Origin of the sequence: Salinicoccus halitifaciens, assembly GCF_021026095.1 — a bacterium.
Classification (GTDB): domain Bacteria; phylum Bacillota; class Bacilli; order Staphylococcales; family Salinicoccaceae; genus Lacicoccus; species Lacicoccus halitifaciens.
On the sequence record NZ_JAJNCU010000002.1, the window covers coordinates 1 to 57,671 of the forward strand.

The 57,671-nt window shown below is 47.2% G+C and carries 56 protein-coding genes and 2 riboswitches; of the genes, 48 read left to right on the top strand and 8 right to left on the bottom strand.

Translation table 11 applies throughout. The annotated features are described in order from the left end of the window. Nucleotides 1–168: 168 nt before the first annotated feature. Nucleotides 169–1,347 (bottom strand): CDP-glycerol glycerophosphotransferase family protein, encoded by a 1,179-nt coding sequence (locus tag LPW40_RS04695; RefSeq protein ID WP_230821078.1) that lies wholly within the window; start codon nucleotides 1,345–1,347, stop codon nucleotides 169–171. 264 nt (nucleotides 1,348–1,611) lie between these two features. Here LPW40_RS04695 and LPW40_RS04700 point away from each other — a divergent pair, with 264 nt between their 5' ends. The 7 genes from LPW40_RS04700 (at nucleotide 1,612) to LPW40_RS04730 (ending at nucleotide 7,888) form a co-directional block, all read left to right on the top strand. Continuing rightward, entirely contained in the window at nucleotides 1,612–2,814 is a 1,203-nt protein-coding gene (locus tag LPW40_RS04700) for a glycosyltransferase (protein WP_230821079.1), read from the top strand. After that, entirely contained in the window at nucleotides 2,777–3,502 is a 726-nt protein-coding gene (locus tag LPW40_RS04705) for an HAD-IIB family hydrolase (protein WP_230821080.1), read from the top strand. The genes LPW40_RS04700 and LPW40_RS04705 overlap by 38 nt, the downstream gene beginning before the upstream one ends. Before the next feature lie 156 nt (nucleotides 3,503–3,658). Continuing rightward, complete coding sequence (gene tsaE, locus LPW40_RS04710) at nucleotides 3,659–4,084, top strand: tRNA (adenosine(37)-N6)-threonylcarbamoyltransferase complex ATPase subunit type 1 TsaE (RefSeq protein ID WP_230821422.1); 426 nt, start codon at nucleotides 3,659–3,661, stop codon at nucleotides 4,082–4,084. Continuing rightward, nucleotides 4,065–4,703, top strand: coding sequence for a tRNA (adenosine(37)-N6)-threonylcarbamoyltransferase complex dimerization subunit type 1 TsaB (tsaB, locus tag LPW40_RS04715; protein WP_230821081.1), 639 nt, complete (start codon nucleotides 4,065–4,067; stop codon nucleotides 4,701–4,703). Before tsaE ends, tsaB begins: the two co-directional genes overlap by 20 nt. Beyond that, nucleotides 4,682–5,140, top strand: a complete 459-nt coding sequence (rimI, locus tag LPW40_RS04720) for a ribosomal protein S18-alanine N-acetyltransferase (RefSeq protein ID WP_230821082.1) — start codon at nucleotides 4,682–4,684, stop codon at nucleotides 5,138–5,140. The genes tsaB and rimI overlap by 22 nt, the downstream gene beginning before the upstream one ends. Beyond that, complete coding sequence (gene tsaD / locus LPW40_RS04725; RefSeq protein ID WP_230821083.1) at nucleotides 5,133–6,152, top strand: tRNA (adenosine(37)-N6)-threonylcarbamoyltransferase complex transferase subunit TsaD; 1,020 nt, start codon at nucleotides 5,133–5,135, stop codon at nucleotides 6,150–6,152. Before rimI ends, tsaD begins: the two co-directional genes overlap by 8 nt. 139 nt (nucleotides 6,153–6,291) lie before the next feature. Further along, a riboswitch (SAM riboswitch) is annotated at nucleotides 6,292–6,403 on the top strand. Between the two features lie 102 nt (nucleotides 6,404–6,505). Next, nucleotides 6,506–7,888, top strand: coding sequence for an LLM class flavin-dependent oxidoreductase (locus LPW40_RS04730; RefSeq protein ID WP_230821084.1), 1,383 nt, complete (start codon nucleotides 6,506–6,508; stop codon nucleotides 7,886–7,888). A 24-nt stretch (nucleotides 7,889–7,912) separates the two neighbouring features. Here LPW40_RS04730 and LPW40_RS04735 read toward each other — a convergent pair whose 3' ends face one another. The 3 genes from LPW40_RS04735 to LPW40_RS04745 form a co-directional block, all read right to left on the bottom strand. Further along, nucleotides 7,913–8,476 (bottom strand): GNAT family N-acetyltransferase, encoded by a 564-nt coding sequence (locus LPW40_RS04735; RefSeq protein ID WP_230821085.1) that lies wholly within the window; start codon nucleotides 8,474–8,476, stop codon nucleotides 7,913–7,915. Between the two features lie 85 nt (nucleotides 8,477–8,561). After that, entirely contained in the window at nucleotides 8,562–8,801 is a 240-nt protein-coding gene (locus LPW40_RS04740; protein ID WP_230821086.1) for a hypothetical protein, read from the bottom strand. Between the two features lie 429 nt (nucleotides 8,802–9,230). Further along, on the bottom strand, nucleotides 9,231–11,150 hold the full coding sequence (locus LPW40_RS04745) for an ABC-F family ATP-binding cassette domain-containing protein (protein WP_230821087.1): 1,920 nt from the start codon (nucleotides 11,148–11,150) through the stop codon (nucleotides 9,231–9,233). Between the two features lie 133 nt (nucleotides 11,151–11,283). Here LPW40_RS04745 and LPW40_RS04750 point away from each other — a divergent pair, with 133 nt between their 5' ends. From LPW40_RS04750 to LPW40_RS04775, 6 genes are all read left to right on the top strand, one after another. Then, nucleotides 11,284–11,919 (top strand): redox-sensing transcriptional repressor Rex, encoded by a 636-nt coding sequence (locus LPW40_RS04750; RefSeq protein ID WP_230821423.1) that lies wholly within the window; start codon nucleotides 11,284–11,286, stop codon nucleotides 11,917–11,919. Nucleotides 11,920–11,963: 44 nt separating this feature from the next. Continuing rightward, entirely contained in the window at nucleotides 11,964–12,170 is a 207-nt protein-coding gene (locus LPW40_RS04755) for a twin-arginine translocase TatA/TatE family subunit (RefSeq protein WP_097040391.1), read from the top strand. Nucleotides 12,171–12,214: 44 nt separating this feature from the next. Next, nucleotides 12,215–12,976 (top strand): twin-arginine translocase subunit TatC, encoded by a 762-nt coding sequence (gene tatC / locus LPW40_RS04760; RefSeq protein WP_230821088.1) that lies wholly within the window; start codon nucleotides 12,215–12,217, stop codon nucleotides 12,974–12,976. Nucleotides 12,977–12,987: 11 nt separating this feature from the next. After that, the gene (locus tag LPW40_RS04765; protein ID WP_230821089.1) at nucleotides 12,988–14,487 is read left to right on the top strand and encodes a GH32 C-terminal domain-containing protein; all 1,500 of its coding nucleotides are present in this window, start codon (nucleotides 12,988–12,990) and stop codon (nucleotides 14,485–14,487) included. A gap of 122 nt (nucleotides 14,488–14,609) precedes the next feature. After that, entirely contained in the window at nucleotides 14,610–15,446 is an 837-nt protein-coding gene (locus LPW40_RS04770; RefSeq protein ID WP_230821090.1) for a MurR/RpiR family transcriptional regulator, read from the top strand. A 210-nt stretch (nucleotides 15,447–15,656) separates the two neighbouring features. Then, nucleotides 15,657–16,799, top strand: a complete 1,143-nt coding sequence (locus LPW40_RS04775) for an LPXTG cell wall anchor domain-containing protein (protein ID WP_230821091.1) — start codon at nucleotides 15,657–15,659, stop codon at nucleotides 16,797–16,799. Nucleotides 16,800–16,872: 73 nt separating this feature from the next. On the opposite strand, the gene LPW40_RS04780 is transcribed toward LPW40_RS04775, so the two are convergent. Further along, the gene (locus LPW40_RS04780) at nucleotides 16,873–18,570 is read right to left on the bottom strand and encodes a M3 family oligoendopeptidase (protein WP_230821092.1); all 1,698 of its coding nucleotides are present in this window, start codon (nucleotides 18,568–18,570) and stop codon (nucleotides 16,873–16,875) included. Nucleotides 18,571–18,716: 146 nt separating this feature from the next. Between LPW40_RS04780 and LPW40_RS04785 the strand changes: the two genes are divergently transcribed. From LPW40_RS04785 to LPW40_RS13585, 3 genes are read left to right on the top strand one after another with little or no spacing between them, the layout of a single operon-like run. Next, complete coding sequence (locus tag LPW40_RS04785; RefSeq protein WP_230821093.1) at nucleotides 18,717–20,144, top strand: phosphate--AMP phosphotransferase; 1,428 nt, start codon at nucleotides 18,717–18,719, stop codon at nucleotides 20,142–20,144. A 58-nt stretch (nucleotides 20,145–20,202) separates the two neighbouring features. Further along, a complete protein-coding gene (locus LPW40_RS04790; RefSeq protein ID WP_230821094.1) occupies nucleotides 20,203–20,796 on the top strand; it encodes a LemA family protein in 594 nt (197 codons plus the stop codon). Next, complete coding sequence (locus LPW40_RS13585) at nucleotides 20,796–21,671, top strand: TPM domain-containing protein (RefSeq protein ID WP_269063241.1); 876 nt, start codon at nucleotides 20,796–20,798, stop codon at nucleotides 21,669–21,671. Before LPW40_RS04790 ends, LPW40_RS13585 begins: the two co-directional genes overlap by 1 nt. A gap of 75 nt (nucleotides 21,672–21,746) precedes the next feature. Here LPW40_RS13585 and LPW40_RS04800 read toward each other — a convergent pair whose 3' ends face one another. After that, nucleotides 21,747–22,535, bottom strand: coding sequence for an IclR family transcriptional regulator (locus LPW40_RS04800; protein WP_230821095.1), 789 nt, complete (start codon nucleotides 22,533–22,535; stop codon nucleotides 21,747–21,749). Nucleotides 22,536–22,821: 286 nt separating this feature from the next. On the opposite strand from LPW40_RS04800, the gene LPW40_RS04805 reads away from it, so the two are divergent. The 4 genes from LPW40_RS04805 to LPW40_RS04820 are packed head-to-tail and all read left to right on the top strand — an operon-like array spanning nucleotide 22,822 to nucleotide 26,114. Beyond that, on the top strand, nucleotides 22,822–24,279 hold the full coding sequence (locus tag LPW40_RS04805; RefSeq protein ID WP_230821096.1) for an aldehyde dehydrogenase: 1,458 nt from the start codon (nucleotides 22,822–22,824) through the stop codon (nucleotides 24,277–24,279). An 11-nt stretch (nucleotides 24,280–24,290) separates the two neighbouring features. Next, nucleotides 24,291–25,097 (top strand): 2-keto-4-pentenoate hydratase, encoded by an 807-nt coding sequence (locus LPW40_RS04810; RefSeq protein ID WP_230821097.1) that lies wholly within the window; start codon nucleotides 24,291–24,293, stop codon nucleotides 25,095–25,097. Between the two features lie 2 nt (nucleotides 25,098–25,099). Next, a complete protein-coding gene (locus LPW40_RS04815) occupies nucleotides 25,100–25,888 on the top strand; it encodes a 2-keto-4-pentenoate hydratase (RefSeq protein WP_230821098.1) in 789 nt (262 codons plus the stop codon). A 13-nt stretch (nucleotides 25,889–25,901) separates the two neighbouring features. After that, nucleotides 25,902–26,114 (top strand): 4-oxalocrotonate tautomerase, encoded by a 213-nt coding sequence (locus LPW40_RS04820; RefSeq protein ID WP_330166177.1) that lies wholly within the window; start codon nucleotides 25,902–25,904, stop codon nucleotides 26,112–26,114. Between the two features lie 42 nt (nucleotides 26,115–26,156). Here LPW40_RS04820 and LPW40_RS04825 read toward each other — a convergent pair whose 3' ends face one another. Further along, complete coding sequence (locus LPW40_RS04825) at nucleotides 26,157–27,047, bottom strand: LysR family transcriptional regulator (protein ID WP_230821100.1); 891 nt, start codon at nucleotides 27,045–27,047, stop codon at nucleotides 26,157–26,159. A gap of 463 nt (nucleotides 27,048–27,510) precedes the next feature. On the opposite strand from LPW40_RS04825, the gene LPW40_RS04830 reads away from it, so the two are divergent. From LPW40_RS04830 to LPW40_RS04860, 7 genes are all read left to right on the top strand, one after another. After that, nucleotides 27,511–28,287, top strand: a complete 777-nt coding sequence (locus tag LPW40_RS04830; RefSeq protein WP_230821101.1) for an SDR family NAD(P)-dependent oxidoreductase — start codon at nucleotides 27,511–27,513, stop codon at nucleotides 28,285–28,287. Between the two features lie 28 nt (nucleotides 28,288–28,315). Then, a complete protein-coding gene (locus LPW40_RS04835) occupies nucleotides 28,316–29,593 on the top strand; it encodes an aromatic ring-hydroxylating oxygenase subunit alpha (RefSeq protein ID WP_230821102.1) in 1,278 nt (425 codons plus the stop codon). After that, nucleotides 29,590–30,078, top strand: coding sequence for an aromatic-ring-hydroxylating dioxygenase subunit beta (locus LPW40_RS04840; protein WP_230821103.1), 489 nt, complete (start codon nucleotides 29,590–29,592; stop codon nucleotides 30,076–30,078). Before LPW40_RS04835 ends, LPW40_RS04840 begins: the two co-directional genes overlap by 4 nt. Nucleotides 30,079–30,113: 35 nt before the next feature. After that, nucleotides 30,114–31,142 (top strand): NAD(P)/FAD-dependent oxidoreductase, encoded by a 1,029-nt coding sequence (locus LPW40_RS04845; RefSeq protein WP_230821104.1) that lies wholly within the window; start codon nucleotides 30,114–30,116, stop codon nucleotides 31,140–31,142. A 53-nt stretch (nucleotides 31,143–31,195) separates the two neighbouring features. Continuing rightward, nucleotides 31,196–32,206 carry a VOC family protein gene (locus tag LPW40_RS04850; protein ID WP_230821105.1) on the top strand — a complete coding sequence of 337 codons (1,011 nt, stop codon included), beginning with the start codon at nucleotides 31,196–31,198 and terminating at the stop codon, nucleotides 32,204–32,206. A gap of 65 nt (nucleotides 32,207–32,271) precedes the next feature. Next, complete coding sequence (locus LPW40_RS04855) at nucleotides 32,272–33,348, top strand: amidohydrolase family protein (protein WP_230821106.1); 1,077 nt, start codon at nucleotides 32,272–32,274, stop codon at nucleotides 33,346–33,348. 2 nt (nucleotides 33,349–33,350) lie between these two features. Continuing rightward, nucleotides 33,351–33,584, top strand: a complete 234-nt coding sequence (locus tag LPW40_RS04860) for a DUF362 domain-containing protein (protein ID WP_230821107.1) — start codon at nucleotides 33,351–33,353, stop codon at nucleotides 33,582–33,584. 90 nt (nucleotides 33,585–33,674) lie between these two features. Here the strand turns inward: LPW40_RS04860 and LPW40_RS04865 are convergent, their stop codons facing one another. Next, the gene (locus LPW40_RS04865) at nucleotides 33,675–34,469 is read right to left on the bottom strand and encodes a CPBP family intramembrane glutamic endopeptidase (RefSeq protein ID WP_230821108.1); all 795 of its coding nucleotides are present in this window, start codon (nucleotides 34,467–34,469) and stop codon (nucleotides 33,675–33,677) included. Nucleotides 34,470–34,641: 172 nt separating this feature from the next. Between LPW40_RS04865 and groES the strand changes: the two genes are divergently transcribed. From groES to LPW40_RS04970, 21 genes are all read left to right on the top strand, one after another. After that, entirely contained in the window at nucleotides 34,642–34,926 is a 285-nt protein-coding gene (gene groES, locus LPW40_RS04870; protein ID WP_230821109.1) for a co-chaperone GroES, read from the top strand. A gap of 41 nt (nucleotides 34,927–34,967) precedes the next feature. Continuing rightward, nucleotides 34,968–36,596 carry a chaperonin GroEL gene (groL, locus tag LPW40_RS04875; protein WP_230821110.1) on the top strand — a complete coding sequence of 543 codons (1,629 nt, stop codon included), beginning with the start codon at nucleotides 34,968–34,970 and terminating at the stop codon, nucleotides 36,594–36,596. A 205-nt stretch (nucleotides 36,597–36,801) separates the two neighbouring features. Then, nucleotides 36,802–36,909, top strand: a riboswitch (SAM riboswitch). A gap of 97 nt (nucleotides 36,910–37,006) precedes the next feature. Then, nucleotides 37,007–38,173, top strand: a complete 1,167-nt coding sequence (locus tag LPW40_RS04880; RefSeq protein ID WP_230821111.1) for a thiolase family protein — start codon at nucleotides 37,007–37,009, stop codon at nucleotides 38,171–38,173. 165 nt (nucleotides 38,174–38,338) lie between these two features. Then, nucleotides 38,339–39,844, top strand: a complete 1,506-nt coding sequence (locus LPW40_RS04885) for a sodium:solute symporter family protein (protein WP_230821112.1) — start codon at nucleotides 38,339–38,341, stop codon at nucleotides 39,842–39,844. 52 nt (nucleotides 39,845–39,896) lie between these two features. Further along, the gene (locus tag LPW40_RS04890) at nucleotides 39,897–41,864 is read left to right on the top strand and encodes an acetoacetate--CoA ligase (RefSeq protein WP_230821113.1); all 1,968 of its coding nucleotides are present in this window, start codon (nucleotides 39,897–39,899) and stop codon (nucleotides 41,862–41,864) included. A 254-nt stretch (nucleotides 41,865–42,118) separates the two neighbouring features. Further along, nucleotides 42,119–43,507 carry a purine-cytosine permease family protein gene (locus LPW40_RS04895; protein WP_413775992.1) on the top strand — a complete coding sequence of 463 codons (1,389 nt, stop codon included), beginning with the start codon at nucleotides 42,119–42,121 and terminating at the stop codon, nucleotides 43,505–43,507. Nucleotides 43,508–43,959: 452 nt separating this feature from the next. Next, nucleotides 43,960–44,412 (top strand): CoxG family protein, encoded by a 453-nt coding sequence (locus LPW40_RS04900; protein ID WP_230821114.1) that lies wholly within the window; start codon nucleotides 43,960–43,962, stop codon nucleotides 44,410–44,412. Between the two features lie 40 nt (nucleotides 44,413–44,452). Then, nucleotides 44,453–44,956, top strand: coding sequence for a (2Fe-2S)-binding protein (locus tag LPW40_RS04905; protein WP_230821115.1), 504 nt, complete (start codon nucleotides 44,453–44,455; stop codon nucleotides 44,954–44,956). Nucleotides 44,957–44,959: 3 nt separating this feature from the next. Next, nucleotides 44,960–47,308: a xanthine dehydrogenase family protein molybdopterin-binding subunit gene (locus LPW40_RS04910; RefSeq protein ID WP_230821116.1), complete on the top strand. Its 2,349-nt coding sequence runs from the start codon at nucleotides 44,960–44,962 to the stop codon at nucleotides 47,306–47,308. Continuing rightward, complete coding sequence (locus LPW40_RS04915) at nucleotides 47,305–48,162, top strand: FAD binding domain-containing protein (protein ID WP_230821117.1); 858 nt, start codon at nucleotides 47,305–47,307, stop codon at nucleotides 48,160–48,162. Before LPW40_RS04910 ends, LPW40_RS04915 begins: the two co-directional genes overlap by 4 nt. Nucleotides 48,163–48,251: 89 nt before the next feature. Then, entirely contained in the window at nucleotides 48,252–48,572 is a 321-nt protein-coding gene (locus LPW40_RS04920; protein ID WP_230821118.1) for an XdhC family protein, read from the top strand. A gap of 25 nt (nucleotides 48,573–48,597) precedes the next feature. After that, a complete protein-coding gene (locus LPW40_RS04925) occupies nucleotides 48,598–49,434 on the top strand; it encodes an XdhC family protein (protein WP_230821119.1) in 837 nt (278 codons plus the stop codon). Further along, on the top strand, nucleotides 49,427–50,068 hold the full coding sequence (locus LPW40_RS04930; RefSeq protein WP_230821120.1) for a nucleotidyltransferase family protein: 642 nt from the start codon (nucleotides 49,427–49,429) through the stop codon (nucleotides 50,066–50,068). The genes LPW40_RS04925 and LPW40_RS04930 overlap by 8 nt, the downstream gene beginning before the upstream one ends. A gap of 123 nt (nucleotides 50,069–50,191) precedes the next feature. Beyond that, the gene (locus LPW40_RS04935) at nucleotides 50,192–51,061 is read left to right on the top strand and encodes a 5-oxoprolinase subunit B family protein (RefSeq protein ID WP_230821121.1); all 870 of its coding nucleotides are present in this window, start codon (nucleotides 50,192–50,194) and stop codon (nucleotides 51,059–51,061) included. After that, nucleotides 51,058–52,029 (top strand): 5-oxoprolinase subunit C family protein, encoded by a 972-nt coding sequence (locus LPW40_RS04940; protein ID WP_230821122.1) that lies wholly within the window; start codon nucleotides 51,058–51,060, stop codon nucleotides 52,027–52,029. Before LPW40_RS04935 ends, LPW40_RS04940 begins: the two co-directional genes overlap by 4 nt. Before the next feature lie 20 nt (nucleotides 52,030–52,049). Continuing rightward, on the top strand, nucleotides 52,050–52,298 hold the full coding sequence (locus LPW40_RS04945) for an acetyl-CoA carboxylase (protein WP_230821123.1): 249 nt from the start codon (nucleotides 52,050–52,052) through the stop codon (nucleotides 52,296–52,298). 27 nt (nucleotides 52,299–52,325) lie between these two features. Further along, nucleotides 52,326–53,666, top strand: coding sequence for an acetyl-CoA carboxylase biotin carboxylase subunit (locus tag LPW40_RS04950; protein ID WP_230821124.1), 1,341 nt, complete (start codon nucleotides 52,326–52,328; stop codon nucleotides 53,664–53,666). Nucleotides 53,667–53,687: 21 nt separating this feature from the next. Then, entirely contained in the window at nucleotides 53,688–54,449 is a 762-nt protein-coding gene (locus LPW40_RS04955) for a LamB/YcsF family protein (RefSeq protein WP_230821125.1), read from the top strand. A 168-nt stretch (nucleotides 54,450–54,617) separates the two neighbouring features. Then, nucleotides 54,618–55,544, top strand: coding sequence for a prenyltransferase (locus tag LPW40_RS04960; RefSeq protein WP_230821126.1), 927 nt, complete (start codon nucleotides 54,618–54,620; stop codon nucleotides 55,542–55,544). A gap of 51 nt (nucleotides 55,545–55,595) precedes the next feature. Continuing rightward, the gene (locus tag LPW40_RS04965; protein ID WP_230821127.1) at nucleotides 55,596–56,108 is read left to right on the top strand and encodes an RDD family protein; all 513 of its coding nucleotides are present in this window, start codon (nucleotides 55,596–55,598) and stop codon (nucleotides 56,106–56,108) included. Then, the gene (locus LPW40_RS04970; RefSeq protein WP_230821128.1) at nucleotides 56,105–57,556 is read left to right on the top strand and encodes a phospholipase D family protein; all 1,452 of its coding nucleotides are present in this window, start codon (nucleotides 56,105–56,107) and stop codon (nucleotides 57,554–57,556) included. The genes LPW40_RS04965 and LPW40_RS04970 overlap by 4 nt, the downstream gene beginning before the upstream one ends. Nucleotides 57,557–57,671 lie beyond the last annotated feature (115 nt).

The following is a 57,671-nucleotide window of genomic DNA, read 5'->3' on the forward strand; positions in this document are numbered from 1 at the left end:
TGGTAGTTGGACATACGTCCTGCCAGAGTAGGACGCTGCCAGGCAAATCGCAAGATCCAATCCCAGTGATTGGATCTTTTTTTGTTTTATTTATTAGTTTTGTTTATTATAGGAAAATTAAAGCAGCCGCAGGATGTATCCTACGGCTGCTTATTGATCAGCTTACTCTCATACTGCAGGAGGGCCGATGACTCTATCTGCCAGACGGCGGCAGTTTTCCTGATCAAAATAATCGAAGTAATACTCCGCTTTCTCATACCAGGGATTTTTATTTTCACCTGTGACGATATGTTCCAATGTATTGATGACTTCTTTTATATCTCCTGCTTTGTATCCATACAGATCCTTATCCAGGTCGAGATAACTGCCACGTTTTTCCTCCAGCATTTTCTGGTCAAACATATAAAAAATGATTGGTTTATTCTGATACAAGAAATCCCATGAGACACTCGTATAATCAGTCAACAGCATATCAGCATCAATCACTTCATCTTTAATGGAAGCCTCATCAAAAGTGATTAATGAGATTCTATTTCCATTCTCTAAAGGCTTGAAATGATCTTCATAAGTTTTCATAAAAGGATGCAGTACAACTTTTATATTAAGCTGATAAGATGTAATAAGCTCTTTCAATCCAGGATCGTTCAATAAATCCACCATACATCGGAAGTAATCACTTTTCAAAAATTCCTCCTCAGTAAGATCAAGCAGCCATTCTCTCCATGTCATCATCAAAAGTATGTTGCGGACTTCCTCTGACGGACTGTCGGGCTGTAAACGGTCGAAACGTGCCATGCCTGTCGTGATCAATTTCTCATCCGGAAATTTCCAGCCATTTAATTTTATATCGCGCTCGTATTCGGAAGCGCAATTAAAAAAGTCAGTTCTATTAAGAAGAGGTCTATCTTCGGGTTGTATTAAGATTTTTTTGAAACCCTCAATTCCATGGCTGACGTGTGTCATTACGGTTTTTTTATTGAGGTGGATATACTCATCCATATTTGGTGCAATATCATAAAGGATGGAGTGGCCATGGAATGTATAGTCAGCTCTGAAAAATAATAGATAATTTTTAAAGCTGCCGAGCGGGACCGCAGACGGGATATTCTCTGATTGAATGTAGTCGAAATTCTTGTCGTACATCCAATATGTCTTTAGATCCTGACGGTTTTCAACAAGATATGTATGGAAAACCGATGCGTTATCTTCATATTTCTCTCCTAAATTCCCTCCGACAAGTACTATCGGTTTCTTATTTTCAGGCATCCTTTTGGCAATGAATCGTGCGGCAGTTATTTTAAGATTGATGAACAGAGATTCGTACCATTTAAAAGTTTTCAGTCTCATAAATCATCTCCTCCTTGGAATTAATTAAGGGGTATTCACTTTCTATATTTATACCCAAATTCATATCTATTCACTCTGTTTTTGTTTAAGTAGTTGCATTCCGGGTATAAAATGGGTACTCAATGTAAAGAGTGTGTTAAAATAAGTATACGATATATCAGAATATTGGTAAAATTAGCGCTCAATGTAAATATCATGTTAAGTATAACGTGATATATCTAAATATTAAGGAAAGGGTGGAGTCATTTGAATGTACGAAAAATATTGTTCATTTCAGATCATGGTGACCCACTTGCGGCATTAGGTGGGGAGCAGGCGGGTGGCCAGAATAACTACGTCAAACAACTGGCAACTTACCTCTCTGCCAGTGGAATGATGGTAGATGTGGTCACTCATTGGAGCGATGAAGCTGCGCCACGAATCGAAAGGTTTGGCAAGTCATGCCGGGTCATCCGTATCGCAGCGGGGAGGAAAGGTTTTGTTCCAAAGGCAGAAATAGCAGATCTCCTTGATGACTTTTACAGGGAAATGAAATCATTACTTAACTTAAAAGAGTATGATATTATCCATAGCCATTACTGGATGTCCGGACTTCTTGGACTTGCTGTGAAAGAAGAATTCGGCATACCACTCGTGCATACATCACATTCACTTGGTGTCGCAAAAGCGGCAGCCACAGGCGTACGGGAAGGAAGACGTTTGAGAGCTGAAAAAAGGGTGCTTAGAAACGCGGATTGCGTAATAGCGACGACCCCGACTGAAAAGAAAATCATTAAAAGATTTGCTGGCCCGAAAGCGGCTGTCTCTGTCATCCCTATTGGAGTAGCGGAAATCTTTGAAGAAACGCTGCTTCACAAACCGCCTGTACAACCGCTCTTTGTCTACGCCGGTCGTTTTGAAGAAACTAAAGGCTTGTTCACTCTATTAGAAGCTTTTCAAAACCTTGTGAAAGAGGGTCAGGAAGGCGAACTGATTCTTGCAGGGGGAGACGAAGATGATATTGACAGAGCGACAGGTGAACCCGTCACCGCGGGCCTTTGTGAAGCCATCAATGGTATTGAAGACAGGGTGACTTTTCTCGGACCGAAATCACAGGAAGAGCTCGCAGCGTTGTTCTCCAAGGCGACAGCCGTTGTCGTGCCTTCCTACTATGAATCGTTCGGCATGGTGGCTGCAGAAGCACAAGGATGCGGCACACCGGTCATCGCTTCTGAAACGGGCGGCTTGAAAGATGTGGTAAAAGACGGACAAACCGGAATACTGGTGCCCCCTAAAGATTCAGAAGCACTCGCACGAGCAATGCATAAGATAGCAGAAGCGCCGGACTATGCTGAGACTCTGGGGCGGGGAGCAATGAAGCGTGCGAGGCTGCTGTTCACCTGGTCGTCCATCGCGAATTTGACGCAGGACTTATATGAGGTGATATACAATGAAGAAAATTCGCCATTTGTTAGCGACGGATCTTGATGGTACTTTTGTAGGGGACAGAACAGGGTTAAAGAACCTTTTATCTCATTATGAAACGCTTAAAGAACTTACATCGCTTGCATATATTACAGGACGGCACCGGGATTCTGCAGCTAAACTCATCTATGAAGAATCACTGCCGATTCCGGATCTGCTCATTACTGACGTCGGGACGGCCATCTACGCGGGTTCTGATTTTTCAGAAGATGAAGAGTGGAAAAGGAAAATGACCGCTGAATGGTACCCGGATGAAATTCTTAAAGCCGCAAGTAATATTCCCGGGCTCACGTGTCAGAATCTGCCTGACAAGAAACGTGTCTCTTTTTATTCAGACGGGCCCCGCCCGGCTAAAGCGTTGGAAGTGAAACTTCTAAAAAGACAGATACCACATACTTTCATATTCAGTTCAAACAGAGATGTGGATATTTTGCCAAGGGGCGGCGGAAAAGGCGAAGCACTCAAGTTTTCAATCAACAAATATGTAGAGAAAGATGCGAGTATTCTTGTGGCAGGCGATTCGGGTAACGATTTGGATATGCTGACAGCAGGTTATCCGGCTGTAATCGTTTCGAATGCACGCAAAGAGCTGGCAGAGGTGAAGGAGAATGATAAACTCTTCCGGGCAAGTTACCCCCATGCACATGGCATACTCGAAGCATGGCAGCATTTCTATGGAACAGGCAAATAGTTTTGTATTTATTGGAAATCAAATGTAGTATGTAAAGAGATCAATCTGATCTCTTTTTTTATATGTAATTTTAGTTTTTTGGTATAATAGTTGAGGAACTTGTGGATAGGAGTCGTAATGATGAAAAAAGAAATTATTATATCTTCCTTGAACGATATGGAACGATTGGCTGGGCTGTTCGGCGAAAAAGCATATCCGAATTTAGTGCTCCTTTTATCCGGTGACCTGGGTGCAGGAAAAACGACATTTGCTCAATTCCTGGGAAAAAAACTTGGAGTAAAACGGAATATCACTTCCCCTACATTCAATATCATCAAGTCTTATAAAGGGGAGTTGCCCATTCATCATATGGATTGTTACAGATTGGAAGACAGTGAGGAAGATTTAGGGTTTGATGAGTATTTCAATGACGGTGCTTTAGTCATCATAGAGTGGTATACATATATAGAAGAGTTCCTGCCGGAGTCATATATAACTCTGGATATCAAAATAATGAATGATCAGAGGATCGTAACGCTTGAAGGTACAGGGAGTAAAAATGAAAGAGTGGTAAAAGAAATTTATGAAGAGTTTACTGATTGATACATCCGATCAAGTATTATCAATTGCAGTCACTGATGAGATAATATTGGGTGAAATCAACATCAATATAAAAAGGACACATTCGGAAACACTGATGCCATATATTGCTGAGCTGCTGGATATGGTCAATGTGAAGAAAAATGAGTTGGAAAAAATCATCGTTTCAAATGGACCCGGCTCCTATACCGGAATAAGAATCGGGGTGACGGTGGCAAAAACCCTTGCTGTGGCATTGAACATCCCCTTATATACTGTCTCCAGTCTTTTTGTGATGGCGGCAAGTTACCGCGGGGTGATCGCCCCTGTGATTGATGCACGCAGAGGAAACGTATATGGCGCAGTTTATGAGCTGGACGGTAATTCTTTTGATGTAATAAAGGAACCGGAACATATGGATTTTGCAGCATTTAATGAGGAAGTAAAAAAATATGGCGCACAGATAATCATGAACACTGCATTGAAAAGGAATTTCGAAGCGGAAGTCACACACGTGATGAGCCGCATCGGCAATGTTGTAAATTATAGAGGCGCTTTGGTACCAGTGGACGCACATGAAGTGGTGCCGGAGTATTTAAGGATATCGGAGGCCGAGAAAAATTGGATGGAAAAGAATCAGTAACGATAAGGCCGATGGGGATTGAAGATATTGATGCCGTCCATATGATAGAAACAGCGTCCTTCACCAAGTCATCATGGACGAAAGAAGCTTTCCTGAGGGAAGTCGCAGCCAATAAGTTCGCACATTATTTCGTCATGGAGAAGGATTCTGAAATCATCGGATACTGCGGCCTCTGGCTGATACTCGACCAGAGCCAGATCACGACAATCGCCATCAGGGAAGACCAGCGGGGTCACGGGTTTGGTCATCAATTACTGCAGTTCATTAAAGAATACTCCGCAGAATCCACGACGACACTGTCCCTGGAAGTGAATGTCGATAATGATTCCGCGAAAAGCCTTTACGAAAAAGAAGGGTTCTCCTACGGGGGGATCCGGAAAGACTATTACGGACCCGGAGAGGATGCACATGTCATGTGGGTGAAACTGGATGAATGAAAATATAACAATATTAAGCATTGAGACAAGCTGTGATGAAACGGCGTGCAGCATCGTGAGGAACGGCAGTGAATTGCTGTCGAATGTCGTCGTCAGCCAGATAGAGAGCCATAAGCGGTTCGGCGGCGTAGTGCCCGAGGTCGCTTCCAGACACCATGTGGAATCAATCACGCTTGTGATCGAGCAGGCATTGGAGGAAGCTTCCATGACACCGGATATGCTCGATGCTGTAGCGGTGACGGAAGGACCGGGACTCATCGGGGCGCTTCTGGTGGGCATCAATGCAGCAAAGGCATTCAGCTTTGCGCACGACTTGCCCCTCATCCCCGTCCATCATATCGCAGGCCATATTTATGCAAACCAGCTGGAGGAGGAATTGACCTTCCCATTGATGGCTTTGATCGTCTCAGGCGGACACACTGAGCTGATTTACATGAAGGACCACCTGAATTTTGAAGTCATCGGTGAAACGCGCGATGATGCAGTGGGGGAAGCATATGACAAAGTGGCCCGGGTCATCGGGCTCCCTTACCCGGGCGGCCCTCATATCGACCGGCTGAGCAAAGAGGGGAAAGACACATTCGATTTCCCGAGAGCCTACCTTGAAGGCAGTTATGACTTCAGTTTCAGCGGTTTGAAATCCGCCGTGATCAACTCACTCCACAATCACAGGCAGAAAGGCCTTGAAGTGGATCCAAAAGATGTCGCATCTTCATTCCAGCACAGTGTGGTGGACGTGCTCACCAGCAAAACGATGCAGGCGGTTGAGGAATATAAAGTCAAACACCTCATCATCGCAGGCGGCGTGGCTGCAAACAGCGGTCTGCGTGCAAGATTCGAACAGCTCGCAAGAATGCACAATATCAACCTGCATATACCGGCCCTCAAATTCTGCACTGACAATGCAGCGATGATCGGGGCTGCTGCATATCAGCTGTATTTGAAAGATCATTTTTCAGACCTCAATCTGAACGGCCGCAATTTCATAGACATTGAAGAATACACACATTAACACATTCAGCGCCCTGGTCTATTCCACAGATCAGGGCTTTTGTGTAATTATCTCTTCATAAAAACATTTTCTAAAAATTACTATTTGACAGAATATTCATACCCTGTTAGTATGGTACTTAACTTAAAAATGAATAGATTCCTTATCGAGAGCCAGGGGAGGAAATTGGTCCTGAGATCCTGCGGCAACCTCACTTTTAAAAAAGTTGAAAGGTGCCCATTCCAACAAGCGTCATGCTTGAAAGATGAGGAAGAGCAGCTTTCATCAGTGCCTCTTCCTCAGGAAGAGGTCTTTTTTTATTCCTGGTTATCCACTAAGAATTAAGTTGATCAATGATATGAGGAGAGGTTATTATGAAAAAACAAATCCGTCTGAACGGTTTCACTTTAAACTCTGTTGCACCGCACTCACCGGGCCTGTGGCGTCATCCGAAAGATCAGGGACACCGTCATGGTGATTTGGATTATTGGACTGACCTTGCGAAACTTCTTGAAAAAGGCAAGTTCGATGCAATGTTTTTAGCGGATGTGATGGGTATTTACGACGTGTTTGGCGACAGCTCTGATGCTGCGATTAAAAATGCTGTTCAGGTGCCGCTGCACAACCCATTGCTTCCAATTTCGGCAATGGCTGCTGTCACGAAGCATATCGGCTTTGCAGCAACTTATTCGGCGACTTATACGGAACCTTACAAACTGGCTCGTAATTTCTCAACATTGGATCATCTGACCAAAGGTCGTGTAGCCTGGAACATCGTCACATCCTACTTGAACAGCGAGGCAGTCAATCTCGGGATGGAGGGTCAGATCAAACACGATACGAGATATGATCGTGCGGATGAATATATGGATGTCGTATATAAATTGTGGGAGCACAGCTGGGAAGAGGACGCAGTGGTGGCGGATAAAGAGACGGGAGTCTATACCAATCCTGAAAAGGTGCATCCGATCAACCATAAAGGTGAATTTTTCAATGTGCCGGGCGAGCACCTGGTGGAACCCTCAGCCCAGCGCACACCGGTCTTATTCCAGGCGGGGGCATCATCAAAAGGGAAAGAGTTTGCCGCAAAACATGCTGAAGCCCTGTTTACGACACTCGCAAGCGATCTTGACGAGCTGAAGGCATTCACCTCTGAAATGAGGGAACGTGCAGTGGAGAATGGCAGAAATGCAGATGATATCAAGATATTCCCGGGAATCGTGCCGATTGTCGGCCGCACGGAAGAGGAAGCACAGGAAAAATACGAAGAGCTTTTGAAATATGTCAGCTATGAAGGGACGGCGGCAATGCTCTCAGGCCATACCGGCGTCGATTTTTCAAAGTATGACCCGAATGAGTATGTGGAGGATGTTACGACTGAAGCCTCCCACGGTTTCCTGAAGAAATATTCCGCAAGCACCACAAGGAAATGGACGGTGAGGGAAGCGATACTGCATCACGGCCTCGGCATCGGCGCCACTAAGGTCATCGGAACGCCTGAACAGGTTGCAGATGAACTGGAAGCCATGGCGAACGAAGGTGATGCGGACGGCTTCAACATCATACAGGCATCAAGCCCTTCAACTTTCGAGGATTTCATCGAGCTCGTCATTCCAGTGCTTCAGGAGCGCGGCAGTTACAGGACGGAATATGAAGCATCGACCTTAAGAGAGAATCTTTTCGGGAAAGGGAAAGTGAGGATTCCTGAGAGCCATCACGCAAGAAACGTGAAACTGACCAATGAAGTGCATATCTGAGTGAAGTGGAAAGCAGCCCTGATTTCAGGACTGCCTTTCTTCATATTCATCCTTCAGTATCGAATAATACACATCATTGAAGTATTCGCCTTGTTTCCATTTATGTACATGCCTCAATACGCCTTCCTTCCGCATGCCGAGACGTTCAAGGACTTTCCCGGAAGCAGTGTTCCGCTCGTCGAACATCGCGGCGATGCAATCAAGACCGAGGACTTCAAAGCCTAATTTCAATATTGCTTCAGCGGCTTCGGTCATATACCCTTTGCCATGGTGGGCTTTATTCAGTGTATAGCCGATGATTCCCCTCGAATCTTCGGTTTTTCTTCTCAGTTCAATCGTTCCGATCATTTTGCCGGAATCCTTCAGTTCAATGCCGTACTTCCCAAGCGGGCGCTCCAGAAAATATTCCACAATCGCCTTCTCCGTGTCAGCATGAGATTTGTGCCGTTCAAATACATAGTAAGTTGTCTCTTCATCCGAAGCATATTCGTGCATATCCTGGGCATCCTCCAAAGTGACCGGTCTGAGGATCAAACGCTGAGTTTCCAGGCGCTGATGTTTTGCAAGCAATACTTTGTAATTGTCCATTGAAATCCCTCCACATCTCTTTTATTTATTCTAATGATAACAAAAAGAAGGCCGGGGGCCTTCTTTAAATTTGGTATTTTAAATTTTATCTGTACTGGTTGAACTGGTTGTTGCCTTTTTCCTGCTGGATTTCATCTTCCTGGGCGTTCCTGCTGCCCTGTGTTTCATCCTGCTTCGCCCAGGCTTTTGTATCATCATCTTTAAAGTCGCCTTGCCCAGGCTGCGCCTTCTCCTTCATCTGTGCTTTTTGTTCCTGGCCCTCTTCAGCCTGTTTCCTGGCTTCTTCCCTCATCTTTTCAGCCTGATGCTTATGTTCTTCAGTCATTATCACACGCTCCTTTGAACATTATATAATTTGTTTACCATCATTCCGTCATTTTTAAACACCGTTCACGGCAGCGGATGAAAAGCAGGGGGATGCTTGCAAGTGCGGTCATTACGAACATATATTCTGTTTCCAGACGGTTTATTCTCCGTTTGAGTTTGTCAACAGGGAACATTTGTTTTATCCACAATCTGTGGATAACCTGTGCACAACATTAAAAGTCCTGTTGAATAAGTTACCCACAGCTGTGGGTTAAAATGTGGATAAACTTCTATTTTTATGTGTATATTGTGGATAACTCCTTCAAACAGCGCTCTAATCACCTTGCTTTTGTGTATAAATCTGTGATGATCTACAATTCTGACTAGTCACCTTATACACCGAACAGCCATGAAAAAAGAAGCGGTTGGGACTGACCAAACGCTTCTTCTATGATTCCGTGAGCAATTCTTCACTTTCCGCCCATTCATTCATGACCTGCTCAAGCCTTTCATTCTTTTCGATGAGCTGTGTGTTCAACTCTGCGGACTTGGTGTAATCATTATATATTTCAGGATCCAGAAGCTGGGCCTCCAGATCTTCGATTTCGGTTTCCAGCATGGCGATTTCCTCTTCGTACTGTTTGACCTGCTTTTTCAATCTGCTGATCTCATTACGGAGTTTTTTCTGCGCCTCGTAATCCAGGTTCTCTTTAGGTGCATCTTTCTCCTTCGATGGTGCTGGAGCCACTTCAGTCTGCCGCTTCTCCTCTTTTTTATGAAGGAAATAGTCGTAGTCGCCGTTCACGAGGAAGACATCCTCTTTTTGGATTTCCAGGATGCGGTCGGCGATGCGGTTGATGAAGTATCTGTCATGCGAGACGAAGATGATCGTGCCTTCAAAATCATCCAGTGCATCCTCCAGCACTTCCTTGCTGTCTATATCCAGGTGGTTCGTCGGCTCATCCAGTATCAGGACGTTATTCTTTTCAAGCATCAGCTTTGCCAGCTGTATCCTCGCCTTTTCTCCGCCGCTTAAATCATTCACGCTTTTCAGCACTTCATCCTGTGTGAATAAAAACCGTCCCAGGATTTTTCTGATGTCGCTTTCCTTCATTTCCGGATACTCGCTCCACAGTTCTTCAAGCACATTCTTATCGGAAGTGAACTCGGCCTGTTTCTGATCGTAGTAGCCGATGGAGACATTGGTCCCGTAAACGATTTCCCCGCTGATTTTGGAAATTTTCTTCGCGATGGTTTTTACAAGCGTCGATTTGCCGATGCCGTTCGGACCAAGTATGGCGAGCCTGTCGCCTTTTTCAACGCTGAAGCTGATGCCGCTGTTCAGCACTTCATCATAGCCGATGGCGAGATCTTTGACCCGGAAGACATCATTGCCGCTTTCCCGCCGGATCGAAAATGAGAAATCGGCGTTTTTATGGTCCTGCCTCGGTGCATTGACTCTTTCCATCATCTCAAGCTTTTTCCGCCTGTCTTTCGCCATGCCGCTTGTCGAAGCCCGTGCAATATTCTTTTCAACAAAGGTTTCAAGTTTCGATATCTCTTTCTGCTGACGTTCGTACTGCTTCATTTCCAGCCGGTGGCGCTTTTCCTTTTCGATGACATACTTTGAATAATTCGAGTGATAGAGGGTGCCTTTTCCAAGCTCCACTTCAAAGATCTTATCGACGGTCTTGTCCAAAAAGTACCTGTCGTGGCTGATGATGACGACCGCACCCTGGAAATTCTTCAAATAGTGCTCAAGCCACTCGACGGTTTCCACATCCAGATGGTTGGTCGGTTCATCGAGGAGCAGCACGTCAGGCTTGCGGAGGAGCATCTGTGCCAGTGACAGCCTCGTCTTCTGGCCGCCCGAGAACTCATCTACGGGACGGTCCAGATCGGCGATGTCGAAATTCAGGCCGGTCAGCACCATTTTGATGCTGGAGTCGATATTATAGCCGTCTGCATTCTCAAAGGCATTCTGAAGCCTGGCGAGCTTATCCACATATTCCTCATAGCGGGGATGTGAATATTCATTATCTTCAAGCCAGCGGGTGACCGTATCCATTTCCTCCTGCAGTGCCAGAAGGTCTTCGAATGGGCGCATCATCTCCTCCCGGACCGTGAGTTTCGATTCGAGCGTCATCTGCTGGGTCAGGTAGCCGATCGACGTCCCTTTCGGCATGCTGATGCTGCCGCCGTCGTAACTCATTTCACCGGCCATGATCTTCATCAAGGTCGTTTTGCCGGCACCGTTCTTACCGACGATGCCTATATTTTCACCTGATTTGACCTCGAGGGTGACTTTATCGAAGACCAGATCGGTGACAAAAGATTTTCTTAAATTGGACAATTGCATTACAATCATAAAATTCCCTCACTTTCCTTCAGTTTACAATACTATGTGAAAAAAGACGATGGAAAATCATTGACATTATTATGTAAGATCGCAGGGTGTGTGCTATAATGGATTACATTAGCACAACAGGCAGGTGTAATTGATTGTGAATACAAAGAAGAGAATTCCTAACGCCACCATGAAGCGGCTACCTCTGTATTACAGATATTTTAAGCAGGCGGAGGAGGCAGCTGTTGACAGGGTCTCATCAAGAGAAATAAGTGAAGCTTTGGATATCGACTCAGCCACGATTCGCAGGGATTTCTCATATTTCGGTGAGCTTGGACGCAAAGGATACGGTTATAACGTCAAGAGTCTTTTGAACTTTTTCATGGAACATATTCAGGGTACGGACAAGAAAAACATCATACTTGTTGGTGTGGGCAACCTTGGCAGCGCATTATTGAATTATAAGTTCAGTAATTTAAGCGATAAGATGAATGTCGTTGCAGGTCTCGACAGCAATGAGGAACTGATCGGCACCAAAATCAATGATGTCAAGATACATCATGAAAGTGAACTTGAGGACATCGTCGAAAAAGGAAATGTGGAAGTTGCGATTCTGACTTTACCGGTATCGGCAAGTCAGGAAATGGCAGAGAGGCTTGTCGATGCAGGTGTCAAAGGCATTTTGAACTTCACGCCGACCAGGCTGGATCTGGATAAGGACATCTATGTACATAACATTGATTTGGGAGTGGAACTACAGGCATTATTCTTTTATATGAAGAATCTATAGGAGGCGAATACAGCATGCTTACATTTTTATTACCATCAACATTGATGATGGCCGTCGGACCGGTGAGTCTGATCGTCATCGCAGTAGTGGCCCTGATCATATTCGGGCCGAAGAAATTACCGCAGTTCGGACGCGCAGTCGGGTCCACATTAAAAGAGTTCAAGGATGCGACCAGAGGGCTTGCGGATGATGATGACGAAGAAGAAGAAAAGAAGAAAGAACCGAAGAAAATTGAATCTGATACGAAATAACAGTGGTGGCGGAAGCCACCTTTTTTTAAGAGGTGACCTTGATTATGCACAATGATGAAAAGAAAGACGTCATGGAGCATTTGGATGAGCTGAGGAAGCGGCTGCTCATCGTAATGTATTTTTTTGTTGCTGCATTGATTGTCGGCTTTTTTTTATCCCAACCTTTAATTTATCAAATGCAGAACGCACCCTGGACGGCCAATATACAGATGCATGCCTTCCAGGTTGCCGATCCGATTAAAATATACTTGATGGTCATCGTGATCATCGCTTTTGTGGTCATCCTCCCTGTGATACTTTACCAGCTCTGGGCATTCATCTCGCCGGGGCTTTACAGCAATGAACAGAAGCTCACCTTGAGCTATATCCCGATAGTGATGATCCTGATGCTTGTCGGCATGGCATTCAGCTACTTCATCGTCGTGCCCTACATCGTCCATTTCACATTCGACCTCTCGGAACAGATGGGCATTGCCACCACAATCGGGATCAACCAGTACTTCGGCTTCCTGTTCCGTACAGTGCTGCCTTTCGGTCTCATATTCCAGATGCCGATCCTCGTATTGTTCCTGACACAGCTCGGCATCATCACACCTATGGTGCTGAAGAAGAACAGGAAATATGCTTACTTCATACTCTTCATCATTGCTGCAATCATTGCGCCGCCGGACTTCATGACACATATACTCTTGACCATACCGATGATTTTACTGTATGAGCTCAGTATCGTCATTTCTAAATACGGCTATAAAAGATATTTGAAGGCTGAAGAGAAGGCATTGGAAGAATCATTGAACGAAGACTAGGGGGGAACCGGGTGGACAGACATGAAGATATTCAGTTGAAGGCGTTGGAAACTTTGAGCCATGAAGATCTAAATTCGTATATTGAACATGTCAAAAACAGCCCGTGGCGCCAAAAATACCATATAGAGAGTGTTTTTGGCGCTTTAAATGCACCTGCTGCAATATTTTATGATGCAGCCGGTGGTTTTTATCATCTGTTTTATACATGGCTTCCGCTGCTTGATGAGGACGAACAGTACTGGTACCATGTGACCTCGAAAAACCTTGCGGTATTTGATAATGCAGGAGTGAAACTCAAACCGGACACACTGTTCGACAGCGGGGGGCTGTCAGCGGGCTCCGCTGTACATATCAATGAAGAAAACCACCTCTTCTACGTGGGCCGCGCCGATACCCGGGGGAAGTCCACATATAAAGTGCTTGCGGCTGTCATGGATCCGGATTACAAGCTGAAGAAGCATACCGTGCCATTGGTTGAAGGCTTTGAACCATATTACAGGCAGATGAAGGATCCGGCCATGGTGGTGTCAGAGGGCAGGTATTACATGCTCATCGGTACAGAGACAAGAGATGGCAGGGGACGCATCGCGGTCTTTGGTGCCGACGAATCATCCACCTTCAATCATATGGGCGACCTTGATACAGGATTCGATGAGTTCGGGTGGCTCTGGGAGTATCCGGGACATTTCACGGCGGATGGCCGGGATGTGCTCGTATTCTGTCCCCAGGGCGTCGACCGGTACGGTGACTTCTTCAGGAACAATTACCAGGCGGGTTATATGATCGGCTCGATCAATTTTGAGGATGCGGTGATGACCCACGGTGAGTTCCGTGAATTCGACGCAGGTTTTGATTTTTATGCACCCCGGATATTCACTGACAAGGCCGGCCGCCGGGTGATGATCGGGACACTCGGAATGCCGACCACCACGTATCCGGATGAACACTTCCATGTCAGACACACATTGAGCGTCCCGCGTATACTGGAGGCCGAAGGTGATGTACTTCGGCAGATGCCGCACCCGGACCTCCGGGAGCTGAGGGCGGATGAAGTGACTGCCCTCGGCTATTTCAAACATTATAATAAGCGGATGAGGGATTTTTACGGAGATGCCTACGAGCTTATAGTCGATTTCAACGAATATGATGCCTCTGAAATATACCTCCATCTCCGGGTGGGGAAAAGGGATGAGACACGCCTGATTTATGAGGTGAAAGAGCAGAAATTCACACTGGACACTTCTTTCAGCGGTGAGCAGCCGGAAGGGGTGGAGGAGTTCGACCGTTCCGTCCGGTTGAAGGAGCCGCTGTATAAGCTGCAGATCTTCATGGATATTTCCAGTATCGAAATCTTCATCAATGACGGCGCGGCAGTGATGTCTGCGAGAATCTTCCCCGAAAAAGATGCCATCGGTGTTGAACTGGCCACCCAGAGCGGGCAGTGCTACGTTAATTTGACGCGCTATGATTTGAAACCTTTGCCGCATGAAGAAATAATATATCAAAATTAAAAGCTGAAATATGTAAAATTCAGTAATAATTTGTTAAATTATAATAAAGCGGTCCAAACCATGTTATAATTGCTTAAATATTTTCTGAGTGTGACGGATTGAATAAGTTTGGAGGAAAAAATATGTTTTCGGTACTGAGCCAGATCAACAAAAGACAGGAATATATGACGCCGGTGGAACAGAGAATCGCAAATTTCATCCTGGAGAATCCAAGGAAGATCATCAATATGCCAGTGAAGGACATTGCTTTCAACAGCAACACAAGTGATGCGGCAATCGTCCGTTTTGCTAAGAGGGTCGGGCTTGCAGGGATCAAAGAATTGAAAGTCGAATTGGCGAAGGAATTACATACACTGGAAAAAGAGAAGATCTCCAGGGTTATCGACCTTGAAGCGGATAATCACAGGGATATATTCGACAAGGTGTTCAAAAACACGATCCAGGCACTGTATAACACCGAGAAGATCGTCAGCCGTGATGTGATGGAGGAAGCGGCACATCTGATCCTGAAGGCGGATAACACTTTCATCTTCGGCGTCGGTGACTCGGCAAATGTCGGCCATGATATAGAGCAGAAACTCCACAGGGTGAATGTCAATGCATTTTTCACCGCGGATAAGTACCTGTGCCTGACTCGCTTGTCCAATGCCAGGGAAAACGATGTTTTATTCGTCATCACCTTATCCGGCAAGACGGCGGAAGTCATAGAGGTCGTCAAGAAGGCAAAAGCGCTGGGCATAAAGATCGTGATCCTCACACAGAATCATGCTTCTATCGCAAAAAGGCATTCCGATCTTGCGATTGAAATCACGGAAGAAGAAACGAATATCCAGTATATGAATATGACGAGCAGAATCGCACAGCTGGTGATATGCGACGTTTTATTCTTCTATGTATGCCGGGAACTCGGGAGCTCGGCCTACGATACCATTATGAAAACATATGATGCTACACATTAATGAAGGAGAGGGTGGATGACACCCCCTCTTTTTTATTTGCGCCAAATATTACAAAATATATCTATTGAAATGAAATTGAAACATAAGACGGGTTGTATTAAGGGTGTGTTACATCTTTCAAATTATGTAGATACGTATATGCATATTCTATATACTGAGTTTAAGCATTTTGAACAGTATATACATGTTTGAAAGTATGGAGGGAAAGCTATGAACAAAAAGCACTTGAAAATCACGTTGATATCCATACTCATCACATCAACACTTTTCAACTCGGCAAATGACCACATTGCTGATGCAAATGAAGATATAGATGAAAGCTATCAGGAAGAAAATGATATAGATGACGGTGGAGATGCACCGTCGGATGAGAATGAATCAGTGGCAGGGGGCCAGAACGAAGCAGGAACCGCACCGGAGGAAGCGGTGGATGATGCACCTGCAGAAACACCACGTGCATCTGAAGATGAAGCGATACTGCAACCAGCCGATGGTGTCGAGCAGGAAATAGAGACGTTTGAAGCGACCGGGGAAGAGCCGCTTCCGGTTGAGGTTGAAGGACCTGAAGAGCCGATAGTGGAAGACCCGGCAGAAGACCCTGCAGTTCAGGATCCTGTAATTGAGGAACCTCAGGCCAAGGAACCTGTCGCTGAAGAACCCGGGGACTCCGGTGAAGGGGCTGAAAACGAAACAGAGGACCTCACCGGTGGGGGAGAAGAGAATCTTATCGGGGAACCCGATGATGGTGGCGATGTGGGGAACGGCATCAATGAAGACCCTGTGTTTGAAGAATCGGAAGATCATGTTGAGACCGGCCAGCCGGAACAGTATCAGCCGGCACAGGAAGACGATTTCACATACGACCAGCCTGTCGAAGAAGAACAGAGTGAAGCTTTGGAGAGCTACGACTATCATTATGAAGAACCGTCCGCAGAGCAGCCTGAGGAGGCCGGCAGCTGGAATACCGGGGGATACGGTGATTCAGGGACTGAAGAAGTATTGTACGAAGACCGTGCCGGCACGGCAGGGAAAAAGCTCCACCGTTATGATTACGGGGATATTTTAAGCGGAATCAGTTTCAGCCCGGGAGAATCGGATGAGTCCCTGGCACTCCTCGATAAAAGGGTCAACCGCATCATGACTTCGAAAATCCTTGAAGAGGATGAAGTATCCGAAGAGGATGTATTGGAACTTGAAGAAGAAATAAAGAATGAATCCGGCATCACTTCATCGGACCGTGATGTATTACCGAACACTGGTGAAGCGAGCAATTATAATTACTTATACAGCATTATGCTGATTGCAGCGGGCACCATCCTGTTCTTCATGACCAAAAGGCCGCGGCAGGAATAACTTGATCAACAAAAGAACGGGCGCTTCCCGGCAGGGGAGCACCCGTTCTTTTTTCATTCAGAGACGGTATTAATTAAAGTTTCGTATCATCTATCGCGTCCAGATAACGGCCGGCCTCCTCGATGACCTCTTTCAGGCTGCCTTCCTCGAATGGCGACCTGAGTCCTGCCATACTGACTAGCGCGTTGAACGGGAGTGACCCGCCGAGCTTGCACAGCGCCACATAATCTTTCCATGCTGCTTCAAAGTCTTCATTTGCACGTTTCCAGAACTGGAGGGCACAGACTTGTGCCAGCGTGTAGTCGATATAATAGAACGGATCGCCGAAGACATGGATTTGACGATGCCAGAATGAGCCGTCCACAAGGGGTTCGATGCCATCGTAGTCCCTGTGCGGCAAATATTTTTCCTCGAGCTTCTTCCACTCATTGCGGCGTTCTGCCGGTGTCATTTCCGGATTCTCATAGACGATGTGCTGGAATTCATCAATCGCCACACCGTAAGGGAGGAACGATATATTGTCCGCCATATGGGAAAACTTGAATTTATCCGTATCTTCTTCAAAGAACAGATCCATCCACGGATAAGTGAAATATTCCATGCTCATCGAATGGATTTCCGCAGATTCAAGTGTCGGGAACTGATATTCAGGCACATCAAAGCGTGACATATACGTCTGGAATGCATGTCCCGCTTCATGTGTCAGAACGGTCACATCATCCAGTGTGCCGTTGAAGTTCGAGAATATGAAAGGCGAATTATATTCGGGGATGAACGTGCAGTAGCCGCCGCCTTCCTTGCCTTTCTTCGCTTCCACATCGAATAATTCACGCTCGGTCATGAAGGTGTAGAATTCATCCGTTTCCGAAGACAGTTCCTTATACATCTTTGCCCCATTATCCATTATATCCTCAGTGTCGCCTTTCGGCGTGGCATTGCCGGTGAGGAAATCGAACGATTCGTCGTATGATTTCAATTCCGTGAGGCCGATGCGGCGGCGCTGGCGTTCCTTCAGCTTCGTGACGAGGGGTACCACGTACTCCGCAACCTGGTTTCTGAACTTCTCGACCATGTCACGGTCGTAGTCGATCCTGTTCATCCTGACATATCCGAGTTCGACGAAATCCTCGTAACCAAGCGTTTTGGCGATTTTATCCCGCGTCTTGACGAGCCTGTCATAAATATCATCAATCTCATCCAGGTTATCCCCCATGAATCCCTGGATGGCGAGTGTGGCCTCTTTTCGGGTGCTGCGGTCGGGATCCTGCATATATGGACCAAATTCGGATAAGTTCAATACTTTACCGTCGAATTCTATCTCTGCCGAAGCCAGAAGCTTCGAGTATCTGGTGGAAAGACGGTTCTCTTCCTGCACCAGCTCCTTGATCGATGAATCGTAACTCTTCAGCTCATTTTCAGCAAGTGCGAAAAGCTGTCTGCCGTACAGATCTTCCAGCTCGAACCGGAAATCACTGTTCAATATCGCATCATAGTACTTGTTGTTTATTTCAGTTATGACCGGACCGTATTCATCAAAGAAGTTCCTTTCCGTATCATAGAACTCATCTTTGGTGTCTATGCTTGCACGTATATTTGCGAGTGTCTCCATCGTATCCAGGTGGTTGAAGATCTTATTGAGTTCATCCACGACCCTGCTCTGGGCTTTTGCGCTGTCCGCCGCGTTGAACTTTTCGATCAGTTCCGATACTTCTTTTGAGATTTGCTGTAAATCGGGTCTTTCATATTTATATTCATGGAACTTCGTGACCATTCTGTTTCCCCCTTATTGTTAGTCATGAATAATTCTATCACACCCATACATGACAATCTAAAATTTGAAGGCGGGGTGCTCATTAAACCCATCATTTTCGGGTAGAGTAAAGAGATGAATACAGAAAGACAGGGGGAAAGGTGAATATGGAAATAGATGAAGAATTGGAATATCAATTAGGTGAAGTGACAAGAAAGACCCATGATATGGAAATTCCGGTCATGATCATAATAGAAGGACCGCCGGCATCAGGCAAATCCAGATTGTCGAACGCACTGTATATGGCACTTGATGCGAAATATACGGATTTCATAGCGACGAGGCCGGCAAGGGGGATCGACCTGCGTTATCCCTTCATGCAGCGCTTCTGGAACCACCTGCCGAAGGCCGGGGACATCAACATCCATTTCAGAAGCTGGTATGCCCAGTATATAGAGTATAAGGAAGCGGGTATCACCGAGAACGTTGCGGTGGATTACAGTGAAATCGCAGAAGATATGCAGAATTTCGAAAAGATGCTCCACAACAATGGTTATGAAGTCCTGAAATTTTATGTCAATACTTCTGAGGAAGTCAGGCAGAGGCATCTGGAAAAGCTGAAGGAAAACCCGGTCCTCAAATGGAAGGCGGAGGAATTTGAAGAAAACCTTGAGCTCTTCGATTATGAGGAAGAGATGCAGGACTTCGTGGAAGAAGATCAGCTCATCCCATGGACCGAAATCGACTTTGAAAATAAAAATGAAGCGATCAATACGATGTTCTCCACAATCATTGAAAAACTGGAGGCAAGGATTGAGAAAGAGAACACGACACCCGTCCCGAGAATCGTCAGTGACTTCACGCGTTATTTCGAGACGGAGCTCTTCACTTTCGATTTTGAAAAGGAGAAGATAAAAAAATCCGAGTATAAGGATATACTGCCGGACCTGCAGTTGAAAATGCGTGAACTCCAGTTCCGGCTGTATCAGCATAAGATTCCCCTGATCCTCGTATATGAAGGGATGGATGCAGCCGGCAAGGGCGGCAACATCAAACGGACACGGGAAAGGCTCGACCCGACGGGCTATACGGTCAATGCAATCAGTGCACCGACCGACATGGAACTTGCACATCACTACTTATGGCGCTTTGCGACGAGCATACCGCGCAGCGGGCATATCGGATTCTTCGACAGGAGCTGGTACGGCAGGGTGCTCGTGGAACGGGTCGAGGGGTTTGCGAGCCAGAAGGAGTGGACGCAGGCGTATGATGAAATTAAGGACTTTGAGAAATCCCTCTACAATTCCGGGGCGGTCATCCTGAAATTCTTCTTATCCCTGGATAAGGATGAACAGCTCAAACGATTTGAAAAGCGTGAAAACAACATTGAAAAGCAGTGGAAAATCACCAGTGAGGATTGGAGGAACAGGGAAAAATGGGATCGGTATCTGGAAGCGAGTGAAGATATGATCAAAAAGACGGATACCGATTATGCACCCTGGCATATCATCCCCGGCAACGACAAAAGATACGCACGTATCGAAGTGCTGAAGAAAATCATCTCGGCCGGTGAGAAGGTGCTGGAAGATGAGTGAACCATTATTTTAATGTATAATCCATATAGTAAGAGATTAAAAGAAAGAGGAAGAGAAGATGAGGAAATTATTATTACCCATAGGGATCATTGTTGGTTTGATCATCATTTTTGCGATTCTTGTCGTTCCGAGATACAACACACTGGTCAACCTGGATGAAGATGTGCTGCAGGCCGAATCGAATATCCAGACCCAGCTGCAGCGGCGTGGGGATTTGATTCCGAACCTGGTCAGCACTGTTCAGGAATATGCAGACCTTGAGCAGGAAATCTTCACTGACATCGCGGAAGCGAGAAGCAATATCACGAATGCGGATGACATGTCAGAAGTTTCTGAAGCGGATACGGAAATGCGTTCCGCCCTATCCAGGCTGATTGCGGTCGCAGAGGATTACCCTGAATTGCAGGCGAGTGAACAGTTCACGGGCCTGCGTGACGAGCTTGCCGGTGCGGAGAACAGGATTGCCGTGGCAAGGCAGGATTACAACTCCACCGTCCAGGCTTTCAACAGGAATGTCAGGACATTCCCGGGGAACATGATTGCCGGGATATTCGGATTTGAGGAAAAACCGTACTTCGAGGCGGATGAGGAGAGCCAAGAGGTGCCTGAAGTGAACTTCGACTCAGGCGGGGACGAGTCCGGTGATGAGTGATGAAACACTTTTTGCCGGTCGTTGCAGCTTTATTCCTCGCTGTGCTGTTCAGTCAGGAGGCGATGGCACGGGAGGAACTGCCCGAGCTCGATACAAATAATTATTTCATACAGGATCATGCAGATATCCTCAGCCCCCAAACGGTTGAAGAATTGAACGCACTCGGTGAACATCTTGAAGAGGGCACCGGTGCTGAGCTTCTGCTGATGACGATGCCGACCATAGGCCAGGAGCACAGGCAGGATTATGCGCTCAGGGTACTCAGGGAATACGGTGTCGGAAAAGCAGAGCATGATAACGGTATCGTGATTTTTTTGAATCTGGACAATGGAAATGAATTCAATAACCGCGGCATCGACATCCAGGTCGGTTACGGTGTCGAAGGGTATTTGAACGATGCGAAAATCGGAAGGATCATCGACAACACCGCAATGGAGAGTTTCCAGAACGCAGCAGCTGCACCGGATGAAAGCACTGCGAATGCATATTATGAAGAAGGGCTTGTGAACCTCTACAATGCCATCTACCAGGAATCCCTGGATGCATACGGTTTTGTCGACGGGGAATTCACGAGGGAGACACCCCAGGATGATGCGGAGGCGTTGAGTTTCTCCGGCAGCATCATCAGGATTTTACTCGCCATGGGTGTGATCTACCTGCTTTATAAAATGTTTTCCAACAGAGGCGGCCCGGGCGGTCCGCGCGGGCCGGGAGGCAGAAACAGACGCGCAAGGCGCCGTGGTGGTCCGGTTGTACTGTTCCCGCCGTCAGGCGGCGGATTCGGTTCCGGTGGCGGCTTTGGCGGCGGCGGCGGTGGTTTCGGAGGCTTCGGCGGTGGATCCGGCGGCGGCGGCGGTGCCGGCCGCGGATTCTGATACACGATGAAAAAGAGACTGGAAGAGATTCCAGTCTCTTTTCTTATTTTTAAATTTTAACAGCCGATTGGTATTCTACCTGAAAAACCGTGCATCATACCCAAGACGTTCGGAAGCATCTTCCCCCGCCGCAATGACTTTTGCTGCGATATCACGGATTTTATATTCTTTCATGCGCTGTATGGGGCCGACAACAGTGATTGCACTCACCACTTTCCCAGTATAGTCGCGTATCGGGGCAGCAACCGATCTCGTTCCTTCAGTCAATTCCTCGGTGCTGACCGCATAATTTTTTTCACGGATCATTTCCAGTTCCCTGCGAAGGTGTTCGGGGTCGGTGATGCTGTTTCTGGTGTGCGAAATCAATCCCTGGCTGATGACATCCTCGACCACCTGCTCTTCACTGAAAGCGAGAAGTACTTTGCCGGAGCTCGTACAGTATGAAGGGTTCCGTCTTCCAAGATGAGTAAGTATCCGAACAGGGTGGTAACATTCCTCCTTATGTATGTAGATCGTATCCAGGCCATCCATAACTGCTAAATGTGTGGTTTCACCTGTATCGTTCACCAGTTTATGCAGGACAGGGGAAGCTTCTTTATGAATATCCAAATCAGTGGTGACAATACCTGCAAGCGTGAGTACCGAGACACCCAGCCGATAGGACTGGGTGTCTTTGTCTTTGATGATAAACCCTTCATTGGCCAGGGTTGACATTAGCCGACTGACTGTACTTTTTGCCAGTCCCAATGATTGAGACAGTTCACCGACCCTTTTTGTCGGTTCAACCGCAGAAAAACTCTTTAGAATCCTTAAGGCGTTAGTGACAGAAGAGAGGACTTGCGGATCGGGCTTATTATTTGCCATGGACTTCACCTCATTGATTTTTGTTTTACATGAAGGAACTTAAAAAATTGAATTTTCCCGGAATATGTATTGATTGTACCTTATTGGCAGCGCTTTCTAAATAGTTTTTGAAAATTCAATCAAAATATTTTTAATTGTTCCATATGGAGGAACAGTGGACTTTTAAAGGTTTTCAGCCGAATCTATAATGAACACATATCGATGAAGCAGTGGGGGACGCTCCATAATTCATTCGTAACTGTAAGTGGGTATGTATGCGCTATCAAAATTTAGGAGGATTTTATTTATGAAAACTGAAACAAAACAAAGTGTGATGGAATGTCTGCATTTCATCAATGGAGAATATGTAAAGTCGTCGAATGCCAAAACGTTTGAAAATGTGAATCCCGCAACAGAAGAGGTGCTCGGCAATGTCGCAATAGGAGGAACAGAAGAAGTTGATCAGGCGGTAGCTGCTGCGAGGGAGGCATTGAACGGGGAATGGAAAAACATGCCTTTGAAAAAGCGCTCCAATATCCTCCGTAAAATAGGTGATTTAATCCTGGATAGGAAAGATGAACTGGCGGAACTCGAATCCCTCGATACAGGCAAGCCGCTATGGTTGTCCCAGAAAGTGGATATTGATCGTGCAGCGAACAATTTTTATTTCTTTGCTGATTATATGACAACGGTTGGGACGGAGGCTTATGAGCAGGATGATATCGCCATCCATTATGCCAAGCGTCGTCCGGTAGGGGTAGTGGGGCTGATCAATCCATGGAACCTCCCGCTGTTCCTTATGACATGGAAATTGGCGCCGGCTCTGGCGGCAGGCAATGCAGCTGTGATGAAGCCTTCGGAAGTGACACCGATGACCGCCACTGTGCTGGGAGAAATCTGCAAAGAGGCCGGTGTACCGGATGGTGTGGTGAACATGGTGCATGGGTTCGGTGAAACCGGAGCGGCACTTTCCTCCCATGAAGATGTGGATGCCATCGCCTTCACCGGTGAGACGATCACAGGCACTGAAATTATGAAGGCTGCAGCACCGACATTGAAGAAATTGTCCTTCGAGCTTGGCGGCAAGAATCCCAATATCATTTTCGCAGATGCTGATCTTGAAGATGCGATTGAAACGACGGTACGTTCGAGCTTCATCAACCAGGGCGAAGTATGCCTGTGCGGTTCGAGGATTTATGTGGAACGACAGGTATATGATGAATTTCTGGATCGCTTTGCAGAAAAGACGAAAGAACTCGTGGTGGGCGACCCGTTTGATGCCGATACAAAAGTTGGCGCCTTGGTGAGTGAAGAACATTATCAGAAGGTGCTCGGCTATCTGGATATCGCAAAAGAAGAAGGCGGCACATTCCTGACAGGCGGTAAAGCAGCTGAAGGGTTCGATAAAGGATTCTTTGTGGAGCCGACGATCATTACAGGGTTGGGGAAAGATTCGAGATGTGTGCGCGAAGAAATTTTTGGACCGGTTGTGACTGTGGTTCCATTTGATACAGAAGAAGAACTGCTGGAGCAGGTCAACGACACGCACTATGGCCTGAGTGCAAGCGTATGGACCAGTGATGTGAAGCGTGCCACCGGGTTCAGCGGAAAAATTGAAGCCGGCATCGTCTGGGTCAATACATGGTTCCTGCGTGATCTGCGCACACCATTCGGCGGAATGAAGCGCAGCGGTCTCGGCCGCGAAGGTGGGGCCCACAGTTTCGATTTCTACTCTGAATTAACGAATATCACTCTCAAAATGTAGGGGGAAATCATGTGAAAACTGAATATACGACGAAAACCGTAGGTTATGCAGATCACTTGAACAGTGCCGGGAGTAAAAAGGAAGGGGTCCAGCCGATTACAGAGCTGGATCCTGAAATTTCCATCGAGGATGCTTATGATATACAACTGTATACGATAGAACAGAATGTGAAGAGCGGCCGGCGGATCACGGGCAAGAAAATTGGCCTGACATCCAAAGTGATGCAGGAAGCGTTGGGAGTAGAGGAACCGGATTACGGACATCTATTAGATGATATGCAGGTGAAAAATGGCGGGACGATTCCACTGGGCCGTGTCCTGCAGCCGAAGGTGGAAGGAGAAATAGCTTTTATCCTGAAGGACGACCTGGAAGGGCCGGATGTCACTATCCAGGATGTATTAGAAGCCACTGAAGTGGTGGTACCCGCCCTTGAAATCATAGACAGCAGGATAAAGGACTGGAAAATCACTTTGGCTGATACGGTCGCAGATAACGCGTCGTCCGGACTGTACCTGCTCGGTGATATTCCGACTAAAATTGAGGATATCGATCTGAAACAGGTTGAAATGACGCTCTACAAGAACGGCATTTTACAAAATACTGGAGTCGGTACAGCTGTTTTGGGAGATCCCGCAAAATGCGTGGCATGGCTGGCCAATAAACTCTCAAGCTATGGAATAACTCTGAAGGCCGGCGAAATCATCCTGTCAGGGGCGCTGTCGGCTGCTGTAGAAGCCGGGCCCGGAGATTACTTTTCCGCAAAGTTTTCGGGTCTTGAAGAAGTGCGGGTTTCATTCGATGAATATGAGGAGAGATGAACATGGAGAAAAGTAAGGTCAAAGAGCTGGCAGATTATGTGCATAATGCGGAAAAAGAGAATAAGGAAATATTGAAGATCACTGCGGAGTTGTATCCATCACTTTCCATTGATGAGGCATATCTCGTCCAGGAAGAATTGGTCCGTCAAAAGCTGGAAGAGGGTTACCAGATCACCGGACCAAAGATGGGTATTACCAGTGAGGCCAAAATGAAGCAGATGGACGTGGATGATCCAATATACGGTTATGTATTTGATAATATGATTGTCGAAGAAGGTGATTCGATTTCCATATCTGACTATATCCACCCAAAAGTGGAACCTGAAATCGGGTTTATTTTAGGAGAAGATCTGGAAGGGCCGGGTGTAACCACGCTGGATGTGCTGCGTGCCACCGAGCATGTTTTTCCGGCTATCGAGATTATTGACAGCCGGTATGAGAATTTTAACTTTACGCTGCCGGATGTCATTGCAGATAACACTTCTGCAGCAGGTGCGGTGTTTGGCACCTGTCTAAGAAAACCTGAAGAGCTGGAACTGGATGTAGTCGGGGTGACGTTATCCATAAATGGAGAGGTCCAGTCACTGGGGGCAGGGGCTGCAGTATTGGATCATCCGGCCAAATCGATTGCGAGGCTTGCAAATATGCTGAGCAGAAAAGGAGAGAAAGTAAAAGCGGGTCAGCCCATCCTCTCCGGCGGCATCACGGCAGCGGTGCGTTTATCTCCCGGGGATTTCGTCAGCGCGAAATATGGCGGTCTGGGTGATGTATCATTTTTCGTGAAGGAATAAAACAGCATTTGAACTGACGGAGGAGGGAAGACATTTGCCACTTATTAATGTGAAGATAATGGAAGGCAGATCCGAAGAAAAAATAGAAGCACTGATGAAGAATGTGACAGATGCAGTCAGTGAATCACTCGATGCACCGAAGGAGAATGTGCGTGTGATCGTTGAGGAAGTACCGAAAACGCGCTGGGCCATCGGCGGGACGAGTGCTAAAAAACTGGGAAGATGAATAAGCATTAAGAGCAGCAGGGATGCCTGCTGCTTTTTTTGTCTACTCAGCGTGGGCTACTGAGTACTTATGCTGGATGATCGAGTAGATGATTTTTTTAGCGACCTTTTCCATCTGCGGATTTTTGCGGTATTGGACATAGACGCTGTTCTGAAGATTATAGAGGTTGCTTATTTCCCGGACCTCTATGCCGGGTTCATGTCTTTTATCAATTCCGAGTTCAGGTATGATTCCAATCCCGATGTCATTGGCAACAGCTTTCAAAAGCATTTCATTATTCTCCACATCAATACGTGTTAAATTGTTTGCTCCAATCAACTCTTTATCAATCAACTGCCATAATACGGAATTTCTTCTGAAACTTATAATCGTCTCATTATTCAAATCTTCAACACTGATTGACTGCCGGCTGCATAAATGATGATTCGCCGGCAGTACGAGTATGAGATTATTCTCAAATAGATATTCCGAAACCACCTCACGGCTGTCCGCCAGCACCTCTCTTGTAAATACAATATCCATCTCCCCGGACAGGATACTTTCATTTAAGCTGACCGAATCATGACCTTCGGTCACTCTGATATCCATTCCTCCAATTGATTTGACCGTTTTTAGGAGCTCTATGATAAAAGAATAGTCATAACCCGGGGAAAAACCGACTTTTATCACCGGGGATTTAAGTATGTTGGGAATTTCTTTCGAGTGTTTAATATAAATTAAAATTTTATTGGCGTACTCTGTCAGCATATTACCTTCGTTGGTCAGAAAGATTTCATGTCCGACCCTCTTAAAAAGTTCACACTGCATAATATCTTCCAAAGCTTTTATGCGTGATGTAATGGTTGGCTGGGTCACATTGAGTACAGCTGCAGCTTTTGAATAGCTTTTATGTTCGACTATGGTAAGAAAGGTTTGCAATTGGATTTCATTCATTCTATTCCCCCTGAAATTCACACTTTTATTTTAGAAAACGTTTCCACGTTACCATTTTATTGGTCAAGCGGATAATTTGTCAAATTAACAGATAAATAAGGCTCATTGTTCCGTATAGAGGAACAGAATTTTCCATTAACACTATAAGGTGTGTTTTTTGTTGATATGAAGGGCTTTATCATCAAAGAATCCTTAGTCTCAGGCCGGTTTTCAGGAAGTGAGTGTCACTTTTTTCGGCTTTTTACAATGTAACGAAAGCCGGTCGATAGAAGTTCCTTTAAAAATAATTAGAAAATAAAGAAAAATCTGATTTGTATCGCCGGTCTGCCGCTCTTATAATTAGAATCATAAATAATTCATATTTGCTGCAGGTTCATGTTTGTCTGAACCATTGCAAAAGATGAATTTCTATTTGAAGAAATGTAAGTGCTTACAAGAGTTATGAGAAAGGGGAGGGTTTGGATTGGAAGATCGATTGATGAGTGAATCACTGAAAGGGAAAGTGGCCATCGTCACAGGTTCGGCCAGAGGTATCGGCAATGCCATCGCATTGAAGCTGGCTCAGTCAGGGGCGGATGTAGTCATCAGCGGGACAAATGAAGAGCGTACGAAAACAGCTGCAGAAGAAATGCAGAAACTGACAAATTCGAAGGTCAGTTACTATGCCGGAGATCTTTCGGATGAAGGCAATGTTGAAGAAATGGTTGAAAATGCAATAAAGGAATCGGGAAAAATTGACATCCTGGTCAATAACGCAGGAGGCGGCGTCATATTACCTTTCCTTGAACAGACCCCTGAAACATTAAAGATGACGATTGACAGAAATTTATGGACAACCATCTGGTCAAGCTATAAAGTACTGCCCCACATGGTGGAGGCAGGGTACGGGCGGATCATCAATGTCGGTGCTGATTCAGTGCGGAACGGGCTTTGGGATCATGCAGCCTATAATGCTGCAAAGGGCGGTGTGCATGCGATGACCACAGGGTTGGCCCGAGAGTTTGCGGATAAGGACATCACGGTGAATACTGTGGCACCGCCTGCAGTCGAAGGTGAACTGCTGAATAAAATTAAAGAAAGAGATGCGGGACTGACAGATAAATATATCGAAATCATCCCGAAAGGAAGGGCCGCTTCAACAGCAGAAGTTGCAGATGCTGTATGGTATCTGTCGACGGACGGTGCAAGTTTCATCACGGGTCAGGTCATCAGCGTCAACGGTGGAAGCAATATGCTTTAAATTTAAATGAATATATGGAGGTTATGAAATGGAACAGATCATACAGGACAATGTAGAAAAAAGTGAATTCCTCGTCAACAGGAAAGTGTTTACAGAAAGAGAGATACTCGCAAGGGAAAGAGCGGAAATCTTCAATAAGAGCTGGCTGTTCATCGGTCATGAAACAGAAATCCCGGAACTTGGAGATTATAAGCGTAAAAAAGTCGGGGGACGCAATTTATTATTCATCCGCAGCCACGACGGTGAAATCCGGGCACTCTTCAACACCTGTCCACACCGAGGGGCACTGGTAGCCAGGGAAAGCGAAGGGAATTCAAGGGTTTTCCGATGTTTCTATCATGCATGGAGCTTCAAAAATGATGGTGAGCTGGTGGGGATGCCCGGCCAGGATGGCTTCCCTGAAGGATTCAATGATGATGGCACAAAAAATATGAAAGCGGTTAAAAGAGTGGAGAACTACCGCGGCTTCGTTTTTGTGAACTATGATCAGGAAGCGGTTTCACTGGAAGAGTACTTGGGCAATGCGAAGGAATATATTGACCTGGTGGTCGACCAATCCGAATACGGTCTGGAAGCGCTGGGCGGCGTACAGGAATACAGTGTAAGGGCGAATTGGAAGCTGCTGGCTGAAAACAGTGTCGACTTATATCATGGGATGCCGACACATAAGACGTATTTTGATATCAAACAAGGTCAGGATCCCGACTTGAAGAAGGTGAAACTGGAAGGAGAAGGTGTCGAGCTGGATAACGGTCATGCTGTCATTGAATATGTGGCACCTTGGGGAAGACCTGTTGCACAATGGACGCCAATCTGGGATGAAGAGCTGAAAAGGGATATGGAAAAGATGAAAGAAGACCTTACTGAACGGTTCGGACCGGAACGTGCAGAACGCATCACCCACTATAACCGTAACATCCTCATCTTCCCGAACCTGGTGATCAACGACATCATGGCGGTGACTGCTAGGACGTTCTATCCGACTTCCCCGGGTTATATGGAAGTGCTGGGGTATTCATTGGCTCCCAAAGGAGAAAAGGGCTCCCACCGCATGGCGAGAAATGATAACTTCCTGGAATTTTTAGGGCCGGGCGGTTTTGCGACACCGGATGACAATGAAGCATTGGAACTATGCCAGGAAGCATACAACAACAATGAAGAGGTCGAATGGAACGATATTTCAAAAGGTATGGTAAGAGGCGCCGGGAATGCACTGGCAACGGATGAAATTCAAATGAGGAGTTTCTGGAGACAATATAATATGAAAATCCAGGATTCCCTTAAGAAGGAGGTCGCTCAAAGATGACTGTATCAACCGTAACCCGTCAGGAAATCGTTGATTTTCTTTATACGGAGGCAAAAATTTTAGATGAGTGGAGATTGAAGGAATGGGCTGCACTGTTCACTGATGATGGTATATATGAAATACCTCCCCTCGGTGTACCGGATGCTGATCCAAAGGAATATTTATTCTTTGCGCATGATACACGTTCACGTCTGCAGGAACGTGCAGAGAGGCTGTTGAAGAAAGAGGCACATGTTGAATATCCGCATTCTACTACGATCCATAATTATAATAATATTCTGGTCAGCGATCTGGAGTCGGATGTCATCACGGTGGAGTGCAATTTTACGATACACAGGACCAAGAGGGAAGTGCTGGACACTTTCATCGGAAAGCATTTTTATGAACTTGTTCTCAGGGACGGCACATTTGCGATTAAAAGTAAAAAAGTTGTCCTGCATCTTGATAGCTTGAGACCGCATGGAAAAATCAGTTTAATCTTATAGAATTCCGTACCATAAGACGAAAGGTGGTCGAAGAAATGATCGATGAAAAAGAAATATCAGATATCACTATTGTAGGCGGGGGTCCATCAGGTCTGTTCACGGCTTTTTATGCAGGCATGCGTCAGGCGAGCGTGAAAATCATCGAGAGCCTGCCGCAATTGGGCGGTCAGCTCTCAGCGCTGTATCCTGATAAGTATGTCTATGATGTCGCCGGGTTCCCGAAGATAAAGGGCGGCGAGCTGGTGGAGCGGCTGACGGAACAGATGAGTCAATTCGATAACGAAGTCTGCCTGAATGAAGAAGTGATCGAGGTGACGAAGGAAGAAGATCTTTTCACGATAAGAACAAGCAAACAGACCCATTACTCGAGAACCATCATCATTACTGCCGGCAACGGTGCATTTAAACCAAGAACCATGAACTTGGGAAATGAAAAGCAATTCGAAGACAGGAACCTTCATTATAGTATAGAGAACCTGAATGATTTCAAAGATAGGAAAGTAGCCGTTTTTGGAGGCGGAGATTCAGCTGTGGACTGGGCTTTGATGCTCGAGGATATCGCATCAAGCGTCTCCATCGTCCACCGCAGAGCGCGCTTCAGAGCCCATGACTATACCGTACAGCTGCTTAAGGATTCTACAGTCAATATACTGACACCATACACCCCGGTTCAAATAGAGGGGAAAGAAAAAATTGAAAGCATTACGCTCAAACACACAAAAGAAGAACAGCTTATCGATTTGCAGGCGGATGATTACATCGTCAATTACGGATTCATATCGAATTTGGGGCCGATCAATAACTGGGGGCTGGAGATCACAAACGGTGCAATCCAGGTGAATTCAAAAGCCGAAACGAATATCCAGGGCATCTATGCGATCGGAGACATATCGACCTATGCAGGAAAGGTCAAACTGATGGCCACAGGATTTGGAGAAGCACCCATTGCCGTAAGCAATGCAATCGTCTACCTGGATCCAAGCGCCTCACTGCATGGCGCCCACAGCACCTCCATCATGAGCAGGAAAGAGAATGAAAATAAAGCAAAAGTAGCTGTCAAATAAAGGTACACCCCGCTGCAAAGTATAAGGCAGCAATAAAACGAGGAGGTTATACAATGGCAAAGGTCAAGGAAGAGTTAATGAGTGAAGTATCTGCACAGGAGAGGTTGGATAGTTATCTGAGGACGGTCGCCCACCTCGGACATGTGGAAATCAGCGTTGATAAGTTTGAGGCATCATTGGAATTTTTTACAGAGATCATGGGACTCGTATTGACGAAGCAAGAGGATGACCGTGCTTATTTGAGGGCATGGCAGGATTTCGATGATTATACACTTGTACTTAAGTCATCGGAAGAATCCCAGGTGAACCGGGTCGGCTGGAGAGTGAGTACGGAGGAATCCCTGAAGCTGTTTGAAGATCAGCTGAAGGAGATGGATGTGGAGTATGAGTGGGTGGAAAGCGGCCGGAAGAGAGCCCTTGGCGAGGCACTCCATTTTAAATCCCCTACAGGTATACCGGTTGAATTGTATTGGGAAAAGGAGAAATTCAAAACTGATGATGAAAAGATCGCATCAAGACTACCGAGCCATCCAAGCAAGTACCAGATGAAGGGCGTCTCCCCGCGTCGTTTCGATCATGTCAACCTGATGGTTGATGATGTGGAGGAAGAGCAGAAATGGTGGACGGAACTCCTGGGCATCCATCATCGCTATTATGTTCAGAATAAGGAGGATGTCCGTCTCGGTTCCTGGCTCAGCAGAACCAACATCGCGCATGAAATCGCCTTTATGCGCAATTCAAACCAGAATGGTACTTCGTTCCATCACCTGGCATATTATCTGGATTCCCCGGATGAATTGATCCGGGCGGCAAACATCATGGCGGAAAATGGTATCAAAATCGAGTGGGGGCCTGGCAAACACGGCACGAGCGGTGCCCAGTTCATCTATGTTTTCGAGCCTTCCGGACACCGTGTGGAAATATGGACTGGCGGACTATTGATGTTTTCACCGGATTGGAAGCCGATTGAATGGAATTCCGAGCTGGGCGAGCTTGGACTCGAGATGTGGGGCAGCAAACCACCGGAGTCTTATTTCACATACGGCACCAAACTTGGAGAGTGATCAGGGAGAGGCCGATACATCGGCTGATCCCCCTAAAATAAAGAAAACGCTGGGAGAGTTCATTTGTGCAAAAAAATTTAAAGATAGATTTTCACACCCATATCATATCAGAAGAATTTTTGAACCTGGCAGAAAAATACGGCGACGACCGGTGGCCGGTCCTGGAAAAAACATGTGACTGCGGCGCCAATATCATGATCAAAGGCAGGAAATTCAGGGAAGTGACCAATCATGCCTGGGATGCAGAAGCAAGATTGAAGGATATGGACGCAGAGGGAATCGACATTCAGGTGTTATCACCAATCCCCGTGACATTCAGCTATTGGTCAGACCCTGAGGCGGGAATCGAGCTCGCCAGGTTCCAAAATGACTTCATCGCCTCGATTGTCAGGGAACATCCGAAAAGGTTCATCGGGCTCGGCACGGTGCCTTTACAGGATAGTGAGGCGGCCGTAAAGGAAATGGAAAGAGCAGTGAATGAACTGGGCTTGAAAGGACTTCAGATAGGAAGCAATGTGAACGGGAAGAATCTTGACGATGAAACCCTGGACCGATTTTTTGAAGCTGCGAATGAACAGAAGGTCCCATTGTTCGTCCACCCCTGGGAGACGCTCGGAAAAGAAAGGCTCCCCCGCCATAACTTCATGTACATGGTAGGCATGCCTTCAGAAACGGCACTCGCAGCAGGGAGCATCATAATGAGTGGGATGCTGGATAAATATCCCGATCTGAAAATATGTTTCGCCCACGGGGGAGGCTCCCTTCCATATCTGCTGCCGAGAATGGATAAGGGATGGGATGTATGGCCGCAGATCAGGAAGACGGAGAAGCCCCCGAGCCATTATGCGAAACTCCTTTATTATGATTCATTGGTGTATGACGAAAACAATCTGCAATTTATGATCGATCGATTTGGAGTTGAACAGATCATCGCCGGTTCAGATTATCCATTCCTTTTACGTGAAGCCCCATCCGGAAAAGTCGTGGATCAATTGTCCACATTGAGCGATGCAGAAAAGAGGCAGATCCACGGCTTTAATGCATTGGAGTTTTTAAACCTGGACATCGAACAATTTATAGATTCCATAAATGAGGGAGAGGTAAGCAGTATCGAAGAAGATTCATTAATAGGAGGAGGATAACCATGGCATTTGTTATAACTCAACCATGTATTGCGGAAAAATCAGGTGAATGTGTAAGTATCTGTCCTGTGGATTGCATAGAAGCGGGAGAAGACCAATTTTTCATCGATCCAAATTCGTGCATTGATTGCGGTGCATGTGTCGCTGCCTGTCCGGTGAACGCAATCGTCGACGAAAACAGCCTGGGCCCGGATCAGGAATTCTTCCTGGAAAAGGCCGAAAGCTTTTTCGACTAGGAAAGAGGACACACTGGATATACGAAGAAAGAATAGTATAGTGAAAAAGAGACTGGAAGTGATTCCAGTCTCTTTTAGTATGCCTGAATTTTAAAAATGGATGTGGCGTATGACCGAAACGATCACAGCCATCGTCTCCTCCAGCTGCTGCAGCTCATCGATGTAATCACCGAGGAGTACATTCAGCCCGACGACGAGACTGTTCATGATCATATGGACAAAAATCGGGACGAGGAGGCGGCCGGTCATCACATACAGGAAACTGAACGTGTAACTCATGGCCAGGTAAATCAGGATATGGGTGAAGTCGAGATGGGCGACTGCGAATATCAGCCCGCTGACGAGCCCCGCAATCAGGAAGGCAAGCACTTTATATCCCGTATTATGCATGGGGAAAAGTGTGTAGACCTCACCGAATATCGCACGCCTGAATACATATTCCTCTATGATCGGCCCGAGTATTGCGACGATCAGGATCATCAGGGGCATGGATTCGATCATGCTGATGATTTCATTCGTATTCTGGCTTTCAAGCGGATTGCCGAGGATATAGACGTTGATCATGCCGGCGATCACCTGGGAAGCATAGGCAAGGACCACACCGCCGATGATCCAGACGATGGTCACGGGGATATCCGTCTTTTTGCCCTGTTCAATGGCATTTTTATTATGGTGCATGCCGCCGATGATGATGACCAGTATCGTCCCGATCAGAAATGCCGCGAACTGGTACGGGATGACGGAAGTGACAAGTTCGTCGGGGGACAGTTCCGGACTGGTCAGCCCCATGATGATGCCGACGGGGAGGACGGCGAGCTGCACACCGATGAATATGATTAAGATTAAAGCACTGTTGATCTGACGTTTTCTGAACAAATTTTTCAAGTGATTCCCTCCAATGACAATAAAATAATTCTACATGAAAATTATCTCAACTTAAAGTGATATAAAATACTTGCATTTTTGACCTTCTTTGATTATCATATTAATTGTTAGCACTATCGGTAAGAGAGTGCTAAAATTATAAACGGAATGATGATATAAGGAGGACATTAAAGTGTTAAAACCTTTAGGAAATCGTGTAATCATTGATTTGACTCAAGAAGAGGAAACAACGAAAAGCGGTATCATCTTAACAGACTCGGCAAAAGAGAGACCCCAGGAAGGTACTGTGGTTGCTGTCGGGACAGGAAAAATCCTGGACAACGGTACACGTGTGGAAGTGGAAGTGAATGTCGGGGACAAAGTCGTCTATTCCAAATTCGCCGGTACTGAATTGAAACATGAAGATAAAGATTATTTAATTTTAACTGATAATGAAATTCTAGCAATCGTTGAGTAAAAGATAAAATATTATAACTCAAATCATTAGGAGGCAGAATAATGGCAAAGGAAATTAAATTTTCAGAAGATGCACGTCAGTCAATGCTGGACGGTGTGGATAAACTTGCAAATGCAGTGAAAGTGACTTTAGGGCCGAAAGGTCGTAACGTTGTTTTGGATAAACAGTTCACATCACCTTTGATCACAAATGACGGTGTGACGATCGCCAAAGAAATCGACCTTGAAGATCCTTATGAAAATATGGGTGCGAAGCTGGTTGCAGAAGTTGCCAACCAGACGAACGAGATCGCCGGTGACGGTACGACGACCGCAACGGTCCTTGCACAGGCCATGATCCAGGAAGGTCTGAAGAACGTGACGAGCGGTGCGAACCCTGTCGGGATCCGCGCAGGCATCAACAAAGCCGTTGAAGCTGCAGTGGAAGAGCTTAAAAACATCTCACGTCCTGTACAGGATAAAGAATCCATTGCACAGGTCGGTACAATTTCAGCAGATGATCCGGTTGTCGGGGAATATATCTCTGAAGCCATGGAAAAAGTGGGCAAAGACGGCGTCATCACAATCGAAGAATCACGCGGATTCAAAACTGAACTTGAAGTAGTTGAAGGTATGCAGTTTGACCGCGGCTACACATCACCTTACATGGTGACGGATTCAGAGAAGATGATTGCTGATCTTGAAAACCCTTATATTCTGATCACTGACAAGAAAATTTCAAATTTCCAGGACATACTGCCGCTGCTTGAGCAGGTTGTACAGCAGTCCCGTCCGATCCTGATCATCGCAGACGATGTGGAAGGCGATGCGATGGCGAATATCGTCCTCAACAAACTGCGCGGCACATTTACGGCAATCGCTGTAAAAGCACCTGGCTTCGGTGACCGCCGTAAGGCGATGCTTGAAGATATCGCGGTGTTGACAGGCGGACAGGTCGTCACTGAAGACCTCGGCCTCGAGCTGAAGGACACGACGATCGATATGCTCGGTAATGCTTCAAGAGTCACTGTCTCTAAAGATGACACGACAATCGTTGAAGGTTCAGGAGACACGAATAATATCGAAGCACGCATCGGTCAGATCAGATCACAAATCGAAGAGACGACTTCAAGCTTCGATAAAGAGAAGCTTCAGGAAAGACTTGCCAAACTTTCAGGCGGTGTTGCAGTGATCAAAGTGGGTGCTGCGACTGAAACCGAGATGAAAGAACGCAAACTCCGCATCGAAGACGCATTGAACTCGACACGTGCGGCAGTTGAAGAAGGCATCGTATCCGGCGGTGGTACAGCACTTGTCGCAGTACATGAAAAAGTGGCTGCACTCGAGGAATCCGGTGATGTACAGACTGGTGTCAACATCGTGCTTAAAGCTCTTGAGGCACCACTGCGTCAAATCGTCGAAAACGCAGGCCTTGAAGGTTCCGTCATCGTTGAAAAACTGAAATCCCAGGAAGAGGGCCACGGCTACAACGCTGCAACTGACGAATGGGTGAACATGGTTGAAGCAGGTATCGTAGACCCGACGAAAGTGACACGCTCAGCACTTCAGAATGCAGGCTCCGTTGCTGCAATGTTCCTGACGACTGAAGCAGTCGTTGCAGACATCAAGGATGATGATGCAGGCGGCGGCGACATGGGCGGCATGGGCGGCGGCATGCCAGGCATGATGTAAGCTCAATTGAATAATGATGATTCAAAGGATCCGGCATCGCCGGATCCTTTTTTTGCATGGCTTTGAGACATGGCAGGAAGGAGATATAAAAGTCAAAAAATATACAATAATGAAATAAGAGGTTGACGTTTTACCGGCATTCTGTTAATGTGTGAATAATTGAATAAACCGATAATTTTTAACAATAAAACAATTGATTAAAAGACTCTTATCACGAGTTGGCTGAGGGAATTGGCCCTATGACGCCCGGCAACCGCCCCATTTTGGGGAATGGTGCTACTTCCAACAGGCAGTAATGCCTGGAAGATAAGAGGGAGAAACCTTGATATTTCATGATTTCAGCCCTCTTTCTACAGGAAAGAGGGCTTTTCTATAAAGAAAAATCAGAGCATGTGAAAGGATGAGGATATATGGATCAGGTGATTTTGGAAGGGGTGCGCACCCCGTTTGGAAAGTGGAAAGGTATGCTGTCGGGATTGGATGCGAAGGAGATCGGGGCACTGGCTGTGAATGAGCTGATGCAGAGAGTGCCTGAAGCAAAAGAAGCCGACGGTGTCTTACTGGGCCAGGTGCTTCAAGCCGGGCAGGGACAGAACCCGGCAAAGAGAGTGGCCTCGGATGCCGGCATATCCCTGTCCGTTCCTGCAATCACCTTGAACAGTGTGTGCCTGGCCGGTCTCGCTTCCGTTTCAGATGCCGCCCGCCGGATTCATTTCGGGGAAGGTGAGTTATATATTACAGGGGGATTTGATTCAATGACACGGGCCCCGTATACGGCTGACGTCCGTCAGGAACAGTCGATGGGTTCTCTGCAGCTGACGGATACATTGAGCAGCGACGGTCTGTGGTGTACGTTGTCGGATGAATCGATGGGTGTCCTGACCGATTCAAAGAATAAGGAATTCAATATTACCCGGGAGGACCAGGACCGGTATGCACAGCTGTCACAGGAGCGGGCGGCTGAAGCATTGCAGGAAGGCCGGCTTCAGGACGAGATTGTGCCGATCACTTTGAAAGGGCAGACTTTAAACATAGATGAAGGCATCAGGGCCAATTCATCCCTTGAAAAACTGGCGACTTTAAAACCGGCATTTGTTGAAGGCGGCACAATTACAGCGGGAAATGCGTCTCAAATGACTGACGGGGCGAGTGCAGGGATCATCTCATCCGAAAAGAAAGCGGAAGCGCTTGGCCGGGAACCGCTGGCGCGTATTCTGGGCTGGTCTGAAGTTTCAGGACCTGATACGAGCCTGCATACAAAACCTGCACAGGCAATCAGAGCGGTTTTGGAGAAGACGAACCTGACATTGCACGATATTGATTTATTTGAAATCAATGAAGCTTTTGCGAGTGTAGTCATTGCGAGCTGCCGGGCATTGGATATCGATTACGAAAGAGTGAATGTGAACGGCGGAGCGATCGCGATCGGTCATCCACTCGGCGGGACCGGCTTCAGGCTTGCCCTGACGCTTGCCCATGAATTGCGGCGCCGCGGCGGCGGAAAGGGAATCGCTTCGCTTTGCGGCGGCGGCGGGCAGGGCATGGCTCTGTTGATAGAAGTTCCAAAAAGCTGGTAATGCCCTGTCTTTAATGGCATGGGCATGGCCATCGGATAAATTCAATCGAGCTGGAGGGGAAATGATCATGCTGATAACTTATTTTATACTGCTTGCCTTATTCTGGGTGGCAGGTTTACTGATATGGAAAAAGAATTACGTAAAAACAGGAGAAGGTGATGAATGATGCTTGATGTAACGGGAGGTTTATTTTGGACGATTATCATTATGCTGGTGGGTTACTTTGGTCTGGTGGTCTGGATCGGCCAGAGAGGGAAGCGCCACAGCAGTTCGATGGCCGGTTTCGCGACGGCCCGGGGAAAAGTGAACCCTGTGATCGTCGGTGCAAGCTTTGCCGCTTCCTACGCAAGCGCGAACTTGTTCATCGGCGTGCCGGGTCTTGCCTATCAATACGGTACATCGGTACTCTGGTATACACTGGGCTGCTTTGGTGTGTCATGGCTTGGACTGCTTTTATTCGCGAAGACTTTCTGGAGGTACAGCAAAAAGTTCGGCGGTGTCTCCACCTTGCCTGAATGGCTTGGAAGGAGATATAACAGCAAGGCGCTGCAGGTGCTCGTCGCTGTTTTAATCCTGTTCAACGTATACTATATCGTCGGTCAGAATGTGGGCCTTGCGACCATCTTCGAATCCGTCCTCGGTATTCCATACTTCTGGGGGATCATCATCGGCGTGGTCATCACAATACTTTACATAGGGCTCGGCGGAGCCTTCGCACAGCTTGTTACGGACGGTGTGCAGGGGATTTTGATGTCGGTCACTTCCATCCTCATCCTCCTGTCACTGTTTTGGACGATTGGCGGGGGCTTGAATGTATTCGGGGAGCTGTCACGAAAACTCGGGGAAATCGACCCCAATCTGACGAGCGCACTCTCCACAGGCGGACCTTATGACAGCCCGATGGCAATCATGGCCGTCCAGTTCCTTTTATTCAGCTTTGTTTTGATGCCGCATCTGCTGAATAAAGTGCTGTCGCTTGAAAGTGAGGAGCAGCTCGCACCATTCACATTGTCAGCCGGGGTGATTCTATTCCTCATCTCAACATTGATGGTGCTCGGCGGTCTGGCGGCCCGGGTGGTCGCGCCGTCTTTGGCGAGTGCAGACTCTGCGATTCCGGTATATGTGCTTGAATCGTTCCCGACGATCATCGCGGCAATCATCGTCGTGGGACTCATCTCGGCAATCCTCTCGAGTACGGACAGCCTCTACCTTGGCTTGACGACCAGCATTGGAAACGACTTCTACAAAGTGCTGGCCCCGATACTGTCGAAGAAACCGATAGCCGAGGATGTTTTGGATAGAAACGCTGTGAGAGTCGCAAAAATCTCTCTTGTACTTGCGGGTCTGGCAACATTGTATTTTTCTCTGAACAGGCCTGAATCACTGTCTTTCTTAATACAATTCAGCTTTGCCGCAATCATCTGCGGAATCATTGCACCTGTTACATTAGGGTACTTCTGGAAAAAATCGAACGGCCCCGGTGCCATAGCTGCCCTGATCACCGGCACTGTACTGTACGTATTCTTTACGAATCAGGATATTATCGGGAATCTCTATCTGGCGATGTTCTTCGCTTCCGCTGCCGCGTTTGCAGTGATGGTGGTGACTTCCCTGGCGACCCAAAGAACAACGGCCGTCCAGCAGGAATCGCTGACCATTTCCGATAAGTAAAAAGGAACTTTGATTCAACAGGTGTGATTTAAGTAATGAGGAGGAAGAAGCAATGATGGAACAACAGTCGAAAGTGATGGATGATCATATATTATGGCGGCCTTCCGAACAACAGGTGGCTGAATCGAACATAAAAAAATTCTCGCAGCAGACCGGGATCCCGTTTGAACCCTACGAGCATATGCACAGATGGTCGGTGGCAGAACCGGGTGCATTTTGGTCGGCGGTGTGGGAGTTCTCAGGAATCATCGGAGAGAAAGGTGAGACCGTTTATCTTCCACCGGAAGATGGAGGCATGCTGGGTGCAAAGTGGTTTCCCGAAGCGGAAATCAATTTAGCCGAAAATCTTCTGCGGGGCGACGGTTCACGTGAAGCGGTCTATGAGGCAGATGAGCGTGGGGTGCAGCGGAAGGTTGATATGGGTGAATTGCGCATCATGGTGGCAAAGGCCCAGGAAGGCTTGAGGCAGCTCGGCGTCCGGGCAGGCGACCGGGTTGCAGGCATTGTAAAAAATGATCTGCAGTCGCTGGTTGCACTGCTTGCCACATCTTCACTCGGGGCCGTGTGGAGTTCATGCTCACCGGATTTCGGCGCCAAAGGGGTGCTCGACCGGATCGGCCAGGTCCAGCCCAAAATACTCATTGCTTCCCCGGAATATCATTATAATGGAAAGTTTTTTGACATCCGTGACAATATATCGGCAGTCAGTGCGGAGCTGGAAAGTTTGTCTGCGGTGGTGTGTCTGTCGGATACACCGGGACTGGTGCTGGAGACTGAGGCGGAACTGCTGACATGGAACGAACTGTTGGAAAATGACGCGGAAACGCCGGCATTTACACGCGTCCCATTCGATCATCCTCTTTATATTTTATATACATCCGGGACGACCGGGCTGCCAAAAAGCATCGTCCATTCTGTCGGAGGAGTGCTGCTCCAGCATGTGAAGGAGCATCAGCTTCATTGCGATGTAAAGGAGGGGGATGTCCTCTCATGGTATACGAGCACATCCTGGATGATGTATCCGTGGCTCGTATCCGGCCTTGCCAGCGGGGCGTCCATCTTGCTCTATGACGGCTCACCGGTCCGGAAGGATAACCTTGGTATCCTTTGGGAAGTTGCAGAAGAAGTCGGCGTCACCCATTTCGGTACAAGCCCCAAATATCTTGCGACACTGGAGAAGTGTGGATATGACGTGGGAGGAAATCATGATCTGCAGGCCTTGAAGTCACTGATGACAACGGGGGCACCGCTCATCGCCGAACAGTATACATGGATTTATGAAACGGTGAAGGAAGATCTTTTCCTGGCATCCATTTCCGGAGGAACGGAAATCATCGGCTGCTTTTTCATGGGCACACCCGCACATCCCGTCAGGCGCGGGGAAATCACATGCAAGGCACTGGGCATGGCGGTGGATATTTTGGATCACCGGGGTGCTTCGGTGGTTGGCAGAAAAGGCGAACTGGTCTGTACAGAGCCCTTTCCGAGCATGCCGCTCACATTCTGGGGTGAAGAGGGAGATGAACGTTATTTCAACGCATATTTCAAGGCACATGAAGGCATCTGGACACACGGCGATCTGGTAGAAGAGACGCCGGCTGGCACATTCATCATCCATGGCCGTACGGATACGGTGCTCAACCCGGGCGGTGTCCGGATCGGGACGGCGGAAATTTACCGTGTAGTGGAACAGATTCCTGAAATCACAGATTCACTGGTGTTTGGTTTTCCTATGGACAACGATGAAGAGATTGCTTTGTGCATTGTGACCGAGGAGGGCGGTGCGGAGGCGAAACTCGCCGAGGAAATCCGCCAGGATGTGAGAAGGAAGGCCTCTCCGCGCCATGTGCCGCGGCGTATTTATACAGTGAAGGAAGTACCGTATACAAACAATGGTAAAAAGGTTGAAGGTGCCGTCCGTTCGATTGTCCGGGGACAGGATGTTAAGAATAAAGAGTCTTTGAAAAACCCGGAGTGCCTTGAGGAGTATATCTCACTGGCTGAAAGTGATTATCTATAAATCCGGAAAGGCAAGAACGCAGTGCCGGTCACTGTACCGCACCTAAAAGGATTTTTCGAATGGCTGCTCCCTCAGGGGAGCGGTTTTTTTGCCGACAAATGGCCGTCATAACAATATTGTGAAATTTTCACAAGAGAAGTTGATAATACTTCGGCTTATTGTTATAGTTAAAAACGTGTCGTAATAGAATTGTGAATCAGCTCGCGTATAATAAGGTCAAAAATAGAAATTATTATAACAGGGAGTAGATTTTTATCAATTCAACTGATCATATAGAAGAGGCGGGACAGGGTGATGATTACTCACTCGAAAGGGTCCCCAGAAGTAAGAGGAACATGGGTTGGCTGAGTATCACGAACATAACATTCGGAATTGCCACGGCAATTTTCTACTTCCAGCTTGGAAGTGTCATGGCATTGCAGTTTGGCGCGATCAATGCGCTCATTTCATCTGCCTATGCCATTGTTGTAGCAGGGATTCTTAGTACTTTTATATCTTACTTATCTGCTAAAAGCGGTTTGAATGTCAATCTGCTTTCAAGAGGTGGCGGATTCGGTTATATCGGTGCGTCACTCACCTCTCTCATTTATGCATCAAACTTTATTATGTACTGTGCTTTTGAAGGGCTGATATTGGTCTATGCCCTTCATGCATTTTTCCCTCATATCCCGATATGGGTGTATATTTTAATTTTTGGAACAGTGGTGATACCGCTGAACTGGTTCGGCATCAAACAGCTGGACAAGCTTCAGAAATGGTCGCTTCCACTGTTCTTCGTCTTCCTGGGTGCGGCGATCATCATGGCATTCATCGTGACGCCGGCCTACACTGGAAATGTCTTCACTTATATGCCTGAAGGTGTACAGGTGGGCGGCACGGCCTTATTGATGTGCATGGCGATGCACCACGGCATCATGGGACTGACTGCTCTGATACCCTCGGACTATGCGCGGTTCCTGAAGCCGAAAGATATCAAGGCAACGCTTGCGATCGGCTTCATCCCGCAGATTTTCTGTTACGGATTCATGGGGATCCTCGGCATCTGGTTCGGCGTATTGCTTGCAGAACCGAACCCGGGCGTCTACATCGTTTACCTGCTGGGTGCCGGCGGTGCGTTATTCACACTGATCACCCAGCTCCGGATCAACGTGACGAATATTTACAGCAGCTCGCTGTCGCTCTCGAACTTCTTTGAGAACGCTGTGAAATTCTCACCGGGACGCCGTTTCTGGGTCGTCGTGAGCGGCGTCGCTGCAATCATATTGATGCTTGGCGGCATCGTGGATCACCTCGATGCAGCACTGACATTCCAGGGCGTCGTCCTGCTGTCATGGGCATCAATCCTTGTGACGGATGCAGTATTCGTTAAAAAGCTGTTGAAGATCGGCCCCGGCTATTATGAGGCCAGACAGTCCAACCTGTTTAAGTGGAATCCGGTGGGCGTCACGGCACTGATTGTTTCCAGCGTGCTTGGAACAGTGGCAGCCTTCGGATTCATGGGACCTTTCCTTGAGAGCACCGCAGCATTCTTTGCGGCCCTGCTTGCGGCAATCCTTACAATCGTCATCGCACTGGTGACTAAAGGTGCCTACTATATCAGGCAGGAAGCCCACGATATACCTGCGGAGGACCATATTGCATAAAATAATATAGTTTCTTTTATCCATCCTTCCAAACCCGGAAGGATTTAATCTGATATCGATATGAAGATGACCATTATATGCTTCTGCTTTCTTATTACGATACTTGATCTATTTATTCATATCCATGATTTGAAATCAGAGTCTGTAATCAATTATTCATAAAGATAAAAGAAACCGGCCCGTATGCAAAGCATACATATTACAGGGCCGATGTAAGGACCGGACATTCATCTGAATGTCCGGTTTTTTTATTTTTCAACATCAGAAACTGGTACCTAAGAAAAAATCATTCTGGTACTTTATAATTTTTTGAAAATTGTGCATAGTCTAAGAGGAATCATACAAACATATGTATACATCCAATCAAGCGATGTTACAGTCAAGTTTTGAAAGCGTTTTATTTAATTGTGGTTGATGATGAGGGGATTTTTCAACAGGAAGGGGACATGGGAGTGGAAATCAAGCATAAGTACACATTCAAAAATTTATCGAAGCAGGAAGTCTGGGATACCATCCAGGATCCTGAAGCGCTTCAGGCTGCACTGCCTAATTGCGAAGTCTTTGAAGAAGTGGGGGATGAAAAATATAAAACCGTCATGAAAGTCAACATGGGCGCCATCAAAGGTGAGTTCACAGCAGATGTCCAGCAGATTGACAAATCTGAGCCGGATTCTTACAGGCTTCTTGTGAAGGCCAGAGGGAAACCTGGAGAAATCGAAGCTAATGCGAAGATGGTTCTGGAGGAAATAGCAGAAGGTACGGAATTGTCATGTGAAGCGGATGTTTCCACGACCGGACTGATGGCGACCGTTGGACAACGTATGGTTGGCGGCGTGGCAAAAGTGGTGCTCGGGCAATTCTTCAAGGACATCGAAAAGCAGGCCAAGCAGGCAGCGGGTCAATAATGCGTTAATGCTCAGTTCATAAAATTTTAGGGGTGTTTCTATGAATAATGAATTAGTTAATGTGTCGATTACGCTTAATGGAGAAAAAGTGAGTGCAGAAGTGGAACCCAGGATGTTGCTCATTCATTTCATCCGGGACATCATGAACGCCACCGGTTCCCACATCGGCTGTGATACAAGTCAATGCGGCAATTGTACTATACTGGTCGACGGCCGGTCGACGAAATCCTGCACAGTTCTTGCAGTCCATGCTGATGAGACGGAGGTCATTACAGTGGAGGGGATCGGCACGACGGAAAACCTTCATCCGATACAGAAGGCATTCTGGGAGGAGCATGGTCTTCAATGCGGCTATTGTACACCGGGAGCCATGATGGCGAGTATCGATTTCCTCTCACAGAATCCTGATCCGACAGATGATGAAATCAGGGAAGGCCTCGACGGGATCATATGTCGATGCACCGGCTACGAGTTCATCGTCAATGCCGTCAGAAGTGCTGCGAAAATGATGAATGATGACAGCGCCGTCAAAGGGGAGGTTTGATTTATGGAAAAGATGGTCGGTCAAAGAATTAAAAGGAAAGAAGATCCCAAATTGATCACCGGCAATGGAATGTATTTGGATGATATGAAAATACCAGGACTGCTGCATGCAAGCATCGTGCGCAGCCCACATCCGCATGCCAATATAGTCAGCATCGATAAAGAGAAAGCGCTGAAGCATCCGGGCGTCGTTGCAGTATACACAGGGAAAGATCTTGAAGGGAAGATAAACCCTGTCCCGACCTCATGGAAGGTGCCAGGAATGGACCTCATCGAGACGAAACAGTATCCGCTGGCAATTAATACTGCCCGGTATGTGGGGGATGGGGTAGCGATGGTCGTCGCCGACAGCAAATATACAGCCAGGGACGCCGCGGAGCTGATTGAGGTGGATTATGAAGTGCTGCCCTCCATTGCCAATCAGAAAGAGGCGCGTAAAGACGGGGCACCGCAAATTTATGATGAAGTGCCGGGTAATGTGGCATTCAAATATGTGGCCGGTGAAGTCACTGATGAGGATTTGGAGAATGCCGAAGTGGTTATGAAAGGTTCTTACAACACTCAACGGGTCGCGCCAAGTCCGATGGAAACGAGAAATTCTCTCGCACAGTATAATCCGGGAAGCGGGGATCTGAAGCTGTATGTCGGTTCGCAGAACCCGCATATCCACAGAATGGTGTTGTCCGAAGTCCTTAATTTTCCGGAGCATAAGCTGCATGTAAAAGTTGCAGACATGGGTGGCGGATTCGGCGGTAAAATCGGCGTATATCCTGATGAAGCGCTCGTTTCCTACGCATCAATGGATCTGAAGCGTCCCGTAAAGTGGGTGGAAACAAGAAATGAACATTTCCAATCCGCAAACGCCGGTCGTGATATGATGGTTGATTTGGAACTGGCGGGCACGAAAGATGGAAAAATCACAGCTTTACGTGCAGTAAACCATGCAAATATAGGTGCATATCTTGCGACTTTCGGTCCGGGCAACCCGACGATTGATTTTGGCCTGATGCTCTCAGGCGCCTACAAAATCGAGAAAGCTCAATGTACTACGTACGGCATGTATACGAATACGATGTCTGTCGACTCCTACAGAGGGGCAGGAAAACCGGAAGTGACATTCATGCTGGAGCGGGCAGTCGATGATTTTGCGAGGAAGATCAATATGGATCCCATCGAAGTCAGACGCATCAATTTCGCCTCAAAGGAAGAATTTCCGTTCACCAATGCACAGGGTCTGATTTATGATAGCGGGGATTATGTGAAAGCATTGGATCGGGCCGTTGAAAAGTCGGATTACCATGCATTGAGGCAGAAACAGGAGGAGCTGCGGGAAGAAGGCAGATATATAGGCATCGGCATCTCTTCATATGTGGAATTATCCGGATTTGGGCCTTCGGCAGTGGCCGGAGCAATAGGTTTCCAGGGAGGCATATGGGAAAATTCAACGGTGCGTGTCCACCCGGGAGGCACAGTGACAGTTTATACAGGTACGTCCCCTCACGGACAGGGACATGATACGACGTTCAGTCAAATTGTGAAAGATAAACTCGGTATTCCTTATGAAGATATCAACTTCGTTTTTAATGATACACGCGCAGTTTCCATGGGCTGGGGCACCTATGGCTCGAGATCCCTTGCGGTAGGTGGCAATGCGGTAGGGCTCGCCACCGATAAAGTCGTGGAGAAGGGCCGCCGGATTGCAGCACACCTGCTTGAGGCGGAAGTGGAAGATATCGAATTCGAAGAAGGCGTCTATTCAGTCAGGGACGATAACAGCAGAAGGAAGACATTCCAGGAGATTGCGAAAGCGGCAAACTTTGCCTGGAGTCTGCCGGAAGGCATGGAACCAGGGCTCGAAGAGCAGACTTTCTTTGATCCATCAAATTTCACTTACCCGTTCGGTACGCATATCGCCGTCGTGGAAGTGGATATTGAAACAGGTGAAATTGAAATACTGCGATACATCGCTGTGGATGATTCGGGTAAGATCGTCAATCCAACAGTGGCGGAGGGCCAAATACTCGGAGGCATCGCCCAAGGGGTCGGTCAGGCTCTCTGGGAAGGGGTCCAATACGATGAAAAAGGACAGTTGCAATCGGGTTCATTTATGGATTATGCAATGCCTAAGGCGAATTTTTTTCCTAAAATCGAAATGGAATTCACAGAAACGCTCTCTCCTGTTAACCAGTTGGGATCGAAAGGGGTTGCGGAATCAGGGACGACAGGCTCGATTGCAGCCGCTGCGAACGCTGTGATGGATGCATTGGCACCGCTTGGCGTTAAACACATTGAACTACCTTTGAAGCCTGAGAAAGTATGGCGGGCAATTCAGAAAGGGGGAGCGGAATCATGATTCCTTCTCAGTTTAAATATCTCAGGGCACAGTCGGTCGAAGAAGCGATAACAATGTTGCAGGAAACGCACGGTGAAGGGAAGATACTGGCAGGTGGACACAGTCTGGTACCATTGCTTAAGTTCCGGATCACCACACCAGGTACACTCGTCGACATTACACGCATCCCGGGGCTTAAAGATGTGCGCATCGATGGTGATCGTTTGCTTGTCGGGGCCTTGAAAACCCACTATGAGATATCAAAAGATGAAACGATTATTGATAATATTCCGGCATTGGCAAAAACAGCAAGTGAGACGGGAGACCTCCAGGTCCGTAATTATGGGACGATTGGTGGAAACATTGTCCATGGTGACCCGGTCGCCGATTATCCGGCAATCGCACTGGCCCTGGATGCAGAATTGAAAGTGGAAGGCGAAGACGGGACAGAGATGCTGCCGGTGGATGGTTTCGCGTTGGGACCGCTTATTACGATGATGCCGGAAAACGCCATTGTAACCGAAGTGAGCTTTGAGATTCCACCGGCCCACGCTGAGCAGACATATTTGAAGTATACCCATCCGGCGACAGGCTACCCCCTCGTCGGCGTGGCGGCAATCGCAGGGACAGGCGATGACGGGACGATCGATTACATCAGGGTCGGTGTGACGGGAGTGAGTGATGTATCATACCGCGCCCGGCCAGTCGAGGAATTCCTGATGGGCAGGGAACCGAGTGAAGAACTCATCAAGGAAGCGGCGGAACTCGCCGTGGAAGATGCAGAGATGGGATCGGATCTGTTTGCTTCTCCTGAATACCGGGAGCACATCACCAAAATATACGTAAAACGTGCATTATATGAAGTGTTGAAATGATGATGGAGAGTCTGTGAGGGGTTCAACAGGAAGCTCCTCATAGCTGTTGATCCATGACCTCAATACGAAAGATACAGGGGTGACTTTATTTGAAGGAGAACTTGAAGGTATACGAGGCAATCACTGAAGCGAAACAATCCGGGAGGAGGGCGGCAGTGGCCACCGTCATCAAAGTGATTGGTTCAAGTTACCGCCGGGAAGGTGCAAAAATGTTCATAGATGAAAAAGAAGAGCGCGTCGGCCTGATTTCCGGTGGCTGTCTGGAAGCAGATGTAGCAGAAGAAGCTAAAGCGGTTATCAGCTCCGGAAAACCATTCACTAAATTCTATGATTTGGATGAAGATTTTGTATGGGGGCTCGGACTTGGATGCCCGGGTAAAGTGATGGTTTACATCGAGAGGGTAAGTTAAATTCATGAAGATGGGAGGAGAAAGGATGCATAAGGATAAAGCATACGACTCCTGGCTGGAAGCAGTTAGAAATAATAGATCTTGTGGATTGGCAACGGTACTCCACGGGGAAGATGCTGAAAGTTTTGAACCAGCCCGTGTGTTTCTTGATGAGGATGGCGGATTGGTGAGCACAATCGATGATCAGACACTGGCAGGTGCGGTTCACACAAGGCTTAAGGAGAAACTTGTTGAAGACAATGCTAAAGGTGAGATTGTGAAAATTGCTTTAGAAGACGGCGGAGTGGTGAGTATATTTGTGGATATTCATCATCCACCTGTGCAGGTGATGATTTTCGGAGCGGGACATGACGCGGTGCCTGTCGCAAAATATAGTATTTCGCTCGGTTTCGATACAACGGTGGTGGATGCACGGGAAACCTTCAATAATGAAAAGAGGTTCCCCAGTTCAGAGCGCATCATCGCTCAACCGAAGTTTTATGGAGAACATATCAATATTACCAAGAATACATTCGTAGTCATCATGAATCACCATATGGAGAAAGACAAGGAGAGCCTGGTCTTCGCATTACAATCGGAAGCCCCTTACGTGGGTGTTCTGGGGCCGCGGTCAAGGCGGGAAAAGATGATGGACCAGCTTCATGAAGAAGGGGTGTCTTTTTCGGAATTCGAACTGTCCAGGATGCATAATCCAATTGGTCTGGATATCGGTGCAGAGTCATCGGAAGAAATCGCAATCAGCATATTATCTGAAATCATCGCACTGTCCAAAGGCCACCGTGGTGGATTCCTGCATGATAAAAACAGCATTCACAAATATCCGACCCGCTATGAAATGCCAGCCGGAAGCGTCAATGGATGAAAAAAAGGTTTGCGCCGTAGTGCTCGCAGCAGGGACTTCAAGCAGGATGGGGTCCTTGAAGCAGCTGCTGCCTCTTGATGGCCAGCAACAACTCGGATCTGTGATAAAGAAAGTGCTCCACAATGGTTTTACGGATGTCTATACCGTCCTTGGCCACAAGGCGGAGCAGATAAAGGCGGTACTCGATATTCCGGACGAAAATCATCATTGGCTGATCAATGAAAATTACCGAGATGGCCAGAGCACTTCCGTCAAAACAGCACTGCAACATATCATGGAGGAATACAATCATGTCATGATATTCCTTGGAGACATGCCATTCATCAAAGATGAGACGGTTGAAACGGTGAAAAATTCAGGGCGGGCGCACTGCATCGGAACCGATCCGTTCATCGTTCGCCCTGTATATCGAGGTATGGCAGGACATCCGGTATTCATCGGGAATATCAATCAGGATATTGTGGCACAGCTGGACGGGGATTCGGGTTTCAAATCGGTGAAAAAAGTGTTTGCCTTCAGCGAACTGATTGAAACAGACGATGCCGGGGTGAATTTTGATGTCGACACTGAAGAAGATTACCAAGTTGCGTTGAAGAGGGCAGGAGAACATCCGATATTAAAAAAGTTAAAGTGATGATGATGAAATTATCGGAATAAATATAATATTAGGTTATATTAGTGTTATGGAATTAATTTTTATAGAACTGATTTGTAAACGCTTTAATTGGAGTAATTTTTAAAGGAGAGGTGGGGCAACATGACCCGTTACGAGTATGGTGGGGATGAGTTCATTTTCGTCGAACTGTCAGAGGAAATGACATTACAGTCAAATTTCAAAGCCAAGGCAATCACGGAAGAATTAAGGGGGCGTGAGCTGCCGGGAATTGTAGATATCTGTCCGGGCAACGCTTCATATATGATCCGGTTTGTACCGGAGGAAATCCATCCGGATGAACTCATCAAAATATTAAAGAAAATGGAAGAGGAAGTGTCATGGAAAGAGATGACGATTCAATCAAGAATTGTCGATGTTCCGATATTCTTTGACGATCCATGGACTCATGAAGTTCTGATGAGGTTCAGGGGTAATCATCAGGACCCTGAAAGTACGGATTTGGACTATGCGGCGAGGATCAACGGTTATGATTCTAAAGAAGAATTAATCAAAGCGATCACGGATGCGCCTTATCTTGTATCCATGATCGGATTCGTACCTGGTCTGCCGTGGTGCTATCAAATGGTACCACAGGACAGACAGATTGAAGTGCCGAAATATGTCCGGCCGCGTACCTTCACCCCCGAGCGTGCTTTCGGTTTCGGCGGCGCTTTCGCCGTAATCTATCCGGTCGAAGGGGCGGGAGGATATCAGCTGTTCGGCACTGCTGCTGCACCAATTTTTGAAAATGAACAGAAGAATAAAGATTTTAAAGATGATATCACATTCCCAAGGCAGGGCGATATCTTCAGATACAGGAGCATCGGCCGGGAAGAGTATGATGAAATCAGGGAAAAGGTCGAAGCGGGTCAATTTGAATACTTGATAAAGGATTTTTCATATAAACCTCAGGATGTTCTGGAAGATCCGGACGCTTTTTCAGAAGATGTGATTAGGAGGTTGTACAAATGATCAAAGTGATTCAACCGGGACTGCAGACAACCGTTCAGGATTTGGGGAGAATCGGCCATTACGAAGTGGGGATGCCGCCTTCCGGCGCGATGGACACTTACGCACTTAAAGTATCCAATCTGCTAGTTGGCAATGATGAAGACGCAGCAGGACTTGAAATAACATATATGGGACCTAAATTGCAATTTGAAGAAGATGCTGTCATCGCCATCACCGGCGGTGAAATCCCGCCTAAGATTAATGACGAAGCAGTCGGTATGTGGGAGACGATTGCGGTTAAAGCAGGGGATATTTTATCTTTTGATTTCGTCAAAAGCGGTGCGCGTGCTTATTTCGCCGTGCAAGGCGGCATTGATGTACCTGAAATCATGGGGTCCCGTTCAACTTATACATTGATAGGTATCGGTGGTTTCGAAGGCCGGGCGCTGAAGGAAGGCGACGAGTTGAAAATTGCCGAGGATAAAAATGTAAACGTGCAGGTAGGAAGGAAAATCGATGAAGCACTGATTCCAAAATATTCGAAGGCCCATGATATACGAGTGGTGATGGGACTGTGCAGCTACCGTCTTACAGAAGAAAGCAAAGAGAAGTTCCTCAGCACTGAGTGGCAGGTCACCCCGGAAGCCAACCGTGTCGGGTACCGTTTCAAAGGAGCAAAAATGGATTTTGTCGAAAGGGAGCAACCTTTCGGTGCGGGGAGTGATCCTTCAAACGTGACGGATCAGGGCTATCCGATCGGATCGATACAAATTCCAGGTGGAATTGAGCCGATAGCGCTCCTGAATGATGCTGTTACAGGCGGTGGCTATGTCACTGTCGCAACCATCATCAGCACCGACCTCGACAGAATGGCTCAGGTCAAGTCCGGTGAAAAGGTGAAGTTTGTCGCCGTTGACATCGAGGAGTCATTGAATGCCAGAAAAGAGATGAAGGATAAACTTGAGCAGATCAGAAAACAATTATCATAGTAAACAGGGAGGAAAAAATAATGAGTAACAGTGTAAAAGTACTATCGCCGATTCCAGGAGTTTTTTATCGCAGACCATCCCCCGATGAAGATGTATATGTCAACGAGGGGGACGAAGTTAAAGAAGGAGATATCATCGGACTTGTTGAAGTCATGAAAAGTTTTCATGAGTTGAAAGCGGAAGCGGGGGGAATCATCGCCGAGTTCAAAGTTGAGGAAGAAGGTATGCTTGAAGCAGGTCAGGAAATCGCAGTTATCAATCAAAAATAGACGCAAAAAGTTCATGAGGTGGGCATATTGGCATTATTCAATAAAATATTAATCGCAAACCGTGGAGAAATCGCGTTGAGGATCATCAGAACCTGTCACCGCATGGGCATCGATACCGTGGCAGTCTATTCGGAAGCGGACAAAGATGCACCGTTTGTGAAAGAAGCGAAGGAAGCTGTCTGTGTCGGAGAGGCGCCGGCTAAAAAGAGTTATTTGAATATCGATAAAATTATCACTGCAGCAAAAGAACTGAATGTGGAGGCGGTGCATCCAGGCTACGGCTTCTTATCCGAAAGTTCAGGTTTTGTCGAACTTTGTGAGGACGCCGGAATCACCTTCATCGGTCCCGACAGGGATGTGATGGAAGTGATGGGCAGTAAACTGAAATCCCGTCAGATGATGAAAGAAGCGGGCATACCGGTCGTCCCGGGGTCGGATAAAAAGCTGGATACCATTGATGAGGCTCTGGAAGTCGCCGAAGGACTCGAATATCCATTGATGCTGAAGGCGAGTGCGGGCGGTGGCGGCATCGGCATGAAGAAAGTCCACAATAAGGAGGAGCTCGCAGCAGCATTCAAGACAACGAAGAAGCAGGCTGAAAACTTCTTTTCCGATGACAGATTATTTTTGGAACAGTGGATCTATGAACCGCGGCACATCGAAGTGCAGATTGCAGCGGATTCAAAGGGCAATGTAATTCACCTGTTTGAACGGGAATGCTCGGTCCAGAGACGTCATCAAAAAGTGGTTGAAGAATCCCCTTCGCCGTTTTTGAATGATGAAGTGAGGAAGCAACTTCTTGAAGCGGCAATCATCGGCGTCGAACATCTTGGTTACAGGAATCTCGGCACGATGGAATTCATCTTTGATGCTTCGGGAAATTTTTATTTCCTAGAAATGAATACAAGGTTACAGGTAGAGCACCCGGTCACCGAAGCAATCACCGGACTCGATCTGGTGGAGTGGCAAATCAGAATTGCAGCAGGTGAAACGCTGCCGATGGATCAGGAGGAAATCAGCAGCTCTGGTCATGCAATCGAAGCGCGGCTATACGCAGAAGATCCTAAGACTTATTTCCCGTCGCCGGGGAAAATCACTAAATTGAGTCTGTCAGAAGATCTCGCAAGATATGATTTTGGAGTGGTTGAAGGTTCACAGGTCACCCCATTTTACGATGCAATGATAGGAAAAATTATCGTTCATGGCGAAGACCGGGAGGATGCAATCGGTAAAATGACGGCAGCGCTGGATGGTATGAAAGTTGAAGGGATCACGACGAACCTGACACTGCTCAGGGACATCATGACTGCTGAACAATTCACATCCGGCCAATATACGACGAATTTCCTCGATGAGTTCAATATTTAACTTTGTAAGGTGGTGGATCGAATGAAGATAGATCTTAATTGTGATATGGGAGAAAGTTTCGGTTTACATGTGCAGGGCAACGATGAAGAAATGATGAAATACATCACATCTGCGAACATCGCGTGCGGATTCCATAGTGGGGACCCGCATGTCATGCGGGAGACTGTAGCACTCGCCAAAAAATATGGTGTGGGCATCGGTGCACATCCCGGCCTGCCTGACCTCGTCGGTTTCGGCCGCAGGCGGATGGACTGCACTGCATCGGAGATGAAGGACTTCGTCACTTATCAGATGGGCGCCTTAAGGGAATTCTCAAGGGCGAATGGTGTCAGCATACAGCACTGCAAACCGCACGGTGCGATGTATATGCAGGCGATGGAAGACCATGAAGTGGCAAGGGCGATTCTTGAAGCGATAGAAGAGATCGATAAGAATACAATCGTCTTTGCCGTAAATAACTCTGCTATGCTGGATGAAGCCGTGAAGATGGGGATCCCTGTCGCTAAAGAAGGCTATGCCGACCGGGAACATACGGCTGACGGCAGTCTGGTGCTCACCCGTAAAAGCAGGAACCTTGATGATTTCGATAAGATGGCAGAACGTGTCGTGCGCTTGGTGAAGGAGAAGAAGGTCATCACTCACGATGGTGAGGATGCATCGTTGGAAGTGGAGACGATCTGCATCCACGGTGATAATCCGGATGCACCGAAACTTGCAAAATCCGTTGTTTCCGCACTGGAGAATGCCGGTGTGGAAATTGTTCCGGTGAAGCAGCTGATCTGAAGTTTAGAAATATAATAAAAAGAACACAGAAATGTGTTCTTTTTATTTTTCATCAGGCCCGGATTAAAACCGATAATCATAAGTCACCCCGGCCATTTTTTGTTATACTCAACGAAAGATTAAATATTCTAAAAAATATTGACGTCCGAATACAAAGGGGTTATACAAGTGCAGGGGAAAACGCAATTTTTAAAAGGGTTCGGCATGCTGTCACGCATTCTGGCCGTCGCCTTCTCAAGTTTTGTCACAATACTTTCAACATCCATTCCGCTGATTTTATTTTATCCGGAGGTCAGTAACACCAATGTGCTGATTCTGATCGGCATTCTGCTGCTCGGTTCTTTTCTGACGCACGGTCTGTTGACGCATATCGTCAATGATCTCGCTGATTTCAAGTCGGGTACGGATGAGTACAGCCCCGGTGTGCTTTCCGGCGGGAGCAGGGTGATACAGACGAAGGTGTTCACCTATGCACAGTTGAAACTTTTCGGTGTGGTGCTCACAGCGGTGATGGCTCTCGCGGCGGTCTTGTTCTTCATCTTCGGTTATACGGTGCTCGGCATCCTCACAATCCTCGGCATGTGGGGGGCGATCTCGTACTCCATGAGACCGTTCATCTTCGCCTATAAGCCGCTTGCCGGTGAATGGCTGAGCCTTTTCCCTTCGATGCTTGCCCTGGGGCTTGCAGCGCCGTGGATCATGCTCGATTCAATACCGGTCTGGGCATGGTTCAACGCCGCAATCAATGCAATCTGGTGCATGGCCTGGGTCATGGTCCACCATATTCCGGATATGGATGCAGATCAGAGGGCGAAACCTGTCAAGAACACGAGTGTGCTTTATGCGGCCAACAGATGGGGCAGGCGCGCAGCACATCTCCCTGCCGTCCTGTACCTCGCCATCATCGGTGTGCTCGCCGTCATCATGACGTTCACCCGCCCGCTTGCTGGCATCATCACACTCATTCTCATCATCATCACGATACTGATGCTTTTTGATACGGATAAGCGTGATGTTGAAGCGGTCACAGCCACTGAGAAGAAAATGCTGATCATGGCGGCCCTGACTGCACTGATGCTCGGTTTCATCATTTAAAGCCCGCTTCGGATGGTGTATAATGAAACTAAACGGCCGGAGGTTTTCGATATGGAGAAATCTTATTTGAAAAAACGGTTTCTGGCACTGCTGATCGATTACATCATCATATGGGTCTACCTTATTTTACTGTTCCTCACTTTTTCGGTCATCTATATTTTATTCTTTGATGAAATTCCGGAATTCAATGAAATCTCGGCGCATCTGATGGCATTTTTCACGACCGTGCTGCCCGTGACCCTGGCGTTTTCATATATGGAGTCCAGGCACCCTTACGCGACGCCCGGGAAGAAAAAGACGGGGCTCGCAGTCGGGAATAAAACCCCCCTGCTCCCCTCAAGCCTGCTCCGGAATGCATTCAAGTTCTTGCCGTGGCATATCGGCCATACCGGCGTGATCCGTGCAATGTATCAGGATTATTCCGTATCCTGGTTCATGGTGGGAAATGCGGGATTTGTACTCGCGGGAGTTTATGTATTGATGGTGCTCTTCAGAAATGATCACAGGCACCTGCCGGATATGATTGCCGGTGCGGAAGTGGTCGCGGGGAGGGTCGGATCATGAAGAAAAAAAGAAGGTTTCTTATGATGCTCGGCGGGCTGATACTGGTTTTTTTCATCATCATACCTTTGATTGCCGGCCTTTTCATCTATTTCAGGGACACACCTGAGAACATCACATATGAGAGCGAAGTCTACAACACCGATTCGTTGGAGTTCCTGTACGATTTGACGTATGCGGACGAGACAGGGGAAGAGGTGCACGAACAGGAAATTTTCGATGAAATTTTCCTTATGATCGAGGAAGCGGAGGACTTCCTGCTGCTCGACATGTTTTTATTCAATGATGACTATGATCATGGGGATCCCGAGCTTGATTTCCCGCAGCTCTCGCAGGAATTATCGGATACTCTGATCCGGAAGAAGGAGCAGAATCCGGACATTGAGATCATTTTCATCACGGACCCGATCAACACCTTTTACCGGACTTATCTGCCGTCACATATCGAAAATATGAAGCGGGCCGGCATACAGGTGCATCAGACGGACCTTGATCCGCTACGGGACTCGAACCCGCTGTACTCAAGCTTCTACAGGGTGTATCTGCAGTGGTTCGGTGATTCGCAGGCGGGCTGGCTGCCCAATGTATTGAGGCCTGAAGGTCCGGAAGTGAACCTGCGTTCTTATTTCAGCCTTCTCAATTTCAAGGCGAACCACAGGAAGACCATCATGAATGAGCGTACTGCGATCATAACGTCGGCGAATCCGCATGATGCGAGTTTCTACCATTCCAACACTGCCTTCAAAGTCGGCGGTCCGGTCCTTGAAGATCTTATGGTGAGCGAGCGCGCAGTACTTGATATGGCAGGTGTGGATACTGAGGTGTTCGACGGATTTGATATCGACATGGATGATGATACCGGCGAATATGAAGTACAGCTCGTCACCGAAAGCAGAATCAAGGCACAGATGCTTGAGATGATCGAAGGGACCGGGGCGGGGGACGCAATCCGCACAGGCATCTTCTATATATCCGACAGGGATGTGATCCAGGCGTTGAAAGATGCCCTGGACCGCGGTGTTGAAGTGCAGATGGTGCTGGATGTGAATCAGGATGCCTTCGGCAATGAAAAGATAGGGATTCCGAACAAGCCCGTGGCCGCTGAGCTGATGGATCATGATCATCCGCCTGAAATCCGCTGGTATGAATCGCACGGGGAGCAGTATCATGCAAAATTCATGATAGCGGAGACTGATGAGGGCATCACCGTGACCGCCGGGACCACGAATTTTACAAGGCGCAACCTCGATGACTACAACCTTGAGACGAACCTCGTCGTAACCGGAAGCAAAGATTCTGAAGTGATGCAGGAACTGACGGCATATTATGAGCGCATCTGGAATAACGAGGAGGGGACGTACACGTCCGATTATGAGGTGCACAGTGAAGATATATGGTGGAAGAATATTTTATACAGGATACAGGAAAATCTGGGCACATCAACTTTTTAATTGGATGTTTACACCGGTAACCCGGGGGTAAAAGATAGTATGAAAGATGTGACAAATTTTTATAGGAGGCGTAAAAAATGAGAAGTATTATATATATTATCGGTCTTATTGTCGT

Excerpts from the sequence above, each read along its gene's own strand:
- LPW40_RS04880 (WP_230821111.1), top strand. The coding sequence starts at position 37,007 with ATGGATCAGGTGATTTTGGAAGGGGTGCGCACCCCGTTTGGAAAGTGG.
- LPW40_RS04860 (WP_230821107.1), top strand. The coding sequence starts at position 33,351 with ATGGCATTTGTTATAACTCAACCATGTATTGCGGAAAAATCAGGTGAA.
- LPW40_RS04840 (WP_230821103.1), top strand. The coding sequence starts at position 29,590 with ATGACTGTATCAACCGTAACCCGTCAGGAAATCGTTGATTTTCTTTAT.
- LPW40_RS04835 (WP_230821102.1), top strand. The coding sequence starts at position 28,316 with ATGGAACAGATCATACAGGACAATGTAGAAAAAAGTGAATTCCTCGTC.
- LPW40_RS04850 (WP_230821105.1), top strand. The coding sequence starts at position 31,196 with ATGGCAAAGGTCAAGGAAGAGTTAATGAGTGAAGTATCTGCACAGGAG.
- LPW40_RS04845 (WP_230821104.1), top strand. The coding sequence starts at position 30,114 with ATGATCGATGAAAAAGAAATATCAGATATCACTATTGTAGGCGGGGGT.
- LPW40_RS04775 (WP_230821091.1), top strand. The coding sequence starts at position 15,657 with ATGAACAAAAAGCACTTGAAAATCACGTTGATATCCATACTCATCACA.
- LPW40_RS04705 (WP_230821080.1), top strand. The coding sequence starts at position 2,777 with ATGAAGAAAATTCGCCATTTGTTAGCGACGGATCTTGATGGTACTTTT.
- LPW40_RS04965 (WP_230821127.1), top strand. The coding sequence starts at position 55,596 with ATGGAGAAATCTTATTTGAAAAAACGGTTTCTGGCACTGCTGATCGAT.
- LPW40_RS13585 (WP_269063241.1), top strand. The coding sequence starts at position 20,796 with ATGAAACACTTTTTGCCGGTCGTTGCAGCTTTATTCCTCGCTGTGCTG.
- LPW40_RS04755 (WP_097040391.1), top strand. The coding sequence starts at position 11,964 with ATGATGGCCGTCGGACCGGTGAGTCTGATCGTCATCGCAGTAGTGGCC.
- LPW40_RS04790 (WP_230821094.1), top strand. The coding sequence starts at position 20,203 with ATGAGGAAATTATTATTACCCATAGGGATCATTGTTGGTTTGATCATC.
- LPW40_RS04780 (WP_230821092.1), bottom strand. The coding sequence starts at position 18,570 with ATGGTCACGAAGTTCCATGAATATAAATATGAAAGACCCGATTTACAG.
- groL (WP_230821110.1), top strand. The coding sequence starts at position 34,968 with ATGGCAAAGGAAATTAAATTTTCAGAAGATGCACGTCAGTCAATGCTG.
- LPW40_RS04695 (WP_230821078.1), bottom strand. The coding sequence starts at position 1,347 with ATGAGACTGAAAACTTTTAAATGGTACGAATCTCTGTTCATCAATCTT.
- LPW40_RS04940 (WP_230821122.1), top strand. The coding sequence starts at position 51,058 with ATGATCAAAGTGATTCAACCGGGACTGCAGACAACCGTTCAGGATTTG.
- LPW40_RS04735 (WP_230821085.1), bottom strand. The coding sequence starts at position 8,476 with ATGGACAATTACAAAGTATTGCTTGCAAAACATCAGCGCCTGGAAACT.
- LPW40_RS04805 (WP_230821096.1), top strand. The coding sequence starts at position 22,822 with ATGAAAACTGAAACAAAACAAAGTGTGATGGAATGTCTGCATTTCATC.
- LPW40_RS04930 (WP_230821120.1), top strand. The coding sequence starts at position 49,427 with ATGGATGAAAAAAAGGTTTGCGCCGTAGTGCTCGCAGCAGGGACTTCA.
- LPW40_RS04970 (WP_230821128.1), top strand. The coding sequence starts at position 56,105 with ATGAAGAAAAAAAGAAGGTTTCTTATGATGCTCGGCGGGCTGATACTG.
- LPW40_RS04905 (WP_230821115.1), top strand. The coding sequence starts at position 44,453 with ATGAATAATGAATTAGTTAATGTGTCGATTACGCTTAATGGAGAAAAA.
- tsaB (WP_230821081.1), top strand. The coding sequence starts at position 4,065 with ATGAAGAGTTTACTGATTGATACATCCGATCAAGTATTATCAATTGCA.
- tsaE (WP_230821422.1), top strand. The coding sequence starts at position 3,659 with ATGGAACGATTGGCTGGGCTGTTCGGCGAAAAAGCATATCCGAATTTA.
- LPW40_RS04885 (WP_230821112.1), top strand. The coding sequence starts at position 38,339 with ATGCTTGATGTAACGGGAGGTTTATTTTGGACGATTATCATTATGCTG.
- LPW40_RS04955 (WP_230821125.1), top strand. The coding sequence starts at position 53,688 with ATGAAGATAGATCTTAATTGTGATATGGGAGAAAGTTTCGGTTTACAT.
- tsaD (WP_230821083.1), top strand. The coding sequence starts at position 5,133 with ATGAATGAAAATATAACAATATTAAGCATTGAGACAAGCTGTGATGAA.
- LPW40_RS04925 (WP_230821119.1), top strand. The coding sequence starts at position 48,598 with ATGCATAAGGATAAAGCATACGACTCCTGGCTGGAAGCAGTTAGAAAT.
- LPW40_RS04910 (WP_230821116.1), top strand. The coding sequence starts at position 44,960 with ATGGAAAAGATGGTCGGTCAAAGAATTAAAAGGAAAGAAGATCCCAAA.
- LPW40_RS04825 (WP_230821100.1), bottom strand. The coding sequence starts at position 27,047 with ATGAATGAAATCCAATTGCAAACCTTTCTTACCATAGTCGAACATAAA.
- tatC (WP_230821088.1), top strand. The coding sequence starts at position 12,215 with ATGCACAATGATGAAAAGAAAGACGTCATGGAGCATTTGGATGAGCTG.
- LPW40_RS04730 (WP_230821084.1), top strand. The coding sequence starts at position 6,506 with ATGAAAAAACAAATCCGTCTGAACGGTTTCACTTTAAACTCTGTTGCA.
- LPW40_RS04770 (WP_230821090.1), top strand. The coding sequence starts at position 14,610 with ATGTTTTCGGTACTGAGCCAGATCAACAAAAGACAGGAATATATGACG.
- LPW40_RS04890 (WP_230821113.1), top strand. The coding sequence starts at position 39,897 with ATGATGGAACAACAGTCGAAAGTGATGGATGATCATATATTATGGCGG.
- LPW40_RS04745 (WP_230821087.1), bottom strand. The coding sequence starts at position 11,150 with ATGATTGTAATGCAATTGTCCAATTTAAGAAAATCTTTTGTCACCGAT.
- LPW40_RS04945 (WP_230821123.1), top strand. The coding sequence starts at position 52,050 with ATGAGTAACAGTGTAAAAGTACTATCGCCGATTCCAGGAGTTTTTTAT.
- LPW40_RS04915 (WP_230821117.1), top strand. The coding sequence starts at position 47,305 with ATGATTCCTTCTCAGTTTAAATATCTCAGGGCACAGTCGGTCGAAGAA.
- LPW40_RS04800 (WP_230821095.1), bottom strand. The coding sequence starts at position 22,535 with ATGGCAAATAATAAGCCCGATCCGCAAGTCCTCTCTTCTGTCACTAAC.
- LPW40_RS04785 (WP_230821093.1), top strand. The coding sequence starts at position 18,717 with ATGGAAATAGATGAAGAATTGGAATATCAATTAGGTGAAGTGACAAGA.
- LPW40_RS04815 (WP_230821098.1), top strand. The coding sequence starts at position 25,100 with ATGGAGAAAAGTAAGGTCAAAGAGCTGGCAGATTATGTGCATAATGCG.
- LPW40_RS04935 (WP_230821121.1), top strand. The coding sequence starts at position 50,192 with ATGACCCGTTACGAGTATGGTGGGGATGAGTTCATTTTCGTCGAACTG.
- LPW40_RS04740 (WP_230821086.1), bottom strand. The coding sequence starts at position 8,801 with ATGACTGAAGAACATAAGCATCAGGCTGAAAAGATGAGGGAAGAAGCC.